Source organism: Streptococcus sp. Marseille-Q6504, from assembly GCF_965111625.1.
Genome location: NZ_CBCOON010000002.1, coordinates 171366 through 229036, shown reverse-complemented (window position 1 = coordinate 229036; position 57671 = coordinate 171366). Strand labels below are relative to the sequence as shown.

The 57671-nt window shown below is 40.1% G+C and carries 52 protein-coding genes, 1 other RNA gene and 1 pseudogene (2 of these 54 cut by a window edge); 11 read left to right on the top strand and 43 right to left on the bottom strand.

Features of this window, described 5'->3' with window-relative positions; translation table 11 throughout:
• The 3 genes in view from ldcB to ACWPUA_RS03225 are tightly spaced (at most 3 nt apart) and all read right to left on the bottom strand, a layout consistent with a single transcriptional unit that may run on beyond the window.
• Positions 1-546, bottom strand: the 5' portion of a protein-coding gene (gene ldcB, locus ACWPUA_RS03235; RefSeq protein WP_454379066.1) for an LD-carboxypeptidase LdcB/DacB. The gene continues 171 nt to the left of window position 1, outside the view; only the first 546 of its 717 coding nucleotides appear in the window; the start codon lies at positions 544-546; the stop codon falls past the left edge of the window.
• A gap of 3 nt (positions 547-549) precedes the next feature.
• Positions 550-1020 carry an HIT family protein gene (locus tag ACWPUA_RS03230; RefSeq protein WP_006151611.1) on the bottom strand — a complete coding sequence of 157 codons (471 nt, stop codon included), beginning with the start codon at positions 1018-1020 and terminating at the stop codon, positions 550-552.
• Position 1021: 1 nt separating this feature from the next.
• Positions 1022-2059 carry a M42 family metallopeptidase gene (locus tag ACWPUA_RS03225; RefSeq protein ID WP_454379064.1) on the bottom strand — a complete coding sequence of 346 codons (1038 nt, stop codon included), beginning with the start codon at positions 2057-2059 and terminating at the stop codon, positions 1022-1024.
• 132 nt (positions 2060-2191) lie between these two features.
• On the opposite strand from ACWPUA_RS03225, the gene ACWPUA_RS03220 reads away from it, so the two are divergent.
• Positions 2192-2728, top strand: a complete 537-nt coding sequence (locus tag ACWPUA_RS03220) for a DUF1307 domain-containing protein (RefSeq protein ID WP_025170322.1) — start codon at positions 2192-2194, stop codon at positions 2726-2728.
• Between the two features lie 37 nt (positions 2729-2765).
• On the opposite strand, the gene brnQ is transcribed toward ACWPUA_RS03220, so the two are convergent.
• The 5 genes from brnQ to ACWPUA_RS03195 form a co-directional block, all read right to left on the bottom strand.
• Positions 2766-4091 (bottom strand): branched-chain amino acid transport system II carrier protein, encoded by a 1326-nt coding sequence (gene brnQ, locus ACWPUA_RS03215; RefSeq protein ID WP_454379062.1) that lies wholly within the window; start codon positions 4089-4091, stop codon positions 2766-2768.
• Positions 4092-4255: 164 nt separating this feature from the next.
• Complete coding sequence (locus ACWPUA_RS03210; RefSeq protein WP_006152169.1) at positions 4256-4537, bottom strand: rhodanese-like domain-containing protein; 282 nt, start codon at positions 4535-4537, stop codon at positions 4256-4258.
• Positions 4534-5124: a uracil-DNA glycosylase family protein gene (locus ACWPUA_RS03205; RefSeq protein ID WP_454379060.1), complete on the bottom strand. Its 591-nt coding sequence runs from the start codon at positions 5122-5124 to the stop codon at positions 4534-4536. Before ACWPUA_RS03205 ends, ACWPUA_RS03210 begins: the two co-directional genes overlap by 4 nt.
• 53 nt (positions 5125-5177) lie before the next feature.
• The gene (gene pepV / locus ACWPUA_RS03200; RefSeq protein WP_454379058.1) at positions 5178-6578 is read right to left on the bottom strand and encodes a dipeptidase PepV; all 1401 of its coding nucleotides are present in this window, start codon (positions 6576-6578) and stop codon (positions 5178-5180) included.
• Positions 6579-6587: 9 nt separating this feature from the next.
• Positions 6588-7193: a nitroreductase family protein gene (locus tag ACWPUA_RS03195; RefSeq protein ID WP_049548371.1), complete on the bottom strand. Its 606-nt coding sequence runs from the start codon at positions 7191-7193 to the stop codon at positions 6588-6590.
• A gap of 231 nt (positions 7194-7424) precedes the next feature.
• Here ACWPUA_RS03195 and ACWPUA_RS03190 point away from each other — a divergent pair, with 231 nt between their 5' ends.
• Positions 7425-8234, top strand: coding sequence for an amino acid ABC transporter substrate-binding protein (locus ACWPUA_RS03190; RefSeq protein ID WP_454379055.1), 810 nt, complete (start codon positions 7425-7427; stop codon positions 8232-8234).
• 63 nt (positions 8235-8297) lie between these two features.
• On the opposite strand, the gene ACWPUA_RS03185 is transcribed toward ACWPUA_RS03190, so the two are convergent.
• From ACWPUA_RS03185 to zapA, 5 genes are all read right to left on the bottom strand, one after another.
• Positions 8298-9131, bottom strand: coding sequence for a metallophosphoesterase family protein (locus tag ACWPUA_RS03185; protein ID WP_454379053.1), 834 nt, complete (start codon positions 9129-9131; stop codon positions 8298-8300).
• Positions 9132-9233: 102 nt separating this feature from the next.
• Positions 9234-10130: a TDT family transporter gene (locus tag ACWPUA_RS03180; RefSeq protein ID WP_454379051.1), complete on the bottom strand. Its 897-nt coding sequence runs from the start codon at positions 10128-10130 to the stop codon at positions 9234-9236.
• A 197-nt stretch (positions 10131-10327) separates the two neighbouring features.
• Positions 10328-12664, bottom strand: a complete 2337-nt coding sequence (locus tag ACWPUA_RS03175) for an endonuclease MutS2 (RefSeq protein WP_320693741.1) — start codon at positions 12662-12664, stop codon at positions 10328-10330.
• A gap of 111 nt (positions 12665-12775) precedes the next feature.
• On the bottom strand, positions 12776-13324 hold the full coding sequence (locus ACWPUA_RS03170; protein WP_254733595.1) for a CvpA family protein: 549 nt from the start codon (positions 13322-13324) through the stop codon (positions 12776-12778).
• Positions 13321-13623 (bottom strand): cell division protein ZapA, encoded by a 303-nt coding sequence (gene zapA / locus ACWPUA_RS03165; RefSeq protein WP_004252047.1) that lies wholly within the window; start codon positions 13621-13623, stop codon positions 13321-13323. Before zapA ends, ACWPUA_RS03170 begins: the two co-directional genes overlap by 4 nt.
• Positions 13624-13709: 86 nt before the next feature.
• Here zapA and rnhC point away from each other — a divergent pair, with 86 nt between their 5' ends.
• The 3 genes from rnhC (at position 13710) to recD2 (ending at position 17666) form a co-directional block, all read left to right on the top strand.
• On the top strand, positions 13710-14591 hold the full coding sequence (rnhC, locus tag ACWPUA_RS03160) for a ribonuclease HIII (protein WP_454379048.1): 882 nt from the start codon (positions 13710-13712) through the stop codon (positions 14589-14591).
• Positions 14592-14595: 4 nt separating this feature from the next.
• The gene (gene lepB / locus ACWPUA_RS03155; RefSeq protein ID WP_223333567.1) at positions 14596-15210 is read left to right on the top strand and encodes a signal peptidase I; all 615 of its coding nucleotides are present in this window, start codon (positions 14596-14598) and stop codon (positions 15208-15210) included.
• 89 nt (positions 15211-15299) lie between these two features.
• Positions 15300-17666, top strand: coding sequence for an SF1B family DNA helicase RecD2 (gene recD2, locus ACWPUA_RS03150; protein WP_414314244.1), 2367 nt, complete (start codon positions 15300-15302; stop codon positions 17664-17666).
• A 46-nt stretch (positions 17667-17712) separates the two neighbouring features.
• Here the strand turns inward: recD2 and tig are convergent, their stop codons facing one another.
• From tig to ACWPUA_RS03070, 16 genes are all read right to left on the bottom strand, one after another.
• Positions 17713-18996: a trigger factor gene (gene tig / locus ACWPUA_RS03145; RefSeq protein WP_247912737.1), complete on the bottom strand. Its 1284-nt coding sequence runs from the start codon at positions 18994-18996 to the stop codon at positions 17713-17715.
• A 112-nt stretch (positions 18997-19108) separates the two neighbouring features.
• The gene (locus ACWPUA_RS03140; protein ID WP_006152074.1) at positions 19109-19741 is read right to left on the bottom strand and encodes a response regulator transcription factor; all 633 of its coding nucleotides are present in this window, start codon (positions 19739-19741) and stop codon (positions 19109-19111) included.
• 18 nt (positions 19742-19759) lie between these two features.
• Positions 19760-20749 (bottom strand): sensor histidine kinase, encoded by a 990-nt coding sequence (locus tag ACWPUA_RS03135; RefSeq protein WP_281137749.1) that lies wholly within the window; start codon positions 20747-20749, stop codon positions 19760-19762.
• Entirely contained in the window at positions 20746-21444 is a 699-nt protein-coding gene (liaF, locus tag ACWPUA_RS03130) for a cell wall-active antibiotics response protein LiaF (RefSeq protein WP_281137748.1), read from the bottom strand. The genes ACWPUA_RS03135 and liaF overlap by 4 nt, the downstream gene beginning before the upstream one ends.
• 94 nt (positions 21445-21538) lie before the next feature.
• On the bottom strand, positions 21539-22540 hold the full coding sequence (gene fni / locus ACWPUA_RS03125; RefSeq protein WP_454379044.1) for a type 2 isopentenyl-diphosphate Delta-isomerase: 1002 nt from the start codon (positions 22538-22540) through the stop codon (positions 21539-21541).
• The gene (locus tag ACWPUA_RS03120; RefSeq protein ID WP_454379042.1) at positions 22518-23531 is read right to left on the bottom strand and encodes a phosphomevalonate kinase; all 1014 of its coding nucleotides are present in this window, start codon (positions 23529-23531) and stop codon (positions 22518-22520) included. Before ACWPUA_RS03120 ends, fni begins: the two co-directional genes overlap by 23 nt.
• Complete coding sequence (gene mvaD, locus ACWPUA_RS03115; RefSeq protein WP_414277193.1) at positions 23518-24471, bottom strand: diphosphomevalonate decarboxylase; 954 nt, start codon at positions 24469-24471, stop codon at positions 23518-23520. The genes ACWPUA_RS03120 and mvaD overlap by 14 nt, the downstream gene beginning before the upstream one ends.
• Positions 24453-25331 (bottom strand): mevalonate kinase, encoded by an 879-nt coding sequence (gene mvk, locus ACWPUA_RS03110; RefSeq protein WP_414277192.1) that lies wholly within the window; start codon positions 25329-25331, stop codon positions 24453-24455. The genes mvaD and mvk overlap by 19 nt, the downstream gene beginning before the upstream one ends.
• 123 nt (positions 25332-25454) lie before the next feature.
• Complete coding sequence (locus ACWPUA_RS03105) at positions 25455-26372, bottom strand: N-acetylmuramoyl-L-alanine amidase family protein (RefSeq protein ID WP_414256182.1); 918 nt, start codon at positions 26370-26372, stop codon at positions 25455-25457.
• Between the two features lie 94 nt (positions 26373-26466).
• Positions 26467-27156 (bottom strand): response regulator transcription factor, encoded by a 690-nt coding sequence (locus ACWPUA_RS03100; RefSeq protein WP_454379039.1) that lies wholly within the window; start codon positions 27154-27156, stop codon positions 26467-26469.
• Positions 27157-27167: 11 nt separating this feature from the next.
• Positions 27168-28592 (bottom strand): NADP-dependent phosphogluconate dehydrogenase, encoded by a 1425-nt coding sequence (gndA, locus tag ACWPUA_RS03095; protein WP_454379037.1) that lies wholly within the window; start codon positions 28590-28592, stop codon positions 27168-27170.
• Positions 28593-28668: 76 nt separating this feature from the next.
• On the bottom strand, positions 28669-30114 hold the full coding sequence (gene mapZ, locus ACWPUA_RS03090; RefSeq protein ID WP_454379035.1) for a cell division site-positioning protein MapZ: 1446 nt from the start codon (positions 30112-30114) through the stop codon (positions 28669-28671).
• The gene (locus ACWPUA_RS03085) at positions 30107-31285 is read right to left on the bottom strand and encodes a THUMP domain-containing class I SAM-dependent RNA methyltransferase (protein ID WP_454379033.1); all 1179 of its coding nucleotides are present in this window, start codon (positions 31283-31285) and stop codon (positions 30107-30109) included. The genes mapZ and ACWPUA_RS03085 overlap by 8 nt, the downstream gene beginning before the upstream one ends.
• Positions 31286-31367: 82 nt before the next feature.
• Positions 31368-31749: RNase P RNA component class B (gene rnpB, locus ACWPUA_RS03080), an RNA gene on the bottom strand.
• 17 nt (positions 31750-31766) lie between these two features.
• A complete protein-coding gene (gpsB, locus tag ACWPUA_RS03075) occupies positions 31767-32102 on the bottom strand; it encodes a cell division regulator GpsB (RefSeq protein WP_006152068.1) in 336 nt (111 codons plus the stop codon).
• 69 nt (positions 32103-32171) lie between these two features.
• Positions 32172-32699: a DUF1273 domain-containing protein gene (locus tag ACWPUA_RS03070; protein ID WP_454379031.1), complete on the bottom strand. Its 528-nt coding sequence runs from the start codon at positions 32697-32699 to the stop codon at positions 32172-32174.
• Positions 32700-32766: 67 nt separating this feature from the next.
• Here ACWPUA_RS03070 and recU point away from each other — a divergent pair, with 67 nt between their 5' ends.
• Positions 32767-33363 (top strand): Holliday junction resolvase RecU, encoded by a 597-nt coding sequence (gene recU, locus ACWPUA_RS03065; protein WP_006150093.1) that lies wholly within the window; start codon positions 32767-32769, stop codon positions 33361-33363.
• Positions 33360-35495, top strand: a complete 2136-nt coding sequence (pbp1a, locus tag ACWPUA_RS03060) for a penicillin-binding protein PBP1A (protein WP_454379028.1) — start codon at positions 33360-33362, stop codon at positions 35493-35495. Before recU ends, pbp1a begins: the two co-directional genes overlap by 4 nt.
• Positions 35496-35573: 78 nt before the next feature.
• Here pbp1a and ACWPUA_RS03055 read toward each other — a convergent pair whose 3' ends face one another.
• Positions 35574-37556: a peptide ABC transporter substrate-binding protein gene (locus ACWPUA_RS03055; RefSeq protein ID WP_454379026.1), complete on the bottom strand. Its 1983-nt coding sequence runs from the start codon at positions 37554-37556 to the stop codon at positions 35574-35576.
• Positions 37557-37761: 205 nt separating this feature from the next.
• On the opposite strand from ACWPUA_RS03055, the gene ACWPUA_RS03050 reads away from it, so the two are divergent.
• Positions 37762-38244: an S-ribosylhomocysteine lyase gene (locus ACWPUA_RS03050; protein ID WP_006151868.1), complete on the top strand. Its 483-nt coding sequence runs from the start codon at positions 37762-37764 to the stop codon at positions 38242-38244.
• 60 nt (positions 38245-38304) lie between these two features.
• On the opposite strand, the gene ACWPUA_RS03045 is transcribed toward ACWPUA_RS03050, so the two are convergent.
• On the bottom strand, positions 38305-40407 hold the full coding sequence (locus tag ACWPUA_RS03045; protein WP_454379024.1) for an AAA family ATPase: 2103 nt from the start codon (positions 40405-40407) through the stop codon (positions 38305-38307).
• A 405-nt stretch (positions 40408-40812) separates the two neighbouring features.
• On the bottom strand, positions 40813-43128 hold the full coding sequence (gene pflB / locus ACWPUA_RS03040) for a formate C-acetyltransferase (RefSeq protein WP_454379314.1): 2316 nt from the start codon (positions 43126-43128) through the stop codon (positions 40813-40815).
• Between the two features lie 238 nt (positions 43129-43366).
• On the opposite strand from pflB, the gene dinB reads away from it, so the two are divergent.
• Positions 43367-44428: a DNA polymerase IV gene (gene dinB, locus ACWPUA_RS03035; RefSeq protein ID WP_454379022.1), complete on the top strand. Its 1062-nt coding sequence runs from the start codon at positions 43367-43369 to the stop codon at positions 44426-44428.
• Positions 44429-44462: 34 nt separating this feature from the next.
• Here the strand turns inward: dinB and ACWPUA_RS03030 are convergent, their stop codons facing one another.
• The gene (locus ACWPUA_RS03030) at positions 44463-45308 is read right to left on the bottom strand and encodes an undecaprenyl-diphosphate phosphatase (protein ID WP_454379020.1); all 846 of its coding nucleotides are present in this window, start codon (positions 45306-45308) and stop codon (positions 44463-44465) included.
• Between the two features lie 62 nt (positions 45309-45370).
• A pseudogene (locus ACWPUA_RS03025) lies at positions 45371-47267 on the bottom strand (DUF2207 family protein).
• Between the two features lie 130 nt (positions 47268-47397).
• On the opposite strand from ACWPUA_RS03025, the gene ACWPUA_RS03020 reads away from it, so the two are divergent.
• Positions 47398-48963 carry an ABC transporter substrate-binding protein/permease gene (locus tag ACWPUA_RS03020; RefSeq protein WP_454379018.1) on the top strand — a complete coding sequence of 522 codons (1566 nt, stop codon included), beginning with the start codon at positions 47398-47400 and terminating at the stop codon, positions 48961-48963.
• On the top strand, positions 48963-49703 hold the full coding sequence (locus tag ACWPUA_RS03015) for an amino acid ABC transporter ATP-binding protein (protein ID WP_004251965.1): 741 nt from the start codon (positions 48963-48965) through the stop codon (positions 49701-49703). The genes ACWPUA_RS03020 and ACWPUA_RS03015 overlap by 1 nt, the downstream gene beginning before the upstream one ends.
• An 84-nt stretch (positions 49704-49787) precedes the next feature.
• Here the strand turns inward: ACWPUA_RS03015 and ACWPUA_RS03010 are convergent, their stop codons facing one another.
• From ACWPUA_RS03010 to ACWPUA_RS02970, 9 genes are all read right to left on the bottom strand, one after another.
• Positions 49788-50003, bottom strand: coding sequence for a capsule biosynthesis transcriptional regulator (locus tag ACWPUA_RS03010; protein ID WP_004251963.1), 216 nt, complete (start codon positions 50001-50003; stop codon positions 49788-49790).
• 105 nt (positions 50004-50108) lie between these two features.
• Complete coding sequence (locus ACWPUA_RS03005; RefSeq protein ID WP_004251962.1) at positions 50109-51005, bottom strand: SPFH domain-containing protein; 897 nt, start codon at positions 51003-51005, stop codon at positions 50109-50111.
• An 82-nt stretch (positions 51006-51087) separates the two neighbouring features.
• Positions 51088-52338 (bottom strand): threonine ammonia-lyase IlvA, encoded by a 1251-nt coding sequence (gene ilvA / locus ACWPUA_RS03000; protein ID WP_414314225.1) that lies wholly within the window; start codon positions 52336-52338, stop codon positions 51088-51090.
• Positions 52339-52418: 80 nt separating this feature from the next.
• Entirely contained in the window at positions 52419-53441 is a 1023-nt protein-coding gene (gene ilvC / locus ACWPUA_RS02995) for a ketol-acid reductoisomerase (protein ID WP_454379015.1), read from the bottom strand.
• A gap of 65 nt (positions 53442-53506) precedes the next feature.
• Positions 53507-53983 carry an acetolactate synthase small subunit gene (gene ilvN / locus ACWPUA_RS02990; RefSeq protein ID WP_004251957.1) on the bottom strand — a complete coding sequence of 159 codons (477 nt, stop codon included), beginning with the start codon at positions 53981-53983 and terminating at the stop codon, positions 53507-53509.
• The gene (locus tag ACWPUA_RS02985; protein WP_454379013.1) at positions 53976-55676 is read right to left on the bottom strand and encodes an acetolactate synthase large subunit; all 1701 of its coding nucleotides are present in this window, start codon (positions 55674-55676) and stop codon (positions 53976-53978) included. The genes ilvN and ACWPUA_RS02985 overlap by 8 nt, the downstream gene beginning before the upstream one ends.
• Positions 55677-55880: 204 nt before the next feature.
• Positions 55881-56570 carry a 50S ribosomal protein L1 gene (gene rplA, locus ACWPUA_RS02980; protein WP_454379011.1) on the bottom strand — a complete coding sequence of 230 codons (690 nt, stop codon included), beginning with the start codon at positions 56568-56570 and terminating at the stop codon, positions 55881-55883.
• Positions 56571-56666: 96 nt separating this feature from the next.
• Positions 56667-57092 (bottom strand): 50S ribosomal protein L11, encoded by a 426-nt coding sequence (rplK, locus tag ACWPUA_RS02975; protein ID WP_001085808.1) that lies wholly within the window; start codon positions 57090-57092, stop codon positions 56667-56669.
• Between the two features lie 380 nt (positions 57093-57472).
• Positions 57473-57671, bottom strand: partial view of a chromosome partitioning protein ParB gene (locus ACWPUA_RS02970; protein ID WP_454379007.1) — the final stretch only. It continues 200 nt past the right edge of the window; 199 of the gene's 399 nt are visible here — the last part of the coding sequence; the start codon falls outside the window, past its right edge; its stop codon occupies positions 57473-57475.

The window sequence follows — 57671 nt, the reverse complement described above, 5'->3', positions numbered from 1 at the left end:
AGCATGATCTAAAAGCCATTGGGCAGCTTTTTCTTCTGTCACTAAATCTCCATCTGTACCGATAAGGTCAAATGCTAGTCCAGTTTGATGTTCACTATAGCCAGGTCGAGCAGAATAGCGGTCAGCCTCTGCCTTTCCGTCTTTGTTGACATAGTCCTGATAAAGTTGAGTTTGAGTTTCATAACTTCTGAAACCACTATAGTGGTCGCTGATTGGGAAACCTGCTTCCTGCATAGCAGCAATAAGCTTCAACAACTCTGCCTTTGCTGAAGGATTTTCTCCAGGATTATAGTCTTTAGACAAGGGATAATGCTTATTAGCGATAACAATCTCATCGTACTTCCCTTGAACGCTATAGTAATCTCCTTTATTAACTACTTCTGCCTTTTTCTGGCTTGCTTCTTGAGATTTACTACCGACAGTCCCTTCTTGGACGGTTTTTTCTTCAGTTGAAGTCTGCGTTTCTGAAGTCGCTGGCTTTTCTTGCGAACAAGCTGCCAATGTCAAGGCTAGCAATCCTGATAATACAAGGTATCTTTTTTTCATTGTTTATCCTTTCATTTCTATCATTTGGTCCAAAGTTTTAGATAAGGTTTCAACCAAACCTTCTAATTTGCTTCCCTTAACCTGATATTCTTCAGCAACCATTTCTTCCCAAGGAACCCACCAAACTGGACCACGACCATTAAGACCATGTCCCTTCATATCACCCTCTCGTCTCGGAAAAATATGCCAGTGGGCATGTGCATCACCGTTTCCCAACAACTCTACATTCATCTTTTGAGCAGAAAAAGCCTTAGAGACGGCTTCCTGAACCAGACTCATTTCTTCTAAAAAGCGAAGTTTAACTGGAGCTTCCATATGATGTAATTCTGTGACATGTTCTTTTGCTAGGAATAGAGTGTAGCCTTCAAAATACTGGTGGTCTCCAATGACAACATAGCCTGTTTCCAGTTCTTTCACAAAGTAGGGATTATCCCCTGACTTTATCAATTCAATTCGTTGGCAAATCAAGCACATCTTAGTCCACCAACTCACTCTTGAGGTAAGCGTCTACCATACGCTCAGTAGCAAGAACAGAATCAATATGAGTTCGCTCGTAAGAGTGACTAGACTCAATACCAGCTCCGAGAAGGGCGTGTTTGACTTCTGCTCCAGCCGACATAGCTGCAGAAGCATCTGAACCGTAAAATGGATAGATATCAAGTTTAAATGGAATGTCCTGCTCTTTTGCCAGGGCAACCAGATGTTGACGGAATTCGTAGTGATAAGGACCTGAAGCATCTTTGACACAGATTGATACTGTGTACTCATCCGTCTGCTGGTCATCTCCCATTGCTCCCATATCTACCGCTAGATATTCGACAACCTGACTTGGAATACTTGAGTTAGCACCGTGCCCTACTTCTTCAAAAACCGAGAAGGCAAAATGCGTAGTGACAGGAAGTTCAACCCCTTCTTCTTTATAGACTTTAAGAAGATTAAGGAGGATAGCCGCGCTGACCTTATCATCCAAATGACGCGATTTGATAAATCCTGAATCAGTCACGACAGTTCGTGGGTCAAAGCTGATAAAGTCACCAACCTCAATACCAAGTGCGCGTGTTTCTTTTTCATTGGTCACTTTTTCATCCAAACGCACTTCCATATTGTCCTGAGTGCGTTCAGCAGTTCCAGCGTCCTTGTATACGTGACAAGAAGTTTGGTGGATCAAAATCGTACCTGAAATAGTCTTACCTGTGCTAGCCACATGAACTGTACAGTTTTCGCCTTCAATCATATTCCAAGGGTAGCCACCAATACGGTCCATTTTAAGACGACCATCTGGTTTAACAGCGCGAACGATAGCACCCAAGGTATCCACATGGGCGGTCACATAACGCTGTTGCTCGTCATTTTCCCCTTTGACAGTAACGTTGACACCACCTTTGGCAGTACGAATTGGTTGATAACCTAGTTTTTCAAGAGTCTCAACCAAATAATTCGTAATCTCACGTGTGAAACCAGTTGGTGATGCGATAGCAGTTAGTTCTTTGATATATTCTACAGTTTGATTCATTTCTTCACCTCTTCCTAATATTATATCACTTTTCCCATTTTAGTATGTGTAAAAAGGAAAAACGAAAATACTTTGATTGCAAAAGTATTTTATGATATAATGAAAAAAGTTCTTATGATGAAAGGAAAAAATATGAACAGATATTTCAAAATGACGCTTCTCTTAGCCTTACCGTTGGCATTCTTGTTGGGATGTTCTAAACAATCATCAACAACTTCTAACTCCTCAAAAGCAGAGACAACTGAGGTAAAAACGACTGAAGCTGAAACTACAGAAAAGAAAGCTGAATCAAAAACTGTAGTCTTTGTTCATGACAGCAATCCTGGAAGACATTCTACCTTGACATATACTGTTGAGGGTGATGACGTTATGAAACAAGAAGTTTATAATGTTTTTGAACCTGAAATACTCAATAAGAGCGCTGATGAGCTTAAAGAACTTATCGTGAAAACTTATAAAGGGTATGAGGGAATCAAAGGTGTTACACAAAATATCGAATTCAAAGATGGAAAAGTCATTCATACCATGGTCATTGACATGACTGTAGTTAATCTTGATGAGATGAAGAAAGCAATGCCAAATGAATATTCAGGAGCTGGAAAACGTGTGAGTTTTTCAAAAACTAAAAAGATGCTTGAGGACCTTGGATATACTGAAAAAACGAACTAAGAGTAATAAAAAAACCTTGGCATAAGCCAAGATTTTTTTATTCCATCTCAAAAGCTTCACTCTTTTGCTTATTTGGAAGAACAAGGGAAAGTAAAATCCCAATGATCGCTGGTACTAACCATGGCAATGAAGCCTCAGCAAATGGTAGAGCATTCACAATGTTGGCAAGGAAGGTCACTTCAAATGAACTTCCCAAGACACTAGCTACGGCAATAGCTGTAACAAGACCCATCGTCAATTGCATGCCTGGTTTTGAAAGTGGTACAAACTTGTTCACAATCACAATCATAACAATCACAATGGTAATTGGATACAAGATAACTAGGACAGGGATAGAATATTTGATGATTGCATCAAGACCGAGGTTGGCAATTGCAAAACCAATCAAGGTAAAGACAGTCGCATAAACCTTATAGCTGAGTTGTGGGAAACGTCCGTTAAAGAATTCAGCAGTTGAAACAATCAAACCTACAGTCGTTGTGAAGCAAGTTACTGTTACCATGGCTGCTAGGAATAATTGAGCTGTTGAACCAAAGATTTCTTGGGTCGCTTGTGACAAGATATAAACCCCTGGAGTTCCACCCTTCATCGCTTCTTCTGTCATCGGGAAGTGATTTCCAAGGAAACCTAGGCCAATGTATAGAGCACTAAAGCCAAGCGCTACGACAATTCCGACTACCCAAATGGTTGAGATGTACTCTTTTTTACTCGAAAATCCAAGTTGTTTCAAGGTTTCAACCGCGATTACACTAAAGGCAACAGATGCGAGAGCATCTAGAGTATTATATCCTTCAAGGAATCCTGCTCCAAATGCTGAAGCTTGATAAGCTGCTGTAGATGCTTGTGGAGCATTTCCACCATATTTGAGGGCTCCAAGGATTACCAAGATGATAATCAAGAGGGCAAAAACTGGAGTCAAAACACGGCCGATACGATCCAAAATCTTTGAAGGATTAAGCGCGATTAAGTATGCTGCAACAAAGTAGATAAGGGTAAAGACAATCAAGCCTAGACCTTTGTCAGCATCTGCCAAGAGGGGACTAATCCCTACTGCATAAGAAGTTGTTGCAGTACGTGGAATGGCAAAGAATGGACCAATCGACAAGTACAAAACTGCTAGATAAATCGTTGCAAACCAAGGGGAAATCTTTGTAGAAATCTCATAGATATAGCCCTTAGGATTTAAGGTCCCGATGATCAAGGTCAAGACGGCAAGTCCGACACCTGAAAGTACAAATCCTGCAATGGCAGGGAGAAAGTGTTCCCCAGATTGAGCACCTAGGGTAGGGGGGAAAATCAAATTACCCGCACCAAAAAATATTCCAAACAGGAGTAATCCTGTTAAAGCACCTTTTTTAGCCATAAACTCTCCTTATAAAAAATAAAATACTTTCTTAGTATAACATGATTAAAGGCTTGAAAAGGCTATCTCGGAATAATTTTAAAATGTTTTCAATTTTCTGATTTTTAGAGCAAATAAACTCCCTTTAAAACCTTTCTTATTTTCGGTCTTAAAGGTAGATTTTCTTATTCTAAGGCATCCATGCCACCTTGGACATTGATAACCTCATATCCTTGTTCTGCTAAAAATTGACAAGCGCGTGCTGAACGCATTCCTGATTTACAAATCACGTAGTAAAGATTATCCTTATCTAGTTGTTTATAAGTATCAGCTAATTGGCTGAGAGGTAAATTACGAGCGCCTTCTAAATGAAGAGTCTCAAATTCCTCTACTTCTCTCACATCTAATACAGAAAGCGACTCTTTCTGGTATAGTTGGTAAAAATCATTAAAAGTAATTTCTTTCATTTTTCTTCTCCGAGAATTTTTTGAATTCTTTCTTTCAAGTCAGGCAAAACATCTGCTTCAAACCAAGGATTCTTTTTCATCCAGATTTGGTTCCGAGGTGACGGGTGCACCAAAGGGTAATAATCTGGCAAATAATCCTTAAAGCGATGCACACGGTCTGTTACCTTGCCACTGACTTTCTCATGTAGATAGTAGGCTTGGGCATACTGGCCAATCAAGAGTGTTAATTGAATATCTGACAATTCCTTCAAGAGTTCTGGATGCCATTTTTCTGCAAAACCTGGACGAGGTGGTAGATCTCCGGATTTCCCATGACCTGGAAAGTAGAAATCCATGGGCATGACTGCAAAATAACCTGAATTATAAAAAGTATCCTCATCCACACCCAACCACTCTCGCAAGCGGTCGCCACTTTTATCCTTCCAGTAAAGTCCTGCTTCTTGGGTTTTGAGACCAGGTGCCTGCCCAATGATATTGATGCGAGCAGTTTTTGGAGCTGCAAAGAGAGGTTCAATTCCTTGCTCAGTATAGTGTTGATTTTGTGGATCAGCCATGATGGCTTGCTTGATTCTTTCGATTTGAGACATCTACTCTTCCTCCAAAAAGAAGTCTAAGCATAAAATCTCAGACTTCTATAACATTATTTGATCAATTCATAGATAGCTTCAGCGTAGATGGCTGCTGCACGGAAGAGATCATCCAAGGCGATAAATTCGTTGGCTTGGTGCATGGTATCGATAGAATCTGGGAACATAGCACCGTAGGCTACACCACGTTCTAAGAGACGTCCGAAAGTTCCACCTCCGATAACTTGCTCATGACCTTGAAGTCCAGTTTGTTTTTCATAAACATTTAACAAGGTTTGGACAAGTGGATCTTCCATTGGTACATAGTGAGGTGTGTGTCCATGTTCAGAAAGGCTAACTGAAGCAACTGGCAAGCTTTCAAGAACTGACTTGATTTGCTCTGGACTTGTTCCTTTTGGATAACGGAAGTTAAGGGCAATGGTATTGTCAGCACTTGTTTCATCAAAGCGGAAGACACCAGCATTCATAGAAAGGGCACCCATCTTTTCATCCACATGAGCCACTTTCAAGTTTTTGCCTTCATGGTCATTCAAAAGAATCTTACCAGCAATGTCAAGGAAGTCTTTTGCAGGTCCTTCAAAGGCAAATTGGCTGAGGAAGAGGGCAAGATAAGTCGCACCATTGACACCTGAAGCAGGCATAGCACCGTGAGCAGATTTACCGATAATCGTAACCTTGTACTTGCCGTTCTCTTCTTGAATGTCTCCTCTAAGTTTGTGCTCTGCAACAAAAGCATCTAGTTTCGCTTGCAAGTCAGCCAAGTCCCCTGAAACGACTGCTGTCGCTGATTCTGGTACCATATTTTCACGCAATCCACCTGTGAAACTGTGAAGACGAGCTGCACCCTTGTTTTCACCGGCAAAGTGGAGGTATTCTGTGATATTTCCTTTTTCACCATTAATAATAGGGAATTCAGCATCTGGAGAGAAACCAAAATCTGGCTTCGCAAGTCCTACATGCTCAAAGTAGTAGTCCATATCTGCCCAGCCTGATTCTTCATCAGTTCCGACGATAAAGCGAACTTTTTTAGAAGTTGGAAGGCCCAATTCTTTAATGATTTTCAAACCATAGTAACAAGCCGTTGTAGGACCTTTGTCATCTGAAGCACCACGCGCATAGAGACGACCATCTTTGATAGTTGGAGTATAAGGATCAGTATCCCAACCGCTACCTGCTGGCACCACGTCCATGTGGGCAAAGATTCCAAGAACTTCTTCCCCTTCACCAAACTCAAAATGTCCTGCATAGTTGTCGACATTTTTTGTTGGGTAACCATCACGGTCTGCGATTTCAAGGAATTTCTCCAAAGCTTTTACCGGACCAGGTCCAAATGGGTGCTCCGCGTCTGCCTTACTGTCATCACGTTCTGAGTTGATTTCCAAAAGGCTAAACAAGTCAGCCAAGAGGGCTTCTTTACGTTTTTCTACTTCTGCTGTAAAATCAATAACTGTCATTTTTACTTCCTATCTTTTTTCGATAATTTCATCTACTGGCAAGCGGTAACTTGGTTCCAACTTCTCGTCTGTGTATCCTACTGTGATCAAAAGTTCTGGACGGAAGCGTTCTTCGATTTCCAAGACTTCATTGACTTTTGATTTGTCAAAACCAAGGATAATGTTTGAACCGATTCCCTGGTCAGTCAATGCAAGGACTAAGTTCATCGCAACCAACCCTGCATTAAGGGCTAGGTAGTCACTGATTTGTTGTTCATTGTAACGCGCAAACTCTGCTGGAAGATTTTTCATAAAGTACTGAAGTTGTTCTTCTGAGAAGTTCTTTGCTCCACCAACACGGGCAATCTTGCGAGCTCGTTTAGCTAGGTCAGTGTCTGTAAACAAGGCAATGGTTACAGGGGCAGATGCTACTTGCTCAAAGTTTGAACCGTAAGCCAATTTTGCTAGTTCAGCATTTCTCTCGCGAACCACAACAAACTTCCAAGGCTGACTGTTGTGAGCACTCGGTGCCAAGGTTGCGATTTCAATAGCTGTTCGAACATCCTTGGGATCAACCGGTTTATCAATAAAATGCTTAGTCGCATGACGTTTTTTATTTAACTCAAGAAATTTCATAATTGATTTCCTTTTCTATTTCTACTGCTTCCATTTTACCACATTCTGAAAGAGCTTGCAGAGATTTTTCATTTGTGGCCTAAATTATCTTTTTCTTATCTGATTTAAATTTTAGATTACAAACTCTAACTGAAAATTATAATATTTTTCTATCACTTCCATAAAAAATATATATTGGCTATTTGATTGATTGTCTGGTAAGCTAGATACCATTAAGTAAAGGAGACACACATGAAAAAATTATTCTTATTATTAGCCATTAGTCCCTTGTTGGTCGCCTGTCGACAAGCCAAACAAGATAGTACTTCAACTTCCACTGCTAGCCCTAAAACCATTGTCGTAGCAACTGCTGGAGACATCCCTCCTTTTGACTTTGAAAAAGATGGTCATTTAACTGGATATGATGTTGAAGTTTTAAAAGCAGTCGATGAAAAACTAGATCAATACAAGATTGAATTTCAAAAAACTGCTTGGGAGAGTATCTTCCCTGGAGTTGATGCTGGCCGTTACCAAGCTGCTGCCAACAACTTGAGCTACACCAAAGAGAGAGCCGACAAATACCTCTACTCGCTACCTATCGCAAAAAATCCTTTGGTTCTTGTGAGCAGAAAAGACAAGGCTCTTACCTCTCTTCAAGACATCGCTGGTAAAACTACTCAGGATGACACTGGAACCTCTACTGCCAAGGTTGTTACAGACTGGAATCAAAGCCACTCCGACAATCCTGCTACCATCCAATATTCTGGCGAAGATGTGGCTAAGCGTCTGACTGACCTCGCCAACGGTGAATTTGATTTCCTAATCTTTGATAAAATCTCTGTTCAAAAAATTATCCAAGACCGAGGTTTAGACTTGAACGTAGTCGACTTGGAGAGCAATGATAATCCAAACAACTACATCATCTTCTCAAGAGACGAAAAAGAATTTAAAGAACAATTTGACAAGGTTCTCAAAGAACTCTACCAAGATGGAACCCTTGAAAAACTCAGCAAATCTTATCTCGGTGGTTCTTACTTACCAGATGCATCAGAATTACAATAAGATATATTAAAAACGATTGGCTCGTCCAATCGTTTATTTAGTATCTGTTAATTAAAGCAACTCTTACAAAAAATCAAAATAATTCTTCACATCCTCTACATAGCCATGCTTTTCAATTAAACTAGCTAACAAATCTCTATTATGTCCTTGATAGTTGTCCTCGCGTCGCAACTCTTCATACATTTCGATAAAAGGAAGGCCTTTTTCCTTGGCTGATTCTAGCTCTGCTTCATAGTCATAGGCAACTTTTCGAAATTGAATATTGACTAACTCACCATTTTCAACCTCAAGTAAGGCATACTGGGCACGGTGATTTTTCAGCCCTACCCAGTCAAAATAAGGCATACCAATAGAACCTGGATTGATGATTTGTTGACCTTGGCTACCATAACGAAGCAACTGCTTGTGAACATGACCATAGACGGCTACATCAGTAGTCTCATCAAGTAACTGGTCAAATTTTTCGGTACTATTTTCAACCAGCAAATCACCACCATAATTTTTCTCAGGCAAATTATGAGAAAGTGAGAAGCGCAAGCCTTCGACTTCTTTCTTGGCTATCATAGGTAGCTTTCTCAACCAATCAATATGCTCTGGGTTTAGACGCTCCATCAGATACTGGGTCAATCGCATAAGCTGGATTTCTTGGGGATCCTCTAAATCATATTGCCCATCTAAAGCCTCTAACACACAATCATCCCAGTTGCCTCGAACAGATGCTGTAATGGAAAGATCTTTCAAAAGAGCCACCAAGTCATTTGCTCCCGGCCCAGGAAGAAAAATATCTCCCAGAAGCCAATATTCAGTCGCTCCCAAATTTTTAGCGTCCTCAAGCACTCCAGCTAAGGCTGTCGTGTTGCCATGAATGTCTGATAAAATTGCAATCTTATGGTTCATTTTACACACTCTCTTTATTCGTATTTATTTATTCTAGCTATCCCTTACACCGTTATAGGTCTGCACCTTTCTTCATCTCACTTCTCCGTGCTAGGGGGTCTTTTAGTTCCTTAAATATCGTATATACTCTACTAATACGTAGATGAGGATTGTTAAACAAATGATAATCTCTAACCAAACGAGGAGGTTGAGGACCGGAAACTGCAGAATGCCTTGGGACATTTTCAATGAAGTTGCTGTGATGATGGTTGGAAAGGTTAGAGCTGAGAAGGCTGGTTGGAAACCTTGTTTTAAAATCCTTGGCAAGCGACTAAGGACAAAGAAAAAGAAGGTCTGTGATGCAAGGATCATAACTAGTAAAATCCAACTAGGAAGACTGTATCCTCCTACTCTCACTAATGCTGCCAAAAGGAGAGAAAATGGAGCACAATAGATTCCTTCTTGCCCCAGCAAAGCGAGCGGTAATGGATTTTTCCTCAAATCTTGATAAATTAGAGGGTAAAGGATAAGGGTTAAGATAAAACCAAAAATCCAAGCTCCATAGGCAATCCCAACAATGCCCACCACTGGGTAGGTCAAACTTGCTACTGCAATTCCTACATAAAGAACCGTCCAAGTTGGTGTTGCATTGGCCCTTTGTTTAACCAAGGCATAGTTCTTTGTAAAGTATAAGATGAGGTAAACATCTAGAAGAAAAGCAAACCACCAGAGAATCTGTGCAACAATACTCATGTTCGGGGGTAAGATTCGTAATAAATACGTTGATAAAATCATCCCTGCCATGGGAAAGGTCGCCATTCCTGACAAGACGGGTGCTTTCTTCAGTTCTTGCTTGCTTTCTTGCCAATCACTAAGATGACTGTAAAGAAAATAAAACCATAGAATCAAGCCTGACAAACTAAAGATGTGTGATAAAAGCGGAAAAATATCCAAAATGAGATTTCCTGCTCCAGCCAATCCCAATAAGCAACCTGAAAAGGCTAAGGGGAGTTTTTTCATACCAACCTCCGAAAATGACGTTACTATCAGTATAGCATAAATAAAGCTCAGCTAGACAAGGCTTCATAAATTTTTTTGGCTATAAAACGATTGTCCCCTTTTAAAATACTCACTAACAATAATGATTAAAATAAATTCATCAAAAGAGTACCTATCACTTGATAGGTACTCTTTTGACATTTCATTCTATAGCTTGGCTAGCCTTTAAAGGTAACGATAGTCGCTCCAGAACCACCTGCATTTTGTGGCGCATAGCCAAAGCTCTTGACTTGCTTGTTTCTTTGGAGATATTTGGTTACTCCTTCACGGATGACTCCTGTACCGATACCATGGATGATGTCCACTTGGGCCATGTTGTTGAGCAGGGCTTGGTCGATAAAGGCATCCAAGGCTTCCATAGCTTCCTCATAACGTTTGCCTCTAAGGTCCAGTCGAGCCTGTGGACCTTTACCGCCTGCCCGTTTGACAACGTTGACTTGTTTTTTCTTGACTGGTGCTTCTTGCTGAGCCTGAACCAAGTCAAACTCTTTTTCTTCAAGCGTCATCTTAATCAAGCCAACTTGAGCTTCCCAGCGACCATCCTTGAGTTGATTAGTCAAGGTACCTCGTTGACCATAGCTTAAAACGATGATATCATCCCCAACTTTTGGAGCTCGTTTTTTCTTAGCCTTCTGGAGAACCTTGTTTTTAGAAAGATCAACTTTTTCAGGAGCTAACTTCTTGAGTTTGGCCTTGGCTTCGATAATTTCATGTGGTTTAAGCTGAGATTTACTGTGAAGATTTTTAAGAATATCATCACTTTCTGCCAGAGCTAAGTCAACAATCTCCGCAGCTTGCTCACGCGCCTTATTGAGTTCTGTTTCCTTCTCACGATTAAGCTCATTGTAAAGTTTTTTGAGGGCACGATTCATCTTGAGGTTTTCTTGCTCAACTTGGCGAATATTCTCAAGACGTTTACGGCTTTCAAGCGTCTGCTCTTCCAATTGTTCAATAATACGATTGACATCATTGTCTTGATTAATCTGCTTGCTAGCGTCACCTACGATGACATCTGACAAGCCGAGACGTTTAGCAATCTCAAAGGCGTTGCTTCGACCAGGTACACCTTGCATAAAGCGATAGGTCGGGCGCAGGCTAGCTGTATCAAATTCCATGCTGGCATTCTGAACATAAGCCGTTTCAATCCCATAGGCTTTGAGTTCAGGATAGTGAGTGGTTGCCATAGTCTTGACCTGACGCAAGCGCAAGTCTTCTAGGATAGACATAGCAAGGGCTGCACCTTCTTGGGGATCTGTTCCTGCTCCAAGCTCATCTAGTAACAAGAGCGAGTTTTGATTGACCTTACCAAGAATATCTACAATATTAGTCATGTGACTAGAGAAGGTTGAAAGACTTTGTTCGATGGATTGTTCGTCTCCGATATCCGCAAAGACCTCCTCAAAAATTCCCACACGACTTCCCTTATCCGCCAAAATCGGCAAACCTGACTGGGCCATCAATTGCGTCAAACCTAAGGTTTTAAGCATAATGGTCTTACCACCCGTATTGGGACCAGTGATGACGATGGCTGTTAAATCCTTACCAAAGTGTACATCATTAGCAACAGCATTTTGCACCAAGGGATGGCGAACATGAAGAAGTTGAATCTCCTGTCCCTCAGAGACTTGAGGCACTACTGCTCCAGTTTCTTGGATAAAGCGGACCTTAGCCCGAATCAAGTCCAAATGTCCAATAATCCAGGCATCATTTGCGATTTCAGCTGCGTGCGGTCTTACTCGTTCAGAAAGTTCCTGAAGGATACGCATCATCTCATAGCGTTCATCTGCACGAAGACTGGCGATTTCTTCACTCAGTTTGACTACTTCACGTGGTTCGATATAGACAGTGTTCCCGCTGGCAGAAATATCATGAACCACACCGGCAATCTTATTACGATAGGTGTTTTTGACAGGAAGAACCTGGCGACCATTTCTACTAGCGATGATACCTTCAGTCAACATCTGAGCCTTTTGTTTGAGAAGGTCTTGCAAGACGTCACGAACTTGGCTCTCGCTATCATGGATTTTACGGCGGATTCGTGCTAGTTCTTCACTAGCAAAATTCTCAATAAATCCAGCTTCATTGATGGCTTGGAGATTTCCCTGCAGATGTGGGAAGTCGTGAAGTTTTTCAAACCAATTTGCCAAGTGGTCCAAGCGTACATTCTCAAGATTATCATAGAAATTTTTCAGTTCACGGCTGGCAAATATGACACGTTTGAGAAGGAGAAATTCCTCTATGTTGAGATCAGCACCCATCTCCAAACGTTTGCAGGTAGCCGCAATATCTTTTGTTGCCGAAATGCTGAAATGAGGATGCTCAACAAAGAGTTCTTGCATCTCCTTCATCTCTGCAAAGGCCTGTCTAATTTTATCAGCTTTATCTGTTGGGACTAGCTCTTTTAACTGCTCTAGGCCTTGTTCTGTCAAAAGATGGGGTTCAAATAGGGCCTTGACCTTGTTAAATTCTAACGTTTCTAATATTTTTGTATTCATTTCATTTCCTTAGTAAAAAAGTTATGGCTTTTTTTCATTTTCAAGTTTTTTAATTCAATCTCTTGCTTTTCGAAATTGTAAACAAAAGGCTAGGAATAGTTCCCGCCCTTTTTATCCGATTAATTTGGTAACCCAAAGCTGTTTAATAAAATTAGTTGTGAATGGAATACTTTGGATGATATGTCTAGCTACAAAGCTATTTTCAAGTGAATTTTGAACAATTTGTAATGGCACAGTCGCGAGAATCGTTAGCATCATCTGGAGGACAAACAAGGTCACACCGATTGATAGCACACCCGCACCGATACGGTAGTATTTCCCATCAAGTATCTTACTTGGTACTAGGTTTAGAAAAAGACCAAGCAAACGGCCGATGCAGTAAAAAATCGTAAAGGCTAATAGGAAGCCAACGCCTGCATAAAAAACCTTATCTAGATGGAAAAGTTGATTGGATGGGAAAAAGAAAGTTCCCTGTCCTTCCTGCGGATTAGCATAAGGGATTAATAAATTGAACTTCTGCCCTAAAGCTAGGTAATATTTGCTTGCAAAATAAGCAGAGACAATCGTTGCTACAAGATAATATGCTTGTAAAATAATTCCTCTGCGGTAGCCAATATAAAAGCTCCAAGCAAGGATTAATAAGAGTAGAATGGAAATCATAGGGAATCCTCAATCTTACTCTGCTCTTGTTTAGCCGCAACCACTTTATAACGGAGCGATTCTAACTCTTGCTCCTTATCATCAAATTCAATCTCACGACTGAGCTGAGTAGATAGGCAGTTGACTGCTAAGAGAATAGCTACTGTCTCATCATCAGCTCCAGGCATTTGTTCTTTGATTGCTTCATACTTTTCCGTCGCAACTTTAGCAATCTCCTCCATGAAAAGATTGTCATGTTCAGTTGTCAGCGTTAATGTTTTTTTCCCAAATGTAAACTTGAATCGATTTAAATTTGCCATAAAATTCACCTCAAGATATTATACCAAATTTCACTTAGTTTGTCAGTTTTTACCAATTCTAGCGCTTTTATGGTACAATAGAGACTATGGCAAGTATCACATTAACTCCGAGTGAAAAGGAAATTCAGGCTTTTATTCAAAAGCATGAACATGCACTCACTCCTAGTAAAAATCCCTATATTCGCTACTTTTTAAAGCTTCCTCAAGCCAGTGTTTCCGTCTATACATCTGGGAAAGTCCTCTTGCAAGGAGAAGCCGCTGAAAGCTATGCTAGCTTTTTTGGTTATCAAGAAGCACAAGTAGTTAGCGGGCAAAATTTCCCCTTGATTGGAACAGATGAGGTTGGAAATGGTTCCTACTTCGGTGGTCTGGCTGTAGTGGCATCCTTTGTGACTCCTGACCAACATGACTTCCTACGAAAACTAGGTGTAGGGGATTCTAAGACTCTGACAGACCAAAAAATTCGTCAACTTGCTCCCCTTCTTAAGGAGAGAATCCAGCACCAAGCGCTGCTTCTTTCTCCAAGTAAGTATAATGAAGTCATTGGGGAGCGCTACAATGCCGTTTCCGTAAAGGTAGCTCTGCACAATCAAGCGATTTTTCTCCTCCTCCAAAAGGGAGTCCAGCCAGAAAAGATTGTGATCGATGCTTTTACGAGTGCTCAAAACTATGACAAGTACTTAAAAAATGAAGCCAATCATTTTTCTAATCCAGTCAGCCTAGAGGAAAAAGCTGAAGGTAAGTACTTGGCTGTCGCAGTAAGTTCTATCATTGCGCGTGATCTCTTCCTAGAAAATCTTGAAAACCTAGGACGAGAGCTAGGCTATCAACTTCCAAGTGGTGCTGGAACTGCTTCTGACAAGGTAGCTAGCCAAATCCTTCAAGCATATGGAATGAAAGGGCTCGGCTTCTGTGCAAAGCTGCATTTTAAAAACACTGAAAAAGCTAAGCAACTTCTAGAAAGGTAAAAGTATGAATTATTTTAAAATATTTTTAAAAGAGTGGGGAATTTTCTTCCTGATTATTGCATTAATAGGTCTCAGCCGTCTCTTTCTCTGGAGCAATGTTCGTGTAGAAGGACACTCTATGGACCCTACTCTAGCTGATGGAGAAATTCTCTTCGTTGTCAAACATCTCCCTATCGATCGCTTTGATATAGTTGTCGCTCATGAGGATGAAGGGAATAAAGATATCGTGAAGCGAGTCATCGGATTGCCAGGTGATACCATCCGTTACGAAAATGATAAGCTCTACATCAACAATCAAGAAACCGATGAGCCTTACCTAGCAGATTATCTCAAACGCTTTAAAGAGGATAAACTCCAATCAACCTATACCGGAGATAGCTGGGATGGGAAAAAAGGCGAGTACTTCAGAAGTCTTGCTGAAAAAGCTGATGCCTTTACCTTAGATGTTAACTTCAATACTAGCTTTACCTTCACTGTTCCAGAGGGACAATACCTCCTACTTGGTGATGACCGTCTGGTATCTAGTGATAGCCGACATGTTGGTACTTTTAAAGCAAAAGATATTATTGGAGAGGCAAAATTCCGTTTCTGGCCACTCAAACGTATCGGAACATTTTAAGAACACTAAGAGGCCGAGAAATATAAATCTCAGCCTCTTCTCATTCTATTCTGAATGATAGATTTCATTCAGGAATGTAAAGGAATTATATGGAAGTCTATTTTACAGGTACGATTGAACGTATTATTTTTGAAAATGTCAGCAACTTTTACCGTATTCTCCTTTTAGATATAGAGGATACCAATGCTGAGGACTTTGATGATTTCGAAATCATTGTTACAGGGACCATGGCTGATGTCATCGAGGGAGAAGAATACACTTTCTGGGGGCAGATTGTTCAACACTCCAAATACGGAGAACAACTGCAGATTTCCCGTTACGAAAGAGCAAAACCAACTAGTAAGGGATTGGTCAAATATTTCTCTAGCAGCCATTTCAAAGGAATTGGTCTTAAAACTGCCCAAAAGATTGTGGAACTCTATGGGGAAAATACTATCGATGAAATCCTGGAACATCCTGAAAAACTTGAGACTATCTCAGGGCTGTCTTCTAAAAGTCGTGAGGCCTTTGTATCCACACTCCGTCTCAACTACGGTACAGAAATGGTCTTGGCCAAGCTTGCCAACTACGGAATCCCTAATAAATTAGCTATTCAAATTCAGGATACCTACAAAGAGGAAACTATCGATATCGTTGAAAATTATCCCTATCAGTTGGTAGAAGATATCAAGGGCTTGGGTTTTACCATCGCTGACCAATTGGCGCAAGAATTGGGCATTGAAAGCCAGGCTCCAGAACGTTTCCGAGCTGGCCTCATTCATAGCCTTTTAAACGCTTGTATGGAAAGTGGGAATACTTATGTTGAAGCTAGAGACTTATTAGAAAAAACTCTAAATCTACTGGAATCCTCACGTCCTGTAGAACTGGAACCAAGTCAACTTGCTCAAGAATTGTCCAATCTCATTGGAGAAGAAAAAGTCCAACAAGTTGACACCAAAATCTTTGATAACAGTCTCTTTTTCGCAGAAGAAGGAATTCATAATCACCTGATTCGTATCCTTGAAAAAGAAGAAACCGATAAACAAGAAACAGAAATCATCCAGGAGCAGATCGCAATTGTTGAGGAAGAATTAGGTATCCAATACGATGCCATTCAAAAACAGGCAATCTGCGATGCTATCCAAAACAAGGTCTTTATCCTGACTGGCGGACCTGGAACTGGAAAAACCACTGTTATCAATGGGATTATTGCTGTCTATGCTCGATTAGAAGGACTGGACCTTCGAAAGAAAAGTAATCTACCGATTCTCCTTGCTGCTCCAACTGGTCGTGCGGCTCGTCGCATGAATGAACTAACAGGCTTGCCGAGTGCAACCATTCACCGCCACTTGGGTATGACTGGTGACGACGACACAAGCCATTTAGAAGATTATCTAGATGCTGACTTTATCATCGTAGACGAGTTCTCTATGGTAGATACTTGGCTAGCCAATCAACTCTTCTCAAATATTTCCTCTACTAGTAAAATTCTCATCGTTGGAGATAGTGATCAGTTGCCATCGGTTAGCCCAGGCCAAGTTCTGGCTGACTTGCTCCAGATTCCAAGTATTCCGCAAACACGCTTGGAAAGAATCTACCGCCAGAGCGAAGAATCAACCATTGTCACGCTTGCGAGTCAGATTCGTCAAGGAATTTTACCTGCAGATTTCACCCAGAAAAAAGCAGACCGTTCCTACTTTGAAATCGCTAGTAACCAGATCCCAGCGACCATTGAAAAAATCCTAGACGCTGCCATCAGAAGTGGCATCCCTGCACGAGACATCCAAGTTCTAGCTCCTATGTATCGTGGAGCAGCAGGAATCGATGCCATCAATCAACTCATGCAAGAACTGCTTAATCCTCTTCAAAAGGGACAGATTAGTTTTGAAGCAAGTCAGTTTCAGTATCGTAGTGGTGATAAGGTCATTCATTTGGTTAACGATGCAGAAGTTAACGTTTTTAACGGAGACCTAGGCTACATCACAGACCTCATTCCTGGAAAATACACTGAATCTAAACAAGATGAAATGATGATTGATTTTGATGGGAACGAAGTCGTCTATCCACGCAACGAATGGTACAAGATTCGTCTTGCCTACGCCATGAGTATCCATAAATCTCAAGGAAGTGAATTCCCAGTTGTGTTTCTTCCCATCACCAGTGCTAGCAAGCGCATGCTGGAGCGTAACCTCATCTACACTGCTATTACTCGGGCTAAAAGCAAACTCATCCTACTCGGTGAACTTCAAGCCTTTGATTATGCAACTAAACATATCGGAACAGCTCGAAAAACCTATCTGATTGAACGTTTCAGCGATTTAACCGAAAGCTCTGAAGAAATAAATGAGCCAATTCTTGAAACAGAAAATCAGATTAACCCTCATCAACCTTACATTCTGACTGAAGAAAACTGGACTAGTATCCCAGCCATGATTGGGATTAGCCAAGATGACCTTGATGAGTTTTTCGGAAAATAAAGCACAAAAAAACCACCGAATTCCGGTGGTTTTTTATCTTTTCAGATTATTTTACTGTTGCAGTGCTTGTGATCAATTCAACAGCTTTCTTGATTGTGATATCATGTTTCAACATATCTGCTGAAAGCAAGCTTTGTACTTGGGCAACTTCCATGTTGTAATCTGCAGCCAATTGCTCGATTTCTTTTTGGATTTCTTCTTCAGTAGCGTCAAATCCTTCAGCTTTCGCAACTGCTTCGATAACAAGGTTAGTCTTAGTGCGTGACTCAGCTTCTGCTTCGTATTGTTTGTGAAGGTCTTCTTGAGTAGTTCCAGTGATTTGGAAGTACATATCAGGGTTGATACCTTGACGTTGCAAGTTTCCAAGGAACTCATTTACTGAGCGGTGAACTTCTTCGTGGATCATTTCTTCTGGAAGCTCTACGATTTCAGCGTTTTCAACTGCTTTATCAATTGCTGCACCTTCAACGGCATCATTGTATGCTTCTTCTTTAGCAGCCGCCAATTCTTTGCGGTATTTTTCTTTCAATTCGTCAAGAGTTTCAACTTCTTCGTCGATATCTTTTGCAAGTTCATCGTCAAGAGCTGGAACTTCTTTAGCTTTAACTTCGTGGATAGTTGTTACGAATTTAGCTTCTTTACCTGCAAGGTCTTCTGCTTGGTAGTCTTCTGGGAATGTTACGATAACATCAACAGTTTCACCAGCTGAATGTCCAACCAATTGGTCTTCAAATCCAGGGATGAATTGACCTGAACCAAGTCCAAGTGAGAAGTTTTCACCTTTTCCACCGTCAAATTCAACACCGTCGATAGAACCAACAAAGTCGATAACAACAGTGTCGCCGTTTTCAGCAGCACCTTCTTTGATCACCAATTCAGCCAAGTTGTTGCGTTCACGTTCGATACGCTCTTCAACATCAGCGTCAGTTACTTCTTTATCTACATCAACTGATACTTCAAGGTTTTTGTATTCACCCAATTTTACTTCAGGTTTTGTAACAACTTCAGCAGTGATAACCCAATCTTGACCTTTTTCCATAGAAGTTACGTCAATTTTTGGTTGAGCAACTACTTCAAGACCAGCTTCTTTAACAGCTGCTTCATAAGCGTCTGGTAAAAGAGCGTTCATTGCATCTTGGTAAAGTGCTTCTTCACCAAATTTTTGGTCGAAGATAGGACGTGGAAGGTGACCTTTACGGAAACCTGGAACGTTAAGAGTTTTCTTTACTGAGTTAAATACACGGTCCAATTCTGGTTTGATTTGGTCTTGAGAGATAGTGAAAGTCAAGACACCACGGTTTGTTTCTTTGTTTTCAAATGATACAGACATTCTGTCATTTCTCCTTAAAATTTTTAATACAGTCCATTATACCACATAGTAGCGAACTTTTTCAAGTAATGGATGCGCTTTTCGTCCATGCTTCAGTTACATCCTATGTCCCCTAAAATTCATCAGAACCCACCAGATGGTGTTGAAAAGCATAAACAGCTGCCTGGGTACGATCACTAACTTCAAGTTTGGCTAGGATATTGGAGACATGGGTCTTGACTGTCTTAAGGGAGATAAAGAGCTCATCTGCAATGCGCTGATTTTCATAGCCCTTGGCAATCAGTTGAAGGACATCGCGTTCTCGCGCAGTTAATTCTTCGTGCAGTTCGACGTGATTACGGTTATATTCTACCTTCTTGCTGACCTCTTGTTCAATTGCAAATTCACCGGCTGCTACCTTACGAACTGCGTGTAGCAACTCATCTGCGCTCGAAGTTTTGAGCATATAGCCTTTAGCCCCAGCATTTAAGACTGGCATGATTTTTTCATTGTCTAGATAAGAAGTCACAATCAAAATTTTAGCCTCCGGCCATTCTTTGAGAATAGCTAGAGTTGCGTCAATTCCGTTGACTTCAGGCATAACAATATCCATGACGATCACATCTGGACGAAGCTCCAAGGCCATGGAAATCCCTTCGGCTCCATTAGTTGCTTCTCCAACAACCTCTACATCATCTTGTAGTTCAAAATAACTTTTTAAACCAAGACGCACCATTTGGTGGTCATCTACTAATAATAGTTTCATTTTATTTCCTTTTGTTAATCAATCAAGCAAGGGGATCCGAATATCCACTGCCAAACCCTGCTTCGGTGCTGTTAGTAGTTGTACGGTCCCTGCCATATCTTCCACTCGTTCTTTGATATTGCGTAGTCCATAGCTTAGTTCATCAACATCATCTAACTGAAAACCGAGACCATTGTCTACTACCTTCAACTGCAATTCAGTTTCCGTTTGATAAAGATAAACATCTAGACAAGAAGCTTGGGCATGACGGAGAGTATTACTAATCAATTCTTGGACGATACGAAAGACATGCTCCTCAATCTTTTTAGGCAATTCGTCTACCTCATATTTAAAACTGACTTTGAGTTCACTTTTTTCTTCCAATTCTTTGAGAAGCAACTGTATCCCCTCAACCAGACTCTTTTGTTCCAGTTCAATAGGACGCAAATGCAAGAGTAGAATACGCAAATCTCTTTGGGCTGTCTCCAAAATAGCTGTTACACTCTGGAGTTGTGTCTGCATCTTCTCTTTGTCTAATCTGGAAGCTTGTTGACTGAGTCCTGATAAAATCATATGGGCAGCAAAAATTTCTTGGCTAACCGTATCATGCAAGTCACGCGCGATTCGCTTGCGCTCCTTTTCAATAATCACTTCTTCCTTGACCAAGGCTTGATTGTCCGCTTTTTGAATGGCTTCTGTCAATAAACCAAGCTTGCCTGACAGGTTTTTAAAACTTGCGTCTAAGTCGTCATCCCCTAGACTTTTAATATCTTTACCAGCCAGCAGATTCTTAAGATTTGCTTGGATTCTTCTTCTTGAAATTTCGTCAACCATTGTCCAAAATAGGACCAATAAAAAAGCAAGGGCAAGACTAAACATCAAAGCTAGAAATAGGACTTTTTCTGTCTTTTCTAAATCTTGGAAGAGAGAAGTCCACTCCAAATCTAAGACCTTAAAAATACTTCGAAACAGAAAAGCGACAAAGAGAAAAGAGGTGACACCAATTAAAATATAGGGTTGCTTTTTCATCCTCTCACCACCTCAACATCTCCAACCATCGTTGTCAAAAGAATCTTAACACTCTTGGGACTCTTGAGATAATCTCTGGTTTCTTGATGAAATTGCTCATTACGCAAAGCACGTTTAGGCTGGTCAAAAAAGGTTAAATCTCCGTACAGAGAATTGACGCTTAGGCTGACTTCTACATCCACTGGTACGATAATTCTAGTCGTACCAACCAGTTTTCTCAAGATAATGACATTATCATGATTGCTCAAAATCACGTGCTCTAGATGAATGGTATCCTTCCCCATAAGGCGAAAGAGATTGATATCATCAAAACGACAGGTCTGGTAACTTGAAAAATGGTGGAGATTTCCAAACCAACGATTTTTCTCCCTCTTTACTGTCACAACTTCTTCAAAAACCAGATTGGTATCTTCTCTTTCCTGGTTCATCATAGGGTAAAGCAGGAACAGGCTGTAAATCAAGGCTACAAAGATGGCTAAAATGACAAAGGGATTGAGCATGATGATAAAGAAAAATAGGATGCTCACTGCTACTAAAATAAAATTGTTCCCCTGTTTTCCAGTATAATATCGAATCAGCAGTAAAAACAAGAGCAAAATCAGTAGAAAACGGGAAAAATGCTCTGATACCATCATAATCAGAGCTCCTGTTAATAAACAAGCTTCAATAAATAGAAAAATTTGAAATTTTCGCATGTATCCGTCCTCTCCATTTAATTGTATCACAAATCCCAAAAGTCACATCAGTCTGAGGAATGATAAAGAGACCGGGACTAAAATCCCGATCTCTTTACATTTGATCTTTTGCTTCTTTCAATTTTCCATATAGGAGATAGTCAACCTCTTGCAAATCCTCAATTTTTTTACAATTAAGGGCACACATAATCAAGCGTAGGTCTTCCTTCCAACCTTCAACAATGGAAATAACGACATCAACAGAGTAATTTTCAACCAGCTCTAACATAGTGCGTGATAGACCAACTGCCTTGGCTCCAAACACCAAGCATTTGATGATATCTAGTGGATTGCGAACTCCTCCACTAACCAAAAGTTCCATCTTGTCTTTCCAGTCTTGGGCATTCAGAAGAGCTTGCATGGTCGATTGACCCCAGTCATTGAGGTAGTCCCGTTGACCGCTACGACGATTTTCGATATAGGCAAAGCTAGTCCCCCCACGGCCAGACAAATCAACGGTTTGTATTCCCATCTCATAAGCCTTAGCAATGGTTTTCACATCCATGCCAAAGCCAACTTCTTTTAAAACAAGAGGTACAGAGATTTGCTCAGCATAATCTTTCAGATTATGCTGCCATAATCTAAATTGACGTTCACCCTCTGGCATAAGTAATTCCTGCATGACATTAACATGAACTTGTAAGAGGAGTGGATTCATCTCTTTCACTGTTTGTAATCCTAGTTCTACAGGCTTGTCTAAGCCAATATTGGTTCCAAGAAGGAGGTTAGGGTAACTAGTTTTGACTGAAAAAGAGTCATCTGAAGGATCCTTAAGAGCAGCACTGTAAGAACCTGTTACAAATAAAATCCCACAGGATTCAGCCACCTGAGCCAATTTTTGATTGATTTCTCTCCCCTTATCGCTTCCACCCGTCATGGCATTGATATAAAAAGGAAAGTCCCACTTTCGACCTGCAAATTCTGTCGAAAGATCAATTTCATCTAAGTCATATAAAGGTAGCGAGGAGTGGATCAACTCCACTTCATCAAAACTATTATAAGTACTGTTTTGTTCAAGGGCATAGCGGATGTGTTCATCCTTCCGATTTGTCGTCATGTCCTATCCTTTCTTGATACAAGAGCTCAATTCCTAGATCAGCCCAGCGTTTTTTCAGTAATGTGGTCGAATCTTGGTCAAAGCCAAGTGCAATCCCACAGTCTCCACCACCAGCACCACTGCTCTTAGCAACAGCTTTTAAGTCTTGGCTGGCATTTTTTAATTGCCTGAGCGAAGGTGTATAAATATCTGAACTCAAGCCTTCTAAAAGTTGGCTAGCTTGTTCCAGCAAGTCAATAATGGTTTCTTCTTGACCCACCTCCAAAGCCTTTACCAAGTTAGCTACTGTTTCTTTTGAAGCCTGTAAAAAGCTAGAGTTCATATTATCCTTGATTTGCTTGACCATATGACTTGATACAGCCACTTCCTTGGTCCAACCAACCAGAAAATCAAACTTCAAGGCCGGTTCAACGCTCCTAATAGAAAAGCCCCAGTCACGTGCTAATACAGCTTGCAAGTCTTCTTTTTCTAGCCAATCTGCCACTTTCTCACGGTCAAATGACTGATAGAGGACGAGGTCTTCTGATACGATACAGGCAATGTCCCCCATGGAGCCATTGTCCCCACGTTTAAGAAGTACAGCACTCGCCAATTTAAACAAGAGTTCTCTATCAGCTAATCTTTCATAGAAGGCAAGCATGGCCTTGATGACCAAAACAACCACACTACCACTAGAACCCAGGCCAAATTTCTTCCCCTCACGCTCCATTTTCCCACGAATGTCTAAAGAAAAAGGCTGCAGTTCAACTCCTTGGGCAGTTAGATACTCCTCCACCAAGGCAACTGTTTCTTGAATCAAGGTATAAGAGGAATCCGGTCGCAAGTCTACACTATAGGAAAACATATCTGAGTAGAGTCGATAATTATTAGACGCTTTAATCTCAGCCGTCATATAGATGGGAATAGCCTTTATTAGTGCCAACTGTCCCGGTTCTAAAATGGCATACTCCCCAGCCCAATAGAGCTTCCCACAAGTTTTAACAATCGTCATCTTGGCTCAAATCCTTTGTTTTTGAAACGATTAAGCGATATCGTTGACCTAAAAGTTCTGATAAATGTTCCAAATCCTCTTCCAAGCAAAGAACCTTGACATTAGGGCCCGCATCCATGGTAAAGTAGCAAGATTCTCCTTGTTCTCTAAGCTGACGAACAAAATCCATAGCCTCATAACTAGCATCTGTCAGATAAGAGAAGGATGGAGTTGCAGTTTTTGTTGTAGCATGCATAGCCAAGGCGTTCTTCTCTGTTAATTCTCCAACTTTCTTAAAGTCATTTTCCTTGAGGTAGACTAACATATCCTTGTAATCTTGTTCAGATTGACGAATCCACTCATCAAAAGTTGTCGAAGTCTCCACACAGAGCTTCATCCCATCTCGACTGGAAATTGGTTTTTTCTGGTCTTCCAAGACCAACATAATCATAGCGAGTTTCAAGTCAGTCTCAACTGGATAGATCTCTCCACTATCCTTGTCCCAGGCTGCCAAGGGGCCATAAAAACTACGAGATGAAGAACCCGATGCAAACTTAGCTTCCAAGGCCAATTCTCTGCGATTCAGCCCAAGTTGGAAATATGCGTTACAAGCTTTGACCAAGGCAGATAAACCACTGGAACTTGAAGAAAGGCCTGCTGCTGTTGGCATATTGTTCTTGGTATCGATACGAACAAACCCTGCTCCTTCAGGACGGTAGCGGTCAATGATTTTACTCATCTTGGCATGCTCAGCTTCGTTTTGCAACTGACCATTGATGTAAAAGACATCAGCGGTTGCATCTACTGGTAAAGGAGAAAGTATCGTCTCCGTATACATATTTTCTAAAGTTAGAGAGATACTGCTAGTCGCAGGAACCATCTCTTTTTCTGCCTTCTTTCCCCAATATTTAATAATAGCAATATTGGCATAGGAACGTACTGTTACAGGCTTTCGATCCATGTCTGAACAGCTCCTTTCTCTTCTAATCTTTCAGCTAAATCTTGAGCTTGGTGATAGTCAGCTACTAAGGCTATAATACAGCCACCTAAACCACCACCACTCATCTTAGCACCTAAAGCTCCATGTTCGAGAGCAGTTTCAACCAAGGCATCAGCCTCAAGGCTACTAACTCCTATTTCTTTTAGATTTCCATGTGCTTTTGTTAAAATCTCTCCCAGCATCATGGCATCTCTTGCCTTTATTGCTTCTTCTGCTTGCTGGGTCAACTCTCCAAGTGCATACAAGAAAGGTAAAGCTTCCTTACCCTTGCTCTCTACAACTTGAATAGCTTCACGAGTGTGTCCATAGACTCCTGTATCTGCAATGACCAGATAAGCCGACAAGTCCATGGCTAGTTCTTCAAAACCAACATTCTTGATAAAACGAATAGGCTGGTCACTAAGGCAGGTCTTAGCATCCAATCCACTAGGATTCATATGGGCAATCATCTCAGCGCGATTGACCAGAATTTCTAACACATCTCGCGGTAGTTCTGCTTGGTAATAATCAAATACAGCGCGAATAGCCGCAATGCTAATGGCTGCCGAAGAACCCATTCCACGTTTTTCTGGAATAGCAGAGTCAATTTGGCAACGGATGTATGCATCTTTGATATTCAGATACTCGAGAGAAGCATAAACTGCCATGGACAAGGTGTCCTCTTCAAAAAGACGCCATGGTGTCGTTGCCGGTACAACCCGACAAGTCACCTCTACCTCTAAAAGAGGCAAAGAGATGGCTGGATAGCCGTAAACGACTGCATGCTCCCCTATTAAAATAATTTTACTATGTGCCTGACCGACACCAACTTCTTTTGTCATTTAATCCTACTATCAGATGAAAATCATCTATTTCTAGATAAAATTTTAGAACTTTATTCCTTTCTATTTTATTATATTTTCACAAAAAAAGCGATTGTTTCCTTTCACAATCGCTTGTTTTCATCATTGTACCCACTCACCATTATAGTTGACCTGGTAGCCACCTACTGTGGTATTCACAGCTAGGGCACCTGAACTATAGGCATAGTACCATTTACCGTTAACTTGGAACCAGCCTGTCACCATAGCTCCTGACGAACGAAGATAATACCAAGTATTATCGACATAAATCCAGCCAGTTTTCATATCACCATTTTGAGCATCTAAATAATACCAAGTTGAACCATCTAGATACCAACCGGTCGCCATAGCACCTGATGAACGGAGATAGTACCACTTGTTACCAAGATACTGCCAACCAGTTTGCATTGCAGCGGTTGTTGGATCGAGATAGTACCAAGTCGAATTGTCGTTAATCCAACCAGCACGTCTTTCTCCACCAAGGTAGTCTTTTCCTGAAGAACCTGTTTTTGCTAGGTAATACCAGTTAGACTGATCATAAAGCCAACCTGTTTTTAATGAGTGATCTTGATCAAAGTAGTAGTTTGCTAATTTAAGAACTTCTGGGCCTTCAAAGCCTTCACCATGCTTTTTGCCAACAGTTAACGAATACTTAGCCTCTAATTGTTGCCAGCCAACAAACTCTTGTAGTACGCCATCTTTATCAAAATAGTACCACTTGTGTTGAAGACCGATTTCATTAACTGGTTGGTTATCTAACAAATCATCACGATAACCTGTTCCAGGAATTTCTATATATTGCCAGCCAACTACCATTTCTCCTTTATCACCAAAATAGTAAGTTTTACCGTCTATTTTATGCCAATAGATTGCTTTATGGTCATCTTTTATATAATATTTTCTATTGTCCTTATCGACAAACTGTCCACCTGTAGTGTCCGCAAATACTGTATTTGTTGCTAACAGACCAAAGAAAAATACTGCTAGTCCAACTTGCATCATTTTTTTCAAAAATTTCATTCTTGCTTCCTCCAAAATGATTATAGCAAAAACTGAACTATATGTCAATATATAATAATTTCAAAAAAAGCAGTTACACAAGGTAACTGCTTTTCTATTCTTGCATGGTGTAACCCACACCACGTACGGTTTTAATGTAACTCTTTTGACCTTTTACGTCAAGTTTGCTACGTAGATAACGGATATAAACATCCACAATATTGGTTTCGGTCGCACTTTCATACTTCCAAACACTTTCCAGCAACTGCTCTCGAGTTAAAACTTTCTTGCTTCCCATAAGGGTAGCCAAAAGGTCATATTCACGACGTGTGAGGGCAATCATTTCCTCACCACGATAGACTGTATGATGTTCTACGTCCATACGCAGATTGCGATAGGATGTCGGAACCTTCATTTGACTACAGTGTTGGTCGATAAAATCCCGACCTCGGAAAATTGCTGCAATACGAGCCACCAAATCATCAATAATGACTGGCTTGTAGATATATGAAACAGCGAAACGCTGGATTGTTTCAAGTTGGTCTTGCAATTCTTCTCGATGGTCCAAGATCATGATCACCGCAGCTGGCTTGGTTCGACTCAACTTATCTGCAAAATCCTGGGCTGTCATATCCCCTAGATGAGCATTCAGTAAAATCAAGTCATAGTCTGTCTGAAGAGCCATGGAGAGGGCCTTTTGTCCCTCTTCTACCTGATCAACTCGGTATTGCTCTTTTTGGAGTTCCAGACTTAAAAAATGAGCTAGATTTCTTTCTTTCTCAAGTAATAAAATCCGTTTCCCCATGGCTGACCTACTTATTTTTCGTCATACCAAGAGTAGTGGAATGTTCCTTCTTTGTCTTTACGTTGGTATGTGTGGGCACCAAAGTAATCACGTTGTGCTTGGATCAAGTTTGCTGGAAGGTCAGCTGAACGGTAGCTATCAAAGTAAGTGATGGCAGCTGAGAATGTTGGTACTGGTACACCTGCTTGAACAGCAAGAGCTACGATATCACGAACTGATTGTTGGTACTTAGCTGTTACATCCAAGAAGTACTCATCCAAAAGAAGGTTAGGAAGATCTGCATCACGGTTGTATGCATCTGTGATCTTTTGCAAGAAACGAGAACGGATGATACATCCATCGCGCCAGATAGATGCGATGTCCGCAAATGGCAAGTTCCAGTTGTTTTCTTTAGAAGCTACACGCAATTGCGCAAAACCTTGTGCGTAAGAGATGATTTTTGAGAAGTAAAGGGCTTGACGGATTTTTTCAATCAACTCAGCCTTGTCGCCTTCAAATTTGAAAGCAGCTGGTTTTGGAAGCACCTTGCTTGCATGAACACGTTCTTCTTTGTAAGTTGAGATATAACGGGCAAATACTGACTCAGTAATGAGTGACAATGGCACACCAAGGTCAAGAGCTGATTGACTAGTCCATTTACCAGTTCCTTTGTTTCCTGCAGCATCCAAGATGTAGTCTACGATTGGTCCATCTTGACCTTCATCATCTTTACGGCTCAAGATATCAGCTGTGATTTCAATCAAGTAGCTGTCCAATTCACCCTTGTTCCACTCAGTAAAGATTTCAGCCATGTCTTCTGCCGAAAGACCGAGCAAGTGTTGCATCAAGTCATAGCTTTCTGCGATCAATTGCATATCACCGTACTCGATACCATTGTGAACCATTTTCACATAGTGACCTGCTCCATCAGGACCGATGTAAGTCACACATGGTTTCCCATCTTCTGGTGCTTTTGCAGAAATTTCTTCAAGAACGTCAGCCACCAATTCATAGGCTTCTTTTTGTCCACCAGGCATGATAGATGGTCCTTCAAGGGCACCTTTTTCACCACCAGATACACCTGTACCGATGAAGTTGATACCTGAGTTCGCCAATTCTTCATTACGACGGATAGTATCTTTATAGAAAGTATTTCCTCCATCAATCAAGATATCGCCTTTATCCAAGTGTGGAAGAAGGGCTTGGATGGTTGCGTCTGTACCAGGTCCTGCTTGAACCATAAGCATGATACGACGTGGTTTTTCGATTGAGTTTACGAAGCTTTCGATATCATAGCTTGGCACAAAGTTCTTTTCAGGATGGCAAGCAACAACATCTTCTGTTTTTTCTTTACTACGGTTATAGATAGCAACTGTGTATCCACGAGATTCGATATTAAGGGCAAGGTTACGACCCATTACGGCCATACCAACAACACCAAAGTTTGCTTTTGTCATGTGACACTCCTCTTATTTAATATGTTTTATTTTATCACGTTTATCTGTGAAAAGAAAGAATTTTATAACAATTTGACTAGTAGTCTAAATCATCCGCATGGCCAGAACCATTCCCAACAAAGTATCCTGTCTTACAGTTTAGAGTGAAGAGATAAGTTCCATCTGGTTTATAAAGGTTGTAATAACCATTGCCATTAACGATATTTACAGGTTCCAAGATATATTGGTTTCCAGTGATATATCCACGTGCACGGGATGTCTCAAGTATTCGTTCAAGGACACCATCTGCAAAAGTCCAAGCAGGATTACTACTATCACTTACAGCGGCTTGATTATACGGTACTCGACTGACACTTCTTTGCAAATTAACGCCTTCGCTCGACAAGCCACCATTCGTAGATGACGCAGTCTCATTTGTTGAAGTAGATGGACTGCTTTCTGTCGTTGGGCTTGACGCTTCTTGGCTAGCGGCTGACGTTGAAGCTGCACTTGTTGTTGTACTTGCTAATTGACTCTTACCAAGACTGATTGCTTTGTCTAGAAGTTTATCAATTTCTGTATTACCAGTCTTGATATCTGTAAATTTAGCATCCGCTTTGATTTTTGCATTTGTATCCAAAACACCATCTGTAATAGCTGGAGTTTCAAATTGAGAATTTACTTCTTGAATTGCTTTTATCTGTGTTTCTAAGCTATCATATTTTGATTTGGCTAGAGTATGTTCTCTCGCTCCTTCAAGTTTATCTAGAAGTTCCTTCAATTGATTCAGTTGACTAAACTGGCTATTTTTAAGAGCTGTTTTGTTTTCATCAGTATAAAACGTGTCGTAGAGCGCATTAAATTGTTCATAGACCGACTGATTGCTTACCAAGCCTGAATCTGCAGCCTTCGTTTGAAGCTCTTGAGAAGAACGCGTAATCTGACGATAAACGTAATAGCCACCTCCAAAAATCAAGAGGAATAGTAAAATAATGGCTGACAAAATTGCCCATTTCTTTTTATTTTGAGGTTCATCATCTGCTTGAGCAGAACGAGATAAGGGTTGAAGTTGATCTTCATTTTCCTCATAAACCACTGCAACTTCGGAGTTATCAACCTCAGCCATTTCCACAGCTTCCAATTCATCCTTAAAAGGTTGCTCGAGAACTCTCGTTTCCTCTTCTTCGGCTTCTTGAGCAACGATTTCAGTTGTCTCTGTGGCTACTGCAAGAGCAATTGCTTCCTCTTCCGGACTTAACACATTTTCTTGTTCAGTAGTTTCTCTCACTTCTTGGATCATATCATCCAAGCTTTGAGTAGACTCCTCTTTTTTCGTTTGTAAATTTTCAAATTTGTCTGCTTCGATTTCTTCACGGTGTTGCTTGATATATTTATCTAAGATGGTATCATCTGGAGTCACACCCGCTTCAACCTCTTCGTTCTTACGAATAGCCTGACCAACCGTTAAATCTTTAGCCTCTTCAAATTCAAATTTAGATTCTTGCTCACCCTTGTGATGGCGATTGCGTCTTTTCTTACTCATTTGCATTCCTTTCTACTTTGACATCTTCTCTTTTCACTCGTTGACCAAAATATTGATATAAATCAACTTTCAAAGTACCGTTATAGAGTTTCCGTTTTTTATCTGCCTGACTACCATATTTACTTTCAAAAGCTTCGTCACTAGTCAGGATAAATTTACTCCAGGTTTTAAGTGGTGCAAATACCTCTCCCATCTCAGCATAGAGCTTTGTTACTCCTGCGTCATCTGATAAGCGTTCCCCATATGGTGGATTCGAAATAATAACTCCATTAATCTTATCTGTTCGCAAATCCTGCACGCGCATCTGCTTAAAGTAGATATCCTTAGAAACCCCCGCAGCCTGAGCATTTGCCTTAGCAATTTCCACCATGCGGCCATCGATATCACAGCCCATGATGTCTAGCTCAATCTCACGATTAATCTTCTTGCTAGCTTCCGTACGAATCTCCTGAATCAAACGATCACTAACCCAATTCCATTCTTCGAAAGCAAAGGAACGTCGTAAGCCTGGCGCCATATTACGAGCAATCATAGCTGCCTCAATACAGAAGGTTCCTGAACCACAGGTTGGATCAATCAAAGGTTTATCTGGATACCAGTTTGATAATTGCAGAATTGCTGCTGCCATGTTCTCTTTAATAGGAGCACCACCTTTTTCAGTACGATAACCTCGTTTGAAAAGACTAGAACCACTTGTGTCAATCATGATAGTCGCAACATCTTTAAGAATTGAAACCTCTATTTTAAACTCTGGACCATTTTCCATCAAGGGAACGCCTTCTGGTCGAGCATAATGTTTCTGCAATTTCTTGACAACTGCCTTTTTAGAAATAGCTTGAACACTAGGCTCATTATGAAGTTTTGATTTGACACACTTAGCCTTTGAAATTGGAAAACGCGCTCCAAGTGGTAAATAGTTTTCCCAATCTAAGGCAAAAACTCCTTGAAAAAGTTCTTCAAATGTTTTTGCAGGAAAAGTCCCAACAACAATCTTAATCCTATCTGCAGCTCGTAGCCACAAATTGGTTTCAATAATTGCCTTTACATCTCCTCCAAAGCGAACGCGACCATTCTCAACTTGACAGTCATAGCCAAGTGTACGCACTTCCCGACCTACAACAGCCTCTAAGCCTGCTGCAGCAGTCGCGATTAAGTTAAATGTTTGTTTCATGTCAGTCTTTAAAGACCTTTCTCTTGTTCACCTTTAAAAAATGAGGTTGAGAAAATTTCTCAGCCCCAACCTATATGCAATTTTCTATAAGCCATGTTTTGTTCCAGAAGTGACTAGGACCACTTCTTTCGATAATCATCTGTCTACCACTAACAGCTAGAAGCTGCTAGCAGTCAGAGTACTACGTTCGTTTCCGCGCACTCCATGCCCCGACCAAAATTTGGGTTGCTAGCTTGAGGGGTTTACCGCGTTCCACTCTCTCTGTTTCCAGAGAGACTTCGTCACTGTGGCACTTTCAGAGCTACTAAAACATATCCGAAAACTTAGTCTATTCACTCGCCGTAACGATTTCTCGTCCCTAGGCTTATGGTTTCGCCTAGCACAAACACTACAGGCATCACAGCCTGTGCTAGCATGGACTTTCCTCATGAAAAGATAAACTCTCCACGCGATTATCCAAAAATTGCACAACTGTATGATTCTAGAAATCAGAATTTTCTACGATTTGTTTGCCAAATACTTCTTTTTCAAGACGATTCAATCGTTTCAAGATATCAAAGTTAGTCATAGAAGTCGTACTTCCAAGCTCAGCAGGCTCAGACGTTACAGATACAGGTTCCACTTGAGGTTTGTTCGCCAATTGTTCTTTCAATTCTGCGACTTCCAAACGCAATGATTTAACCAACGCTGCATAGGTTTCATAATCCTTGATAACGTCATCTAAGAATTCATCTACCTCTGCTTTACTGTATCCACGTACTTCTCTTCCGAAATCCTGCTCAAAAATATCCTTTGCTGTAAAAATAATACTTGCCATGTCTCTCTCCATTCTCAGTTACTAGTATTATTATATAAAAAAAGGCAAACAAAAAGCAAGGTCAAAGCCTCAATTTTCGGAAAAATTTTCGGCTATTTCGTTTAAATCCTCAAATGTTAATCTTTTTGTAATATAGTTGTCTTTCTTTTTCATCAGTTCGTAAAAAAATCTCAGTTTTGTTTCGTTTTCTTGATCATAAAAAAGATAGGTTCCATCTGTATTTTCAAGTAAAAAAATCTGGTAATCTCTCAATTGGCTTTTATGCTCATAAGCCGGATAGGCATACTTAATAAAATCGACCTGTTTAAAATCACTCAATTTGATCTGATTAGCTTCATTCCAATTCGAACCATGTGTCTCAAAGTCAAAAATAGTCGCTAGTTGGAATCCATAGTCATCTTTCATTTCCTTGGCGACTTCTAAAACCCAATGTTCAAAACCAAGAGAACCTGTAAACACTAGCCATTGCAACCCTTCCTCAACCATTCTTTCCAAATCTCTTCGAATGGCTTTTTTGATAATTTTTAAGCGAATGTCCTTTTCATTAAACACTCCCAAATCAAAAGCTGAGTATCCCAAAACCAAGGCTGTATGCATTTTTTCACCCTTTCTGAAAACCTTTGTGGTATAATAGAGTGATGTTATTGTACCAATAAGGAGGACTATGGTCAACTATCCACATAAACTTTCATCTAAACCAAGCAAAACTTCTCTACCTCAAACTAAAAATTTCGCAAATCGAGGTATGAGCTTTGAAAAGATGATTAATGCTACCAATGACTACTATCTATCACATGGAATAGCAGTCATTCACAAAAAGCCAACCCCAGTTCAGATTGTTCGGGTCGACTACCCTCAACGGAGTCGCGCTAAAATTGTTGAAGCCTATTTTAGACAAGCTTCAACTACTGACTACTCGGGTGTTTATGAAGGATTTTACATTGATTTCGAAGCAAAGGAAACCAGACAAAAAAATGCTTTCCCGATGAAGAACTTCCATTCTCATCAGATACAGCATATGGAACAGGTTCTTGAACAAAAGGGAATTTGCTTCGTCCTAATCCATTTTTCTTCTTATCAGGAAACATATTTATTACCGGCGATTGACCTTATCCGTTTTTATCAACAGGATATGGGGAAAAAATCAATGCCGCTTGATTATATTCGAGAGCATGGTTATGTGATTGAACAACAAGCCTTCCCTCAAATACCTTATCTCGATATCGTCAAACAACATTTACTAGGTGGTAAAACAATATGAACAAACAACTTATCTGGCGCATTGCTAAATATCTAGGAATTGGATTTTTAGCAGCCTTTATTGCTGCAATATTGATTGGTGGAAGTGTCTTCTTCTACTATGTATCTAAAGCACCAGAACTTTCTGAAAGCAAACTTGTCGCAACAACTTCAAGTAAAATTTACGACAGTAAAAACGAATTGATTGCTGACTTAGGAGCCGAACGTCGTGTCAATGCTCAAAGCAATGAAATCCCTATTGAACTGGTCAATGCAATTGTCTCTATCGAGGATCACCGTTTTTTTAACCATAGAGGAATCGATAGCATTCGAATAGCTGGAGCTTTCCTGCGAAACTTAACTAGTAGAGGTGGCCTCCAAGGTGGTTCAACCTTGACGCAGCAGTTGATTAAGCTGACATATTTCTCAACTTCTTCATCAGACCAAACAATCGCACGTAAGGCCCAAGAAGCTTGGCTAGCTATTCAGTTAGAAAGAACTGCAACTAAACAGGAAATTTTGACATATTACATCAATAAGGTATACATGTCAAATGGTAACTATGGTATGCAAACTGCAGCTCAAAGTTACTATGGTAAAGATTTAAAAGACCTATCAATTCCACAACTTGCTCTTCTAGCCGGAATGCCACAGGCACCTAACCAATACGATCCTTATTCTCATCCAGAAGAAGCAACAGAACGTCGTAATCTAGTCCTATCAGAGATGCAAAAGCAAGGTTATTTAACAGCTGAACAATATGAAACGGCTATAAATACACCTATTACTGATGGTTTACAAAGTCTGAAAGGAAGCAACTCCTATCCTCCATACTTAGACAATTACCTCAAAGAAGTGATTGAACAAGTTGAAACAGAGACAGGCTACAACCTTTTAACTACTGGAATGGATGTCTACACTAACGTAGACCAAGACGTTCAAAAGCGTCTTTGGGATGTATACAACACAGATGAGTATGTTTATTATCCGGATGATGAACTTCAAGCAGCTTCTACTATCGTAGACGTTACAAATGGTAAAGTTATTGCTCAGCTTGGTTCAAGACACCAGTCAAGCAATGTATCCTTCGGACTCAATCAGGCCGTTGAAACCAACCGTGACTGGGGTTCTACTATGAAACCAATCACAGATTATGCACCTGCACTTGAATACGGAATTTACGACTCTACCGCAGCGATCATAAAAGATGCCCCTTATAACTATCCTGGAACAGATATTCCTGTTTATAACTGGGATAAAGCATACTATGGAAACATCACACTACAATATGCAATCCAACAATCGCGTAACGTACCTGCCGTTGAAACACTTGAAAAGGTTGGTTTAGACAAAGCCAAGACTTTCTTGAATGGTTTAGGTATTGACTATCCGGATATGCACTATGCCAACGCTATTTCAAGTAACACGACTGAGTCAAACAAAAAGTACGGAGCAAGTAGTGAGAAAATGGCTGCTGCTTACGCTGCTTTTGCTAACGGTGGTATCTACCATAAACCAATGTATATCAACAAGATTGTCTTTAGTGACGGTAGTTCAAAAGAGTACTCTGATCCTGGCTCACGTGCCATGAAAGAAACAACAGCCTATATGATGACTGAAATGATGAAAACCGTATTAACCTACGGGACTGGTCGTGGCGCTTACTTATCATGGCTTCCACAAGCTGGTAAAACTGGTACATCTAACTATACAGATGATGAAATTGAAAATTACATTAAGAGATACGATTATGTCGCACCTGATGAAATGTTTGTAGGATATACCCGCAAATATTCAATGGCTGTCTGGACTGGTTATTCAAACCGCCTCACTCCAATCGAAGGAGATGGATTTAGAGTAGCGGCCAACATCTACCGATCAATGATGGAGTACCTTTCCGAAGATGATCACCCAGGTGATTGGACAATGCCTGAGGGCTTGTATCGTAATGGTGAGTATGTCTTCAAAGTTGGCGCTCGTAGTAACTGGATCCCTCAAACAACCCAACAAGCTACTACAGAAGCTCCTACTACAACAACCGAAAATCAAACTACAGTAGCTGAAACTACTGGCCCAAATAATGGACAAAACCAAACTGTTCCAAATACAAATCAAAATTCTCAACAAAATCCAAATCCTCAAGGACAACAATAATCTTAAAAGACCTAGGAAGATGTTTTCTAGGTCTTTTATTAATGAAAAAGTGGAGTTAATGACTAACTCCACCTTTTTTTATTTTACATGGTTTGCAAGATCTTCTTGCGCTTTTTTATTAGATTCTTCTTTTTCTTTCTTCCATTTATCTTGAGCTTTTTGATATTCATCAGCAGTTACTGGTTTATCTTGAAGTTCAAGGTACTTGTACAAGAGGGCTTCACTCATACCCTTGTTACCTGAGTATGCAAATGGAAGGGTGAATGGCACCATCTTAGACAACATTGGACGTCCAGTTTGAGAAGTTGTTGGAATAATCAAAGCGCTATCTGTCAACCAAGCTTGGGCAGCGGCATATTTATCATAACGTTTTGAAACATCTGTGACTTCATTGTCAGCTTCAACAACCATCTTTTCGTAATCTTCCAAACCAACTTGTTTGGCAGCGGCGTTGTTTGTACCAGAATCAAATCCTAGATAAGTCTTAGTATTTTCACCTACAGATGGTTTGATGATATCAAGGTAAGTAGATGGGTCAATGTAGTCTGGAGACCATCCAACGTTATCTGAGAGATCCCAATCTTCTCCAGCAGCTGTTTCAGCAAAGTAGGTAACATTTAAGACTTCATCTTTTTGAAGTTGTTGAATGTCAATGACAACATTGTCAGTTCCTAATGTTGCTTCAAGTGATTGTTTCAATGACTGAACACGTTGAACTTTTGTAGTATTAGTTTGATCAACTGGCATATCCAAGTGAATTGGGAATTGAACGCCTTCTGCTTGGAGAGCTGTCTTAGCTTTAGCAAATTCTGCTTTCGCTTTTTCAGGATTGTATAGACCATCTTGAGCGTCGTCTAGATTCACATCTTTCCACTCGTCACCATAGGTTACCAATTTTTCTTTAACTAAGTCACCAAAGTTTTTACCATCAGCTTGTACGAAAGCTGGTGGTACGAACAAGTTACGAAGAAGTTTGCTTGCTCCACTTTCTCCATTTACTTGAGAAGCATAAGCAGTTCTATCAAAACCAAAGGCGATGGCTTGACGGAAGTCTTTGTTTAGGAGAGCTTTTTTAGTTGATGTCTTTTGTTCATCCGTAGTCTTAGAAGTGTACTTGTAAGACTGACGGTCAATATTTGTCCCAACTAAGAAAGTTGCAGAATCTTGTGGTGTATAAACGATGTTATCCTTAAACTCTTTTTCAAGTTCAGGATATCCTGCACTTGTTGGGAAGAGACGAGCCATTGAGAAGCCGCCATCCTTAAAGGTGTCTGCAAGTTTGCCTGTATCTTGACCATCCCAGAATGATAGTTTTACTTTATCAATATGAACATTGTCCTTATCCCAGTAGTTTGGATTCTTTTCAAATTCTACTGAAGATTTTGCTACCAATGATTTCAACAAGAAAGGACCATTGTAAAGAATACTGCTTGGATCAGTTGCTTTGGCAAAGTCACTTCCTTTAGAAGTAAGGAATTCTTCATTGACTGGTGCAAGAATACCCATGGTTGTCTTAGAGTTCCAGAAGGTTTCTGGTTTATTCAAAGTGTATTGAACAGTTTGATCATCAATTGCCTTGATTCCAACTTCTGAGAAATCTTTTACTTCACCTTTGACATAAGCGTCAAGACCTTTAATAGATTCTTGAACAAGATAAAGGGCTTCTGACTTATTATCAGCTGCATATTTAAGACCTGTTACAAAGTCTTGAGCTTTCACAGGTGCATACTCTTCACCTTCAGAAGTGTACCACTTAGCATCTTTACGGATTGTATAAGTGTAAGTCAAACCATCTTGAGATACTGACCAGTCTTCTGCCATAGATGGCACAAAGTTTCCATAGCGGTCATTTTCCATCAAACCGTCAATGACGTTACTAGTGATATTAGCAGTTGCAGCCTTACCTGTTGTCAGATAGTTGAGGTTGTCTGGATCTGTTTCATAAACGTAAGAAAAAGTTTTCTCACCTTTTGCACTAGAGCCTGAACCTGAACAAGCTGCCAAAACACCTGACGCTAACAGAGTCACTCCTGCTAGGGCCATTACTTTTGAAAATTTCATAATAAACTCCTTTATGACTTTTTATACATTATAGTCCCTTTTCAGCCATGTGTCAATACAATTTTCAGAATTTTTCAAATTGATTTGAAAATATTTTCTTCCTCCATTTCTAATATGAAAATCTTTTTAGGAAAATTTCAATCATTGACATTTATCAACTATATCTTTATGATATAATAAAAGAAGAAAGTTGAAAGGAAATACCATGTCAAAAGAAGTTATTGTTGAAAGTTTTGAACTAGACCATACGATTGTAAAAGCTCCTTATGTCCGATTGATTGGAGAAGAGACTGGACCGAAAGGAGATATCATTTCTAACTTTGATATCCGCTTGGTTCAACCAAATGAAGACTCTATCCCTACTGCTGGACTTCATACAATTGAGCACCTCTTGGCTAAACTAATCCGTACTCGCATCGACGGTATGATTGATTGTTCACCATTTGGTTGTCGTACAGGGTTTCATATGATTATGTGGGGACGTCATACTAGCGCTGAAATCGCTGCTGTCATCAAGGATTCACTAAAGGAAATCGCTGAGACTACAACTTGGGAAGATGTTCCTGGAACAACCATTGAGTCTTGTGGAAACTATAAGGACCACAGCCTCTTCTCGGCTAAAGAATGGGCAAAATTAATTCTCCAACAAGGAATCTCAGACGATGCCTTTGAACGTCATGTTATCTAATAATAAAAAAAAGAAACCAGCTTTTGAACTGGTTCCTTTTTTTATTTTCTAAATCTTGATTTAGGCTTTTTCACGAATGACCAAGACACCATCTTCCATATCAGCTTCTAGGTGTTTAGCATCAAGATTATCCAAATGGAAGTCTGTTACTTTATCACGGATTTGTTGTTCAACTACTCGACGGAGTGGACGAACACCCATAACTTCATCATAACCTTCTTCAGTCATGTATTCTTTGGCTGCATCGCTCACTGCCAAGTCAATTTCTTTCTTAGAAAGTGTCTTATTGACATCAATCAACATCAAGTCAACAATCTTAGAAAGGTCTTCCTTGCTCAAGTGTGAGAATTCAATCACAGCGTTGAAACGGTTGAGGAATTCTGGACGGAAGTATGGTTTCAATCGATCCATGAGTTCTGGTTTATCAGCATCTTCTGTCAAGTTAGTTTCGTAACCAAAGCCCGCGTTTGAAGTTGCGATAATCACCGTATTCTTGAAGTTGACAGTGTTACCTTGACCATCTGTCAAACGACCATCATCCAAGACTTGAAGAAGAAGAGTAATGACTTGAGGGTCAGCCTTTTCAATTTCGTCGAGAAGGACGATTGAGTATGGGTTACGGCGAACACGTTCTGTCAAAGTATTGTTATTGTCATCATAACCAACATAACCAGCTGTTGTACCAATCAATTTAGAAACGGCTGTACGGTCGCTATATTCTGACATGTCCAAACGGATGATAGCATCTTTCGTTCCGAACATATCAAGAGCCAATTGTTTGGCCAACTCAGTCTTACCAACACCAGTAGGACCTACAAAGAGGAAGCTACCGATTGGGCGATTTCCTTCGTCAAAGCCTGCACGGTTCCGACGGATCGCTTTTGCTACTGCCTCAACAGCCTTGTCTTGACCGATAACTTTGGTTTGCAAACGGTGCCCCATATCTTTCAAACGTTCGATGTCCGTAGCCCCCATTTGAGATACTGGAATACCCGTCATACGTTCTACAGATTCAGCCACATCATTAACTGTTGCTGTAACCTTGTGATCTTCTGTATGATTAGCAATTTGCTTTTCAAGCTCTTCGATACGGACTTTTGCATTTAGAGCTGCTTCGTAATCTTCTTTAGCCGCAGCTTCTTCTTGTTTAGTTTTTTCCGCTTGAATTTCGTGCTCAACTGCATGTACATCTGTCACGGGATGTTGAGCCGCCAAGTGAGCAGCTGTCACATCCACAAGGTCAATAGCCTTATCTGGCAAGCTACGTTGTGGAATATATTGAACAGAGTAATCAACGGCAGCTTTCAAGACTTCATCTGGCAAAATAACATTGTGGTGTTGTTGATAAAGATCTCGAATACCTTGAAGAATCTTGAAAGTATCTTCAGCAGATGGAGCATTAACCTTCACTTCGTTGAAACGACGAGCAAGGGCTGCGTTTTTCAAGATAGTATTACGGTATTCATCTTGAGTAGTTGCACCAATCACTGTCAATTCACCACGAGAAAGAGCTGGTTTCAAGATATCAGCAAGACCTTTAGACCCTTGACCATCACCTGTGCTACCAGCACCAAGGATTTGGTGAATTTCGTCGAAGAAAAGGATAAAATTTCCAGCTTCTTTGACTTCGTTTACCAAGTTTTGAATATTTTCTTCAAAGCTACCACGGTATTGAGTACCAGCTTCAAGTCCAGAAATATCAATAGAAATGATCTCTTTGTTCTTGATTGCTGCAGGAACGTCACCGTTCACGATAGCTTGGGCCAATCCTTCTACTACTGCAGTTTTACCGACACCAGCATCACCGACGAGAACTGGATTATTCTTTGTGCGACGAGAAAGAATTTCAGAAGTTTCTTGGATTTCTTTATTACGTCCAATCACTGGGTCCAACTTCCCTTCACGTGCTTCTGCTGTTAAGTTACGTCCAAGTTTTGCAAGAATCCCATCTTGTTTCATACCTTTACCTTGAACGTACTGAGCTTGTTCACTTCCTTCGCTTGGAAGTTGACCAGTTTGACGGTAAATAGCGAATTCTTCAGGCGTTACTTCACGGCCGTTAATCAAGTAACGACGGTTTTCTGAACTGTATCCACGCATACCACCCATCAATTGGTTAAATAAATCATCCATGTTGTTAAAGTTATTAAAGTTGTTATTCATATTTCATACCTCGTTTGTTTTCAAATTTACTTAGTCAAGATAATTTGACTTTCTCTGACCTTTATTTTAAAAAATTTAGACTAGCTATTTGCTACTCTACGTATAATTTCAGGTTTTTCTTTATCCAATACAGGTTTTTCGATTGGACTTCTAAAAATACTAATGTTAACCATAGGTTGTACCTCTTTTCTAGGTTTTACCCATACTTTGATCTTAAGATAGTATATGCAATCACCTTAAAATCAAGGTTTTCTAAGGACTTTCATTATCCTTATGTTCTTAGTATATCACTTTGGTCAGTTTTAGTCAATAGATTTGACCAATTTTGACCAACTTTTTTAAAATATTTTTTTATAACAAAAAACCAGTCAGAGTGACTGGTTTTTGATTTACTATTTATAAATCTTAGCTCAATGCATCATCCATTGAAAGAACTTCGTGGAAGACACGTTGTGTTAATTCAGTTTTTTGTTCTGGAGTGAGGTATTTAGTGTTTACACAGTATCCAGAGATACGTACGATTACGTCTTCACCTGACATGATCTTTTCGTAAACATCGTTCAAGTCCATAACGTTCAAGTTAACGTGTTGTCCACCGTTTTCGAAGTAACCATCAAGGATTGTTACCAAGTTATCAACTTGTTCGTCACGAGTTTTACCAAGAGCACGTGGTGAAACTTGAGTTGTCAATGAGATACCATCAGCTGCATAACCAAAGTCAAGGCTAGCAAGTGAGTTCAAGTTTTGCAACCATCCACCTTTAGCTTTGTTAGATGGGTTAGCACCTGGTGAGAAGAATTCAAGTTTAGACAAGTTCACAGAACCATCTTCGTTGAGGTATACACCTTTGTGGACTGGAGAGTTACCAGTTTGTTTAGAGTAAGCAACGTTAGATGTGATTGTCAAAAGTGATACAGTAGCTTCTGCGTCTTTGTAAAGTTTGTGGCTACGTAGACGAGTTGTGTAAGCTTCGATCAACCATTCTGCCAATTCGTTTGAACGTGGGTCATCTTCACCCCAACGTGGGTATTCACCAATTGTTTCGTAATCGTAAATGTAGCCATTTTCGTCACGGATTGGTTTAACTGTAGCGTACTTGATAGCTGACAATGTATCAACAGTGTTTGCGAAACCACAGATACCGAATCCCATGTTAGCACGTTGTTTAGTTGGCAAGAAGGCCATTTGAACAGCTTCGTAGTTGTACTTGTCAGTCATGTAGTGGATGATGTTCAAAGCATCTACGTAAGTGTCAGTCAACCAGTCAAGAGATTTTTCAAAGTTAGCTTTAACTGATTCGAATTCAAGAACTTCGTCACGGATTGGTTCGATATCAAATACTTTGTAGTCTTTATGAACATCGTCGTAACCACCGTTCAAACCAGTAAGAAGAGCTTTAAGAACGTTAACGCGAGCACCGAAGTACTGGATGTTGTGACGTTGTTCTTCGTTTTCTGGGTCAAGTGGAGACACACAACATGAGATACAGCTCATTTCACCGTATCCATCTTTAGCCATTGTTGTAACACCTTCGTATTGGATTGAAGAGTGTTTGTGGCTCATGTGCATACAGTAGCGACGGAAGTTGTATGGCAATTTGTCAGTCCAAAGAACTGTCAAGTTTGGTTCTGGAGAGTTACCGATGTTGTCAAGAGTGTTCAAGAAACGGTAGTCCATCTTAGTAACACGGTGACGACCGTCGTTACCCATACCAGCCATAGATGTTGTAATGAAGGTTGGGTCACCTGAGTACAATTGGTCGTAAGCTTTTGTACGAGCAAATTTAACTGTACGAAGTTTCATAACGAAATCATCAACAAATTCTTGGATTTCTGATTCAGTAAATGTACCACGAGCAAGGTCACGTTCTGCGTAGATATCCAATACGATTGGCACACGTCCTAGAGATGTAGCTGCACCGTTAATAACACGGCAGACAGCCATGAAGGCAATGTTTACCCATTGAATAGCTTCTTTAACGTTCATCGCTGGTTTGCGAACATCAACTCCGTATAGGTCACCCAAGCGAACAACTTGTTGCAATGCTTGGTATTGAAGGTTGATTTCTTCGCGAAGACGGATTGTTTCTTCATCGATTTCTTCAATTGAGTTCCAATCGTTTACTTTTTCTTGCATCAAGTAGTCTGCACCGTAAAGAGCAAGACGTGCGTAAACACCGATGATACGTCCACGTGAATATGCATCTGGAAGACCAGTTACAGTGTGAGCGTGACGAGCGCGACGAATGTTTGAAGTGTAAGCACGGAAGATACCGTCGTTAACAGTTGTTACGTATTTAGTGAAAATTTCGTGAACAGCTGGATCTGGTTCGTATCCATTTTCTTTCAAAGTAGTTTCAGCCATACGGATACCACCTTTTGGCATGAAGTTCAATTTGAAGAGTTCGTCGTTTTGGATACCATAAATCAATTCATTTTCTTTGTCGATGAATCCTGCAGGAATATCAGCAATAGAAGTTGGACGAGTGTCCATAGGGAAACGAGTTTCTTCGTAGTGAGCCTTAGTTTCTTCTACGATTTTTTTGATGTGAAGTGAACGTTCTGTTGGTCCTGCAAGGAAGCTTTCATCTCCATCATAAGGTGTGTAGTTAGCTTGTACAAAGCGTGATACACTTGCTTTTTCTTTCCAGTCAACACCTTTAAAGCCTTCCCAGGCTTTGTCAAAAATGTCTTGTGCTTCAACAACTGTCTTAACAACCATGTTAATGTCCTCATTTTTCTTTCTAGTAACAGTCATCTGTTACATTCATGAGTTAAGTATACCATACAGTAAACGATTTCAACAAGTGAAATAACACTTTTTAGGCACTTTCTTTTATAATACAGTTGTTGTTTTCGCGATAACTGTATTATAGTTTTGAAAAAGATTTACTTATTTTCTATTTTTTCTGAAAAAGGTTATAATATAGCTAGTAATTCTATCAAAGAAAGGTCATTACATGCTCATATTTCCACTGATGAATGATTTATCTCGTAAAATCATCCATATTGACATGGATGCCTTTTTTGCTGCGGTAGAAATTCGAGACAATCCCAAACTAAAAGGGAAACCCGTTGTTATTGGTAGCGACCCAAGAAAAACAGGAGGTCGCGGAGTTGTTTCGACTTGTAGTTATGAAGCGAGAACCTTTGGCATCCACTCAGCTATGAGTTCCAAAGAGGCCTATGAACGTTGTCCACAAGCCGTTTTCATTTCCGGAAACTACGAAAAATATACTGCTGTTGGTCAACAGATTCGAGCTATTTTTAAACGTTATACGGATAGGATTGAACCTATGAGTATCGACGAAGCCTATCTAGATGTGACTGAAAATAAGCTCGGTATCAAGTCTGCTGTCAAGATTGCTCGCTTAATTCAGCAGGATATTTGGCAAGAACTCCATCTGACCGCTTCTGCCGGTGTATCTTATAATAAGTTTTTAGCTAAAATGGCAAGTGACTATCAAAAGCCTCATGGTTTGACAGTCATTCTTCCTGATGAAGCTGAAGATTTTCTCAAACAAATGGATATCGCTAAGTTCCACGGTGTGGGAAAGAAAACAGTTGAAAAACTCCATCAAATGGGTGTATATACGGGTACTGACCTTTTAGAGGTTTCTGAAATCACTCTCATTGATCGTTTCGGAAGACTCGGTTTTGATCTGTATCGCAAAGCTCGTGGCATTGATAATTCTCCCGTCAAATCCAATCGTATCCGTAAGTCTATTGGTAAAGAAAAAACTTACAGTAAGATTCTAAGTCTAGATGAAGATATTAAAAAAGAGCTAACTCTCCTTTCGGAAAAAGTTGCTCTTAGTCTTCAAAAATATGAAAAAAGTGGTAAGATCGTCATTTTGAAAATCCGCTATGCTGACTTTTCTACTTTGACAAAACGAAAAACACTGGATCAACAAACACAAGACTCTGAAGAAATTGCTCAAAGCATTATCCAACTCTATGAAACACTGAGTGATAAAGACAAGGGCGTCCGTTTATTAGGAGTCACTGTGACAGGATTTTAAAAACCTTGAAGGAATCTACCCTCAAGGTTTTTTCTTATACAAATAATTGAACAAAGCTATAAAGTAGTAACACACTACCAAGGACAATACGGTATTTACCAAACACTGTAAAGTCGTGTTTTTTGACATAGCTAGTCAAGAAACAAATGGCAACCATGCTGACTGCAAAAGCCACTACCATTGCTACCAAGAGCAAGAAGAATTGACCAAAACTCAAGACTTCTCCCGCTTTGATAAATTTAAAAATCTTCAAAGCGCTGGCTCCAAACATAACTGGAATTCCTAGATAGAAGGTAAATTCTGTTACCACTGAACGACTAGTTCCATTTAACAAACCACCTACGATAGTTGCTCCGGAACGGCTAGTCCCTGGTAGAAGGGCCAAGACTTGGAAAAGACCGATATACAATGCTGTTTTATAAGGTAATTTATCTAAATCAGTGACTGTTGGCTCAATCGCTTGCGCTTTATTACGTTTTTCAAGATAGATGAAGGCAACCCCATAAACAATCAACATGATGGCTACTGAAACTTTATTATAGAAATGGGTTTCAAACCAATCATCAAATTTAAAAACGGCTAATAAAGGAAGTGTAGCCACAAATACTTTGGACCATAATTGCCAGGTTCTACGAACTTGAACTTTATCCTTACCTGGTTTGAAGGGATTAAGCTTGTTAAAGTAGATAACCATAACGGCTAAGATTGCACCCAGTTGAATGACGACATTAAACATAGACATAAAAGTTTCATTTTGATCTTTAAACTGGATAAATTCTTCTGCTAAAATCAAGTGGCCAGTACTTGAAATCGGCAGCCACTCCGTGATTCCTTCAACAATTCCAAAAAAGATAGCTTTTAAAATTTCAAAAAAATACATAGATTACTCCTTTTTTCTATCCTCCATTATATCATACTTTTAAAGGATGTGTTTAGTTTTCTTTAGAAAGCACCAACACTTCCACCACCGCCACCGCCTGAGAAACCACCACCAGAGCTACCGCTTCCGGATGATACAGAAAAGGTACTTGCTGTATTTGCGACACTGGCATAATGGCTCATTTGCGCTGTTGAATGGTAAAACATGCTATGCCAGCCATAGGCTACATAGAGATTGATATCTGGATTTTCAACTTTGATCTGGTGAACCTTCATCAAATGGCTAACCTTGTCAGCATATCCAAACAAAGTTGCATACACTAATAGACGATTCCAAACAACAATACTTTCCAATTCAGCCTGATCCAGTCGTGCAATGTCACGCAACATATTTTCAAAACTGGTCCAGAGATAAACAACTTCTGCCCCTTCTTCATTTAAGACTCCATCACGAGAAGGTCCTCGAGTTACTAAATGAATCAAACCACTCGCTAGTAAACCAATTAAACCTAAGGAAAGTAAAGGAAGCGAGAAATAGCCATGTGTTCGAAAACTATAGTAGAAAATGATAAGTCCGATAACACCTGTTACAGCCGAACAGACTTTCATTTTTTTTCACAAGATTATTTTCTTTTTCCGTTAAAGGTCGATAATAACTTGGAATTCGTAAAATTTTCACCTTGTCTCGAACACAACTTTGCATGCGTTCAAGTCGTCTCTCAAAGGAACGCTTGAGGTGCATGCCGAATTCTCGAATATGCTTCTCATCAGCTTCCTTAGCTCCATGGAACAATCCAGAAGAAACTTGATATTCAGGGAAAAGGTCTGAAAGAGCCAATTCTTTATTTGTAGAAAGAGTCATCCGCAGGCACTCCTTCTCAAAATTAGACAAACCTTTTTCACTGTTAAATTTGATCCAAGGCTCTTCTTCACCTTGAAAAATGGATAAATGCCCTCGATCGACTAAATCTAACAAGGTTGCTTGGATTAGTTGTTCAAAGGTGAATTTACCAAACTTCTGCTTATTTAGAGGGCTAACTTCCTCTAAGGATGTTGAATAGATTGCTTCTGCCAAAACCATTGGAGGTAGGTCCATTGGGGGTTCGTAGAGACGATGATTCTTTGGATATACCTTTTTAAGAGTCGTATGCTGACGAAATTCTCTATAATAGTAGAACGTTACTAGTAAGAGAGCCATAAAGAAGATTGGAAAAATCCATTTTATCATGACCTTGGCGTGCACTTTATCGGCTTTTATTTCTATCTCAACTCTTTTGAAGTTACTTAAATCATCTTCATTCAACCCTTGACTTGGAGCACTCGAGAAAGCTTCTCTCGGCCAATAGGCATGTAGTTCAACTTGACGTTTTTTAGGAAGATTCTTCATCTTCACCCAGTAGATATCATTTACTTTTTCAACCTTTCCCTCATTGAGGAGTTCACCAGTATGGAAAAAGAGTTTCTCTGCCGGACTATCTGAAGTTACTCGAAATTCCAGATCTTTGATATCCCCTGAACTATCTGTCAATGGTTGCCAATTCAGCTCAGCAATATCCTGATATAAGAAAAGAAGGTTTTTAAGTTGCCAAGTAACAGTCACACGAACAGTATCTCCTGCGTTTCCCGGATTAAAAATGGTGACCTTGTAGCCATCCTCTTCTTCCTTAGTATATGAGAGGACGTCTTGAACAATTTGGCCATTTTTAGATACTAAGACAGTTGGTTCGTCATCAATTTCAAATCCCTTCGGCATTTTCCCTGCTTTTCCGAGTCCAATCAATTGACCATTAAAATCATCATTAAAGTGGTAGGTGATTGTTTCTTTGAAAACTGCTGTATTATCTGCATGAATATTCAAATCACCTTTATAGGATAGAATATCGAAGTCTACTGCAAAAACTAGACGAGGCACAAATAGCAAACAGGTAAATACCAGAGCAAGAAGCCATCTCTTTTTCATTTTACATTCCCTTTCATATTTTTTCACTATTATATCATTTTTTAGAAGTTAAGGTTTACTTGTATTGAAAATCTTACCATTTTTAGATACAATAGAGGGAGCCATTTTTAGACTAGAAATAGGAGAAAACATGAAAAAATTATGCTTATCTATCCTTGCTAGCTTAGCCCTTACTCTAGGACTAGTTAGCCAGGTCCAAGCCGATGAATATTTACGTATCGGAATGGAGGCAGCTTACGCACCATTTAACTGGACTCAAGATGACGACAGTAATGGCGCTGTCAAGATTGATGGAACAAACCAATATGCTAACGGTTACGATGTTCAAATTGCAAAAAAAATCGCTAAAGATCTGGGTAAAGAACCACTCATTGTAAAAACAAAATGGGAAGGACTTGTTCCAGCTCTGACCTCTGGCAAGATCGATATGATTATTGCAGGTATGAGTCCAACCGCTGAACGTAAGCAAGAAATTGCCTTCTCAAGCAGTTACTATACCAGCGAACCAGTACTTTTAGTCAAAAAGGATTCAGCTTATGCAAATGCTAAAACACTAGATGATTTTAAAGATGCAAAAATCACTTCTCAACAAGGGGTTTACCTTTACGACTTGATTTCTCAAATTCCAGGCGCTAAAAAAGAAACTGCCATGGGTGATTTCGCTCAAATGCGTCAAGCTCTTGAAGCTGGTGTCATTGACGCCTATGTTTCTGAACGACCAGAAGCACTAACTGCTGAGTCAGCAAATGCAAAGTTCAAAATGATTCAGCCTGAACCTGGTTTCAAAACTGGAGAAGAGGATACCTCTATCGCTATCGGTCTTCGTAAGGATGACGAACGTATCAGCCAAATCAATGCTAGCATTGAAACCATCTCTAAAGATGAGCAAGTTGCCCTAATGGATCGTATGATTAAAGAGCAACCTGTAGAAGCTACAACTACTGAAGAAAACAGCAGTAATTTCTTTAGCCAAGTTGCTAAAATTCTAACTGAAAACTGGCAACAACTCTTGCGTGGTGCTGGAATCACACTTTTAATTTCAATTATCGGTACTATCGTAGGTCTCGTTATTGGTCTTGCTATCGGTGTTTTCCGTACTGCGCCTCAATTTGAAAATCAATTTATCTATGTCATTCAAAATATAGTTGGTTGGATTCTCAATATCTATATCGAAATTTTCCGTGGAACTCCTATGATTGTACAATCTATGGTTATCTACTATGGAACTGCTCAGGCTTTCGGAATCAACCTAGACCGTACTCTCGCTGCTATCTTTATCGTTTCTATCAATACCGGTGCCTACATGACCGAAATCGTTCGTGGTGGTATCCTAGCTGTTGACAAAGGACAATTTGAAGCAGCTACTGCACTTGGTATGACTCATAATCAAACCATGCGTAAGATTGTTCTACCTCAGGTAGTTCGAAACATCCTACCTGCTACTGGTAATGAGTTCGTCATCAACATCAAGGATACTTCTGTATTGAATGTTATCTCGGTTGTGGAGCTTTACTTCTCAGGAAATACAGTAGCAACACAGACTTACCAGTACTTCCAAACCTTTACTATTATCGCAGTTATCTACTTTGTCCTCACCTTTACAGTAACACGTATCCTACGCTATATCGAAAAACGGATGGATATGGATACCTACACTACAGGTGCTAACCAAATGCAAACGGAGGATTTGAAATAATGAATCAACCCATTCTTGAAATCAAACACCTCAAAAAATCCTATGGACAAAACGAGGTCCTAAAAGATATTTCCCTTACTATCCATAAAGGAGAAGTTATTTCTATCATTGGAAGTTCCGGTAGTGGTAAATCAACCTTCCTACGTTCAATCAACTTACTTGAAACACCAACTGAAGGTAAAATCCTTTATCACGGTGAAAATGTCCTCGAAAAAGGATATAACCTCACTCACTATCGAGAAAAACTAGGAATGGTCTTCCAGTCCTTCAACCTTTTTGAAAATCTAAACGTGCTTGAAAATACAATCGTTGCCCAAACAACTGTACTCAAACGTGATCGCTCAGAAGCAGAGAAAGTTGCTAAAGAAAACCTTGAAAAAGTCGGCATGGGAGAACGTTACTGGCAAGCCAAACCTAAACAACTTTCTGGTGGGCAAAAGCAGCGTGTTGCTATTGCTCGTGCACTTTCCATGAATCCTGATGCCATTCTCTTTGATGAGCCTACATCAGCCCTTGACCCTGAAATGGTCGGTGAAGTTCTCAAAATCATGCAAGATTTAGCTCAAGAAGGCTTGACCATGATCGTCGTAACCCACGAAATGGAATTTGCTCGCGATGTATCACACCGTGTCATCTTTATGGATAAGGGTGTCATTGCAGAAGAAGGCAAACCAGAAGATCTATTTACTAATCCCAAAGAAGAACGTACAAGAGAATTTTTACAACGCTATCTTCGATAAGAGAAAAGACTGCCATTGCAGTCTTTTTTTATATTCCAAAAAATGAAAAGGCAGATTCTTTTCGAACCTGCCTATATCCAAAGACTAATCTTCAAATTTTTCATGATTTTTATTGTAGAAATCAATTAAGCCGAGGGCTGTTTCAAAGGAAATGTTTTTAACTTTTGCACGTCCTTGAGCCAAAGCAATGATAGACATCTCACGCGCATTCGTTTCCTTAGAAATACGATACCCTGTGATCTTCTTATCACGAACCCAGCTAACAACTGCTTCTACTTTTTCAAAGTTAGACTTAGCCATGTTATTCTCCTATTTTTTTCTTTACGCAATTTCATTCTATATGTTTTTATAGTATTTGTCAATTGAAACACATATATTAATAAAGTTATTGCGTTAAGATTATAATTATTTAGCTTTCAAAGCTGATAATATATGGGTTCGAATATCTTCAACTCCATTAGGATTTGCTGGCAAGAATATTGTATTATTTCCTTGTTTATCTGCAAAATTATTCAATGTATCCAAATACTGATTGGTTAATAGGATTGACATAATTTGTTCTTCAGTTAATTCGACATTGGCTCCTTTTAACTCTTTAATAGAATCAGCAAGTCCATCAACAATTGCTTTCCGCTGCTCTGCGATCCCCACACCATGGAGGCGATCTTTTTCTGCCTCAGCTTCTGCCGCTGTAACGATCTTAATTTTATCTGCTTCAGCCAATTCTTGAGCTGCCACTCTCTTACGTTGGGCAGCATTAATTTCGTTCATTGATTGTTTGACTTCTGCATCCGGCTCAACTTTGGTAATGAGCGTCTTAACGATAATATACCCATACGTTGACATTTCTTCCGCTACTTGCTTTTGAACTTCTAATGCAATTTCATCTTTTTTCTCAAACAATTCATCCAAAGTTAACTTAGGAACAGATGAGCGCAATGCATCTTCAATATAAGATTTGATTTGAGCTTCAGGTCTCATCAATTTATAGTAAGCGTCTGTAACGTTTAACTCATTTACACGATACTGAGTTGCGACATTCATAGTCACAAAAACGTTATCTTGGGTTTTGGTTTCAACCACGATCTCACTTTGTAAAAGGCGTAGCTGCACACGAGCTGCAATTTTGTCAATGCCAAATGGTGCCCGTAGATGAATACCACTATTACTTAACTTTTGATACTTACCAAATCGTTCGATAATTGCAACAGACTGTTGACGAACGACATAAACAGAGCTCACTAACATAGCTCCTACAATAAGCATTAGAATCACTAGAACAAGTAAAACTTGTAAAACCATGGGAATCTCCCCCTTTCTTCACTTACATTATAGCACTCGTATATAGGTTAGGCAAATGATATGATAAAAATTTTATAGGATATTAAACAAGCATATTATATAGAGTTTCATTCCCATTCAAGTTAATATAAGACGGATCAAATTTCTCCATTCGGTGAATCAAGCCCGCATAATCATGCTTGTTAGCAAGAGCAATACCGATTAAGACTGGTCCTGTTCCTTTGCTGGCACGTTTAATATACTCAAAACGTGTGATGTCGTCATTCGGTCCTAAAATATCATTTACAAACTCGCGAAGTGCACCTGGACGTTGTGGGAAGTTTACCACAAAGTAATGCTTGATGCCATCGTAAATCAAGGCACGCTCTTCCATCTCTGGCATACGGTTGATATCGTTATTTCCTCCAGAGATGATACAACAAATAGTCTTCCCTTTAATATAATCTGACAGTACTTCCAAGGCCGCCACACTAGCAGCACCTGCAGGCTCAGCTACAATCCCCTGTTTAGAGTAAAGATCTATTAAGGTCTCAGAGATTAAACCTTCATCCACTCCGATAAGCGTTTCAACATTTTTACGGGTTGCTTCATAGGTCAATTGTCCAACCTTCTGCACAGCAATCCCGTCTGCAAACTTATCAATTTCTTTAAGTTTAACCGGACCTCCAGCCTCAAAGGCCGCCTTCATGGAACGAGCTCCGTTGGCTTCTACACCTAGAACTTCAATATCCGGATTCGTTTCCTTTATATAAGTAGAAACTCCTGCAATGAGTCCTCCACCTCCTACAGGCACCAAGACAGTATCAAAATCAATGGATTCTTTTCGCGCTTCTTCTAAAATTTCATAAGCTACTGTTCCTTGACCAGCTTGAACATAGGGATCATCAAAAGGATCAATAAACGTACGATTTTCAGCAACTGTATAGTCTTGAGCTGCCTTGGCCGAGGCATCAAAGGTATCTCCTACCAATTTGATAGTTACAAAATCTCCACCAAAGAAACGAACCTGCCCAATTTTCTGTTGAGGTGTTGTAATGGGCATAAAGATTGTTGCAGGAATCTTCATCTCGTTACAAGTGTAGGCAACACCTTGAGCGTGATTGCCCGCTGATGCGCACACTACTCCACGTTCACGTTCTTCCTTAGTCAATTGTGAGATAGCATAATAAGCTCCACGAATTTTAAAAGAGCGGACTCGTTGAGCATTTTCTTTTTTGAGATAAATTTTAGCTCCGTATTTTTCTGATAAATAATGATCGTAGTCAAGTGGTGTATTGGCTACGACACCACTCAGAACCTTGTGGGCCTTCACCACATCTTTTGCACTAAGCATAATCTTCTCCTTGATTCTTTTTCAAGATAAAAAGCGGGTTAGGTACCCCCCAACTCGCCTTCTATTTTTATTCTCAAAAATTAGTTGTAGATTTTGAATGCGTCATCGTCGTTTTTACCAACGAATGGCATTGCTTTACGCAATTCAGCACCAACCTTTTCAATTTCAAGGTTAGCTGCTTGTTCACGGTAAGCAGTCAATTTTGGACGACCAGCTTTGTAGTCGTTGACAAAGTCGTTAGCAAATGTACCATTTTGGATGTCAGCAAGAACTGCTTTCATGTTTTCTTTCACTTGTTCAGTGATGACACGTGGACCTGAAACGTAGTCACCGTATTCAGCTGTGTTAGAAATTGATTGACGCATTTTCTTGAATCCACCCTCGTAAATCAAGTCAACGATGAGTTTCATTTCGTGAAGCACTTCAAAGTAAGCTAATTCTGGAGCATATCCAGCTTCAGTCAAGACTTCAAAACCAGCTTCAATAAGGGCAGTCAAACCACCACAAAGAACGGCTTGTTCACCAAACAAATCTTCTTCAGTTTCTTCTTTGTAAGTTGTTTCAAGAAGACCTACACGCGCTGCACCAACACCTTTACACCAGTCCATAGCGATGTTTTTAGCATTTCCTGTTGCATCTTGGTAGACAGCGTAAAGCGCTGGAACACCAAAGCCTTCTTCGTAAGTACGACGTACCAAGTGTCCTGGCCCTTTAGGCGCACACATGAAGACATCAACATCTGCAGGAACTTTGATGAATTCGAAGTGGATGTTAAAACCATGCGCAAATCCAACTGCATTCCCAGCTTCCAGGTTTGGAGCAATTTCTGCTTCGTACAATTCTTGTTGGATTTCGTCTGGTGCCAAAATCATGATAACATCAGCCAATTTAGTTGCTTCTGCTACTGTATAAGTACCAAAACCATCTTCTTTTGCCTTATCAAAAGATTTACCTGGACGAACACCGATGATCACATCGTGACCTGAATCACGCAAGTTTTGAGCGTGAGCATGACCTTGTGAACCATAACCGATAACAGCGATTTTTTTACCATCAAGTGCTGCTACTTTTACATCTTTTTCGTATTCCATTTGAACTGCCATAGTTTTTCTCTCTTTTCTATTATTTATTGCCTGATAGGCTAGATTAACAAATTTAGGTTGGATTTTTAATCGCGGGTAAATCCAGTTGCTCCCGTCCGAGCGATATTCTTGATACCGTATGGTCGAATAACCCGAATCAAAGCTTCACTCTTTTCCGCATTCCCAGTCATCTGAACAGTAATGGAGCTCGGAGCCACATCAACAACAGTTGCACGGAAAGGCTGGATAATAGCTAAAATTTCTGCTCGCTTCTCCGCAGGCGCTGAGACCTTGATCAGAATCACTTCACGCTCGAGATGCGGTTTATCTGTGATATCACGGACACGAATAACGTCGACCTGACGGTTGAGTTGTTTGATGATTTGCTCCACTTCATCGTGAGATGCAACATCAATGATAATGGTAATTCTAGACACATTAGGATTTTCTGTCGCCCCTACCGAGATACTCTCAATATTGACTTGGCGTCTAGACAAAACACCGGTAAAACGATTGAGAACTCCTGACCGGTTTTGAAGTTTGGCTGTTAACATTCTACGCATTAAACTTCACCCCCAACATCTCATGATTACTCTTACCAGCTGGTACCATTGGTAAAACATGCTCTTTACGAGAAATATCTACCTCGATAAACATTGGTACATCTTCCAAGATGACTTCCAAATCCTTCTCTAAGGTTTCAGGATTATCAAATTTATAATTCTTAATCCCGTATGCTTGAGCCATTAATTGGAAATCAGGAAGGCTATCAAAGACTGACTCAGATGTTCGTCCATCATAGAAAGCTTCTTGCCATTGACGAACCATCCCAAGTGAATGGTTATTAAGCATGATGACCTTGATTGGAATCTTGTAGATGTTCAAGATTGCCAATTCCTGATTGGTCATTTGGAAACCACCATCACCGACAAAGAGCACGACCTCCTTATCTGGATTAGCAATTTTTGCTCCAATGGCTGCAGGAACTCCGAATCCCATGGTTCCTAGTCCACCTGAAGTTACGAGTTGACGCTCGTTTTGGTATGGATAGTATTGAGCAGTCCACATTTGGTGTTGTCCGACGTCAGTTACGACAATGGCATCACCCTTAGTCAATTCGCCTATACGTTCAATAACTGCTTGTGGTTGGACGACACGTTCCTTCTTATCATAAGAACGAACACGATTCTTATCTTTGGTAACTTTTTCAATCCATTTTTCAGTATTGTTACGAACGATTGGCTCCGCTAGCAACTGCTGCAAGGCCTTTTTCGCATCACCAACAACTGGGATATCAACAGCGATAATCTTACCAATCTCTGCTGGATCGATATCAATATGCGCAACTTTGGCATTCTTCGCAAATGTCTTAGGATTACCAGTCAAACGGTCATCAAAACGACAACCAATCGAAATCATAAAATCAGCTTCTGTCATCGCAATATTAGCCGCAAAGGAACCATGCATCCCACCCATTCCCAAAAATAGCGGATGACTGGTTGCGATTGTTCCCTGTCCCAAAAGACTGGTCACAACAGGAATTTGATAACGCTCTGCAAATTCATTTAACTCCGCAGCAGCTTCTGCATAGCTAATCCCACCACCAGCTAACAAAACTGGCTTCTTAGCCTTAGAGAGTTGCTTCAAAATCTTCTTGATTTGCATCTCATTAGGCTCTAGAGTTGGTTGATAACTTGGTAGATCTATCTTTGAAGAATAGACAAAGTCCGTTTCAAGAGCAGAAACATCTTTTGGCAAGTCAATAACAACTGGCCCTGGGCGACCGGTAGTCGCAATGTGCACAGCCTCTGTAATCACACGTGGAATATCCGCCGTCTCTCGAACCTGGTAGTTGTACTTGGTAATTGGCATGGTAATACCAACAATATCTGCTTCTTGGAAAGCATCCTTACCGATTCCCGCTCTTGCCACCTGACCCGTGAAGACCAAAAGGGGAACACTGTCACTCATAGCATCTGCAATACCAGTAATGGCATTGGTAGCTCCTGGTCCACTTGTGACGACTGCGACACCAAGTTTCCCTGTTGACTTAGCATAACCTTCTGCTTCATGAAGACAACCTTGTTCATGTCGACCTAGAATATGGCGAATACCTTTAAAATTATAAATAGCATCATATAAAGGCAATACCGCCCCGCCTGGATAACCAAAAATCGTATCGATTCCTAGGTCACGGAGCGTTTCCAAAACGAGTTCTGAACCTGACTTTGGTGAGTCTAAAATGATTTTCTCCATCGTTCCCCTTTCTCTTCTCAATAAAATGACTTGTTTCTATAATACCATTTTTTCAAAAATTTTCAAGACAAAAGAAACAATTTTCTGAATTTTCTATCTAGATACTTTATAATATCAAATAGATTAGAAAGTTTATACGTATTTTTACCTTTTAATAGAAAAAAGGTTGAGACAAAATGTCCCAACCTTTTGATTATTTACTAATTAAAGTGAGTTAACGTCAACCTTGATACCAACACCTTGAGTAGTTGTGATTGTCAAGCTTGTTACGTAAGTTCCTTTAGCAGTAGCTGGTTTAGCTTTTTGGATTGTTTCGTTGAATGCTTTGAAGTTTTCTACTAACTTGTCAGCTTCAAATGAAACTTTACCGATGATAGCTTGTACGATACCTGCACGGTCAGCACGGTAAGTAATTTTACCACCTTTAGACTCTTCAACTGCTTTAGCAACATCCATTGTTACAGTACCAGTTTTAGGGTTTGGCATCAAGTTACGTGGTCCAAGGACACGTCCAAGACGTCCAACAAGAGCCATCATGTCAGGTGTAGCGATAACTACGTCGAAGTCCAACCAACCGTCGTTGATTTTAGCAACAAGGTCGTCTTCACCAACGAAGTCTGCACCAGCAGTTTTAGCTTCTTCAGCTTTTGCACCACGTGCAAATACAAGAACGCGAGCTGTTTTACCAGTACCGTTTGGCAATACCATTGCTCCACGGATTTGTTGGTCAGCTTTTTTCACGTCGATGTTCAAGTTGTAAGCAACTTCTACAGTTGCGTCAAATTTTGCAAAGTTAGTTTCTTTTGCAAGAGCTACAGCTTCTTCTACGCTGTATGCTTTTGTGCTGTCGATTTTCTCAAGAGCAGCACGAAGTTGTTTGCTTTTTTTAGCCATTTTCTATTCTCCTTGTAAGTGGTTCAATCGATTTTCATCTCCCACGTCACTTCTCGAAATGATGAAGTCTTGCGGGTTATATAGGGAAGTTATTGATTAGTCAACAACAGTGAATCCCATAGAACGAGCAGTACCTTCGATCATACGCATTGCAGACTCAATGTTTGCAGCGTTCAAATCTGGCATCTTAGTTTCTGCAATTTCTTGTACTTGTGCACGAGTAACTGTAGCAACTTTAGTTTTGTTAGGTGTACCTGATCCTTTTTCAACACCTGCAGCTTTTTTCAAAAGAACAGCAGCTGGTGGTGTTTTAGTAACGAAAGTAAATGATTTATCTTCGTATACTGAGATAACAACTGGAATGATCATACCAGCTTGATCAGCTGTACGAGCGTTGAACTCTTTTGTGAATCCCATGATGTTGATACCAGCTTGACCAAGAGCAGGTCCAACCGGTGGAGCTGGTGTAGCTTTACCAGCAGGGATTTGCAATTTTACAAGTTTTTCGACTTTTTTAGCCATTTTTAATTCCTCCTTTGTGGTTTTGGCGGTAATTTAGAGATTTTTACCTCCCACAAGTATGTTTTACACATACCCTACTATTATACACTAATCTATCTCAAATGCAAGAGAAAAATTCTATTTTTAGAGAAATTTTATTACTGAATTTGGCTATTATTTCTTTCGTGAAAGAGTTCTGAACCACAAACAAAAAACCGCTCTGTTTTGAGCGATAATTGGAATAAATAGCATTCAATTTTTATACATTTTAGAAGCTTCTGACTCCATCTACAAGTGTTCAACCAAGTCCGCTTCCTGATACTAAGTCAAATCTACATCACGATGTTCTGCTAAAAAGTCAGGAACCAAGCGTAAAGAACTCTCTATTTGAATGATTTGTTTCACTTTAACTTCCTTTTCAACAAGAGAGTCACTGCTTGATTAAAACCATCACACCAGTTATACCATTTTGCTTGATACTCATCTTGGGGTAAGATATGATTCTTTAAATCCAGAACAGAGTATATCTTTCTTTTCTCACAAGCTTGCGCATAGAGATGATATAGTTCATCACAACCGTCTCTATCAAACTCAGCAGAA

Coding starts and splice junctions, on each gene's coding strand:
- ACWPUA_RS03230 (WP_006151611.1), bottom strand. CDS start 1,020: ATGTGCTTGATTTGCCAACGAATTGAATTGATAAAGTCAGGGGATAAT.
- ACWPUA_RS03225 (WP_454379064.1), bottom strand. CDS start 2,059: ATGAATCAAACTGTAGAATATATCAAAGAACTAACTGCTATCGCATCA.
- ACWPUA_RS03220 (WP_025170322.1), top strand. CDS start 2,192: ATGAACAGATATTTCAAAATGACGCTTCTCTTAGCCTTACCGTTGGCA.
- brnQ (WP_454379062.1), bottom strand. CDS start 4,091: ATGGCTAAAAAAGGTGCTTTAACAGGATTACTCCTGTTTGGAATATTT.
- ACWPUA_RS03210 (WP_006152169.1), bottom strand. CDS start 4,537: ATGAAAGAAATTACTTTTAATGATTTTTACCAACTATACCAGAAAGAG.
- ACWPUA_RS03205 (WP_454379060.1), bottom strand. CDS start 5,124: ATGTCTCAAATCGAAAGAATCAAGCAAGCCATCATGGCTGATCCACAA.
- pepV (WP_454379058.1), bottom strand. CDS start 6,578: ATGACAGTTATTGATTTTACAGCAGAAGTAGAAAAACGTAAAGAAGCC.
- ACWPUA_RS03195 (WP_049548371.1), bottom strand. CDS start 7,193: ATGAAATTTCTTGAGTTAAATAAAAAACGTCATGCGACTAAGCATTTT.
- ACWPUA_RS03190 (WP_454379055.1), top strand. CDS start 7,425: ATGAAAAAATTATTCTTATTATTAGCCATTAGTCCCTTGTTGGTCGCC.
- ACWPUA_RS03185 (WP_454379053.1), bottom strand. CDS start 9,131: ATGAACCATAAGATTGCAATTTTATCAGACATTCATGGCAACACGACA.
- ACWPUA_RS03180 (WP_454379051.1), bottom strand. CDS start 10,130: ATGAAAAAACTCCCCTTAGCCTTTTCAGGTTGCTTATTGGGATTGGCT.
- ACWPUA_RS03175 (WP_320693741.1), bottom strand. CDS start 12,664: ATGAATACAAAAATATTAGAAACGTTAGAATTTAACAAGGTCAAGGCC.
- ACWPUA_RS03170 (WP_254733595.1), bottom strand. CDS start 13,324: ATGATTTCCATTCTACTCTTATTAATCCTTGCTTGGAGCTTTTATATT.
- zapA (WP_004252047.1), bottom strand. CDS start 13,623: ATGGCAAATTTAAATCGATTCAAGTTTACATTTGGGAAAAAAACATTA.
- rnhC (WP_454379048.1), top strand. CDS start 13,710: ATGGCAAGTATCACATTAACTCCGAGTGAAAAGGAAATTCAGGCTTTT.
- lepB (WP_223333567.1), top strand. CDS start 14,596: ATGAATTATTTTAAAATATTTTTAAAAGAGTGGGGAATTTTCTTCCTG.
- recD2 (WP_414314244.1), top strand. CDS start 15,300: ATGGAAGTCTATTTTACAGGTACGATTGAACGTATTATTTTTGAAAAT.
- tig (WP_247912737.1), bottom strand. CDS start 18,996: ATGTCTGTATCATTTGAAAACAAAGAAACAAACCGTGGTGTCTTGACT.
- ACWPUA_RS03140 (WP_006152074.1), bottom strand. CDS start 19,741: ATGAAACTATTATTAGTAGATGACCACCAAATGGTGCGTCTTGGTTTA.
- ACWPUA_RS03135 (WP_281137749.1), bottom strand. CDS start 20,749: ATGAAAAAGCAACCCTATATTTTAATTGGTGTCACCTCTTTTCTCTTT.
- liaF (WP_281137748.1), bottom strand. CDS start 21,444: ATGCGAAAATTTCAAATTTTTCTATTTATTGAAGCTTGTTTATTAACA.
- fni (WP_454379044.1), bottom strand. CDS start 22,540: ATGACGACAAATCGGAAGGATGAACACATCCGCTATGCCCTTGAACAA.
- ACWPUA_RS03120 (WP_454379042.1), bottom strand. CDS start 23,531: ATGACGATTGTTAAAACTTGTGGGAAGCTCTATTGGGCTGGGGAGTAT.
- mvaD (WP_414277193.1), bottom strand. CDS start 24,471: ATGGATCGAAAGCCTGTAACAGTACGTTCCTATGCCAATATTGCTATT.
- mvk (WP_414277192.1), bottom strand. CDS start 25,331: ATGACAAAAGAAGTTGGTGTCGGTCAGGCACATAGTAAAATTATTTTA.
- ACWPUA_RS03105 (WP_414256182.1), bottom strand. CDS start 26,372: ATGAAATTTTTGAAAAAAATGATGCAAGTTGGACTAGCAGTATTTTTC.
- ACWPUA_RS03100 (WP_454379039.1), bottom strand. CDS start 27,156: ATGGGGAAACGGATTTTATTACTTGAGAAAGAAAGAAATCTAGCTCAT.
- gndA (WP_454379037.1), bottom strand. CDS start 28,592: ATGACAAAAGCAAACTTTGGTGTTGTTGGTATGGCCGTAATGGGTCGT.
- mapZ (WP_454379035.1), bottom strand. CDS start 30,114: ATGAGTAAGAAAAGACGCAATCGCCATCACAAGGGTGAGCAAGAATCT.
- ACWPUA_RS03085 (WP_454379033.1), bottom strand. CDS start 31,285: ATGAAACAAACATTTAACTTAATCGCGACTGCTGCAGCAGGCTTAGAG.
- gpsB (WP_006152068.1), bottom strand. CDS start 32,102: ATGGCAAGTATTATTTTTACAGCAAAGGATATTTTTGAGCAGGATTTC.
- ACWPUA_RS03070 (WP_454379031.1), bottom strand. CDS start 32,699: ATGCATACAGCCTTGGTTTTGGGATACTCAGCTTTTGATTTGGGAGTG.
- recU (WP_006150093.1), top strand. CDS start 32,767: ATGGTCAACTATCCACATAAACTTTCATCTAAACCAAGCAAAACTTCT.
- pbp1a (WP_454379028.1), top strand. CDS start 33,360: ATGAACAAACAACTTATCTGGCGCATTGCTAAATATCTAGGAATTGGA.
- ACWPUA_RS03055 (WP_454379026.1), bottom strand. CDS start 37,556: ATGAAATTTTCAAAAGTAATGGCCCTAGCAGGAGTGACTCTGTTAGCG.
- ACWPUA_RS03050 (WP_006151868.1), top strand. CDS start 37,762: ATGTCAAAAGAAGTTATTGTTGAAAGTTTTGAACTAGACCATACGATT.
- ACWPUA_RS03045 (WP_454379024.1), bottom strand. CDS start 40,407: ATGAATAACAACTTTAATAACTTTAACAACATGGATGATTTATTTAAC.
- pflB (WP_454379314.1), bottom strand. CDS start 43,128: ATGGTTGTTAAGACAGTTGTTGAAGCACAAGACATTTTTGACAAAGCC.
- dinB (WP_454379022.1), top strand. CDS start 43,367: ATGCTCATATTTCCACTGATGAATGATTTATCTCGTAAAATCATCCAT.
- ACWPUA_RS03030 (WP_454379020.1), bottom strand. CDS start 45,308: ATGTATTTTTTTGAAATTTTAAAAGCTATCTTTTTTGGAATTGTTGAA.
- ACWPUA_RS03020 (WP_454379018.1), top strand. CDS start 47,398: ATGAAAAAATTATGCTTATCTATCCTTGCTAGCTTAGCCCTTACTCTA.
- ACWPUA_RS03015 (WP_004251965.1), top strand. CDS start 48,963: ATGAATCAACCCATTCTTGAAATCAAACACCTCAAAAAATCCTATGGA.
- ACWPUA_RS03010 (WP_004251963.1), bottom strand. CDS start 50,003: ATGGCTAAGTCTAACTTTGAAAAAGTAGAAGCAGTTGTTAGCTGGGTT.
- ACWPUA_RS03005 (WP_004251962.1), bottom strand. CDS start 51,005: ATGGTTTTACAAGTTTTACTTGTTCTAGTGATTCTAATGCTTATTGTA.
- ilvA (WP_414314225.1), bottom strand. CDS start 52,338: ATGCTTAGTGCAAAAGATGTGGTGAAGGCCCACAAGGTTCTGAGTGGT.
- ilvC (WP_454379015.1), bottom strand. CDS start 53,441: ATGGCAGTTCAAATGGAATACGAAAAAGATGTAAAAGTAGCAGCACTT.
- ilvN (WP_004251957.1), bottom strand. CDS start 53,983: ATGCGTAGAATGTTAACAGCCAAACTTCAAAACCGGTCAGGAGTTCTC.
- ACWPUA_RS02985 (WP_454379013.1), bottom strand. CDS start 55,676: ATGGAGAAAATCATTTTAGACTCACCAAAGTCAGGTTCAGAACTCGTT.
- rplA (WP_454379011.1), bottom strand. CDS start 56,570: ATGGCTAAAAAAAGCAAACAACTTCGTGCTGCTCTTGAGAAAATCGAC.
- rplK (WP_001085808.1), bottom strand. CDS start 57,092: ATGGCTAAAAAAGTCGAAAAACTTGTAAAATTGCAAATCCCTGCTGGT.